We start from the raw sequence: 57,671 nt of genomic DNA, 5'->3' as shown, positions 1-57,671 counted from the left end.
TTGGACCCTATGGGTACGGCGGATTTGCTCGCAAGGCATCCTTCTATTGTATCCATAATGGGCAATTGCGACGATATTCTGTTGGAGGAGAGGCCGCTTGCCGGTACCTACGGCTTCGTGAAGCCTCTCCTGGATGATCGGACGATCGATTGGATCCGTGGATTCCGGGAGACCTGGCAGGTCGAAGATTTGTTGTTCTGCCATGGAACTCCGTTCTCCAACCGCGATTATCTGCTGGAGAAAATAAGCCGTGACGGCGCAGGGGTTAAAAGCGCGGAAGAGCTGTTTAGCGAACTTGCCGGCGTCACGGCAACGTATATTTTCTGCGGGCACAGCCATGTTCCGCGAATGGTGAAGCTGCCTAACGGGCAAACCATCGTCAATCCAGGGAGCGTCGGCCTGCCGGCTTATGAGGACGAGGAGCCCTATCCGCATGCAATGGAAGCGGGATCGCCGCATGCCCGCTATTGCGTGGCTGACAGAGCCGAGAACGGCGAATGGACGGTCGAGCCGATTCAGGTCGAGTATGACTGGGAGCAGGCAAGCCGATGGGCAAGCGCGAGCGGGCGCGAGGATTATGCTTATGCTCTCTTGACCGGACGGGCGCGCCCGGCGGCGAAGAACGAAGCGAGGGGTAACGAGGAATGAGAAGTTCCGTTAAGAATAAAGTGGTCGTGCTGACCGGAGCGTCCAGCGGGGTCGGAGCGGCGGCGGCGAGACTCTTGTCCGGGAAGGGCGCCATTGTCGTGCTGGCGGCCCGATCGCTGGACAAGCTGGGCAAGGTGGCGGCAGAGCTGACGAACGAGCATGCCGTCTATCCGCTTGACGTGACGGATGAAGATCAGGTTCAAGAGACGATGCGCGCCATCCTTCAGCGATACGGACGCATTGACGTGCTCGTCAACAATGCCGGCTTCGGGGAGTTTATTGCATTCCCGGACGCCAAACTATCGCAGTTCCAAGAGATGATCGATGTCAATTACCTGGGAGTCGTGCGGTGCTGCCAAGCCGTCTTCCCTTCCATGCGGGAAGCGGGATCCGGCCACATCGTGAATGTGGCTTCGATTGCGGGCAAGCTAGCCACATCGAAGTCTACGGCCTATACCGCATCGAAGCACGCTCTGCTTGGCTTCACGAACGCGCTTCGCCAGGATATCCGCGGGTTCGGCATTCGGGTATCCGCGGTCAACCCGGGTCCGATCGATACGCCGTTCTTCGATCGGGCCGATCCGGACGGGACCTACGTGCGCAATCTGGGAAGCTTCATGCTGAAGCCCGAGCAGGTCGCCGAAGCCATCGTGAAGGTGATCGAGCGCGGCACGCCGGAGAAGGACATGCCCTTCCTATCCCAAGCCGGGGCGAAGCTGTTCCAGCTGTTCCCGAGACTGGCGGACAAGCTGCTGTCGGGCATTCTGAATAAGAAATGATGGATTGGGAAGCGATTAGCTCCGAATCGAGAGGAGTTTGAAGGATATGAGTGAACATCTGAATCCCCCCGGAGACGAGAAGCCGAGCCGCGCAGCTGCGACGGCGGCATTCGCGGCGCTTGGGCTGAACGAGGCGCTGGCTCTCAAGCTGGCGGAAGAAGGGATTGCGGAGCCGACGACGGTTCAGGCCGGCGCGATTCCGGCGCTGCTGACCGGTCGCGACGGCATTCTCCGTTCGCCGACGGGCTCGGGGAAGACGCTGGCCTACCTGCTGCCGATCCTGCAGCGGATCGATCCTGCCAAGAAAGAGACGCAAGCGGTCGTAATGGCCCCTACGCAGGAGCTGGCGATGCAGATCGTCCGCGTAGCGGAGACTTATGGCGGTCCGCTCGGCATCCGCACCGTCGCTTTGATCGGCGGCGCCGCGTTGTCCCGCCAGTTGGATCGAATGAAGTCCAAGCCTCAGCTTGTCGTCGGAACCCCGGGGCGGGTTCGCGAAGTCGTATCGCTGCGCAAGCTGCCGCTTCATCAGGTGAGATTGGCGGTCGTCGACGAGACGGACCGCGTCTTCTCCCTGGGAGGCAAGAGCGACGTCGAATCGATGCTGAGAAGCATGGCCAAGGACCGGCAGACCGTGTTCGTCTCGGCTACCCGCACGGACGCGATGAAGGAGGCGGAGAGCCGCTGGCTTCGGAATCCGTGGGAAGCGGAGCCGGCGAGCGAGGAAGCGGAGCTCGGCCTGCCGAAGACGATCAAGCACGGCTACATGATCTGCGACAAGCGGGAGAAAGTCGACCTGATTCGCCGGATCGCAAGGAATCTGAAGCCGACCGGCGCGCTGATCTTCGTCAACGATATCGAGCGGATCGGCGAGCTGCTGAGCAAGCTTCGCTACGAAGGCTTCTCCGTGGATGCTCTCTACGGCGACACGCCGGGCAAGGAACGCGGCGAGGTCATGAGGAGGTTCCGGGAAGGCCGGACGAAGCTGCTGATCGCATCCGACGTCGCCGCCCGCGGCTTGGACGTGCCCGGGCTTCCGCTGGTCATTCAGTATGAACCGGCGCTGGATGCCGACCATTACGTGCACCGGGCGGGCCGTACCGGGCGCATGGGCCGCGAAGGGCAATCGATCATGCTGATGACTCCGCAGGAGACTTTCATCGCGAACAAGCTCGGCAAGCAGCTCGGCATCGAGTTCCAAGAGCTGCGGCTAAGGGAAGGCAAGCTTCTGCCCGCGAGCGAGGCGAGAGGAGCGCGGGCCGTACCGGCTGAGCCGAGGGCTAGAGCGGTCGCTAAGGGAACGGAACGGCCGGCAGCCAAGGCGGATCGGCCGCAATTCAAGGCGGAGCAGACGGGGGCTCGCAAGCCGGCCTCGCAATCGCAGGCGCGGCCGCAGGAGCCCTCCGGTCGCCGGGGAACTCCGGCAGCGGTTCCAGCTCCGGCCAAACCGGAGCCGTCCGCGAAGAAGGCTCCGCCTGCCGGACAGGCGCCGAAGGCGTCCAAAGGGAAGGCGGACCGCAAGAAGGACAGCAAGAACAAAGGAGCGCCGCGCTGGCTCAAAGAGAAGAGAAACGCAGCGAACACGGTAGAACCTTCTTAAATGAATCGCTAACGAGGACTATAGACCTTATTTTCCGGATTTTCCCTGGAAATAGGGTCTTTTTTATGCGACTTTAGGATTATTTTGGGAGGGTTACCCCACGACTTCGAGCGGCGGGCCCGAAGGTTATCAGGGCATGGCGACAACGGGATCCTCGCAAGCGGGAGGACTTGACGCCGAATGATAAATACCTAAGGGAGTGTTGCTTAAATGACGCCTGTAAACGAGAACAAAGGTCCTTTTCTGACGAGCCCTATCCTAAGAAAGAGCGTTGTTGGAACGCTGGCCATCGGAATGCTGGTAGGAAGCGCCTCCGGAGCCTTCGCGCATGGGAACGACGACAACAAGAACAAGAATTCGAATTCCAATCATAAAAACAAGTCCAAGGTCGAGTACAACCTGGACTTCAAGGACGTGTCGGAGAAGGACATGAAGTGGGCCTATTCCCACATTATCCGTCTGGCCTCCAAGCAAGTGTTCAACGGCTATGAAGACGGCAGCTTCAAGCCGGGCAACACGATTACCCGCGTGGAAGCGATCGTTGCGGCGGTCCGTCTGCTCGGCCTGAAGGAAGAAGCCGAGAAGGACGAGAACATGAACGCGGAGCTCAACTTCACGGACGCCGATAAGATCGAGAAGAAGTATTCGTGGGCCGTCGGCTACATCGCGGTCGCGCTGAAGAACGACCTCTTCGACGAATCCACGAAGACGTTCCAGCCCGAGAAGCCGGCGGACCGCCTGTGGTCGGCCATTCTGCTGGTCAAGGCGCTCGGCCTTGAAGAGGAAGCGAAGGCAAAGATGAGCACGGCGCTCACCTTCAAGGACGCGAAGCAGATTCCGGCAGCATCGGTCGGTTACGTAGCGGTCGCGGTCGAGAAGGGACTCATCACGGGTTATAACGACAACACGTTCCGTCCGAACCAGACGGTTACCCGCGCCGAGCTGGCGGCTCTGCTGGACCGCGCCGACGAGCAGCTTCCGGAGGAAGAAAGCGCCCAAGCGATCAGCGGATCGCTCACCGGCATCAAGGGATCGACTCTGACGGTGAAGAAGGCGGACGGAACGTCGGTCAGCCTGACGCTTGCCAGCGACGTCTTCATCTTCCGAAACGACAAGAAAGTTGCGGTGTCCGACCTGAAGGAAGGCGACCAGCTGTTCCTCCGCACTTATGAGAATAAAGTCGTCTTCATCGACGTGAAGGAGTCCGTCAAAGAGGACGTCGTGACCGCGGATTCGGGCAAGATCATCATGTTCACGCTGAACGCGAGCGGCAAGATCGCCACTCTGTCCGTTCAGAAGACCGTTGACTCGACGACGAGCACGATCGTCTACAACGTATCCGGCGACGTGAAGATCACGGGAGGAGAAGGAACCCTGTCTCCTAACCAGACGGTTAACCTGAAGCTCGTGAACAACGTCGTCACCGAGATCAAGATCGTCGACTAATTCAACCCAGCGCTTGACCCTGCGCGCTTCGCGTTTCGGCCGGCAACCCGCCCGTTCCTTATGGAATCGGCAGGTTGCCGGCCGTTTCGTTTATTGGCAATCTCAACGTCATTGATTTAGTCAAACAATCGTTGATCCGTGAAGTAGTTCTCCCGGGACTCATCCTTTAGCATAAAAGCATAAGACAAAAACAAATTCGAAGAGAGTGATGGCATGAGAAGCAACTTATCTGCCCGTAACGCAGGGCGGGAGCTTGCTCCAGGGGAAGCAGGGTTATGGAAGCGCTTTATACGTCAATGGGACTATCAACTGATGATTCTCCCTTCTCTGGCTTTCATCATGATCTTCAGCTACATCCCGATGTGGGGCGTGCTGATCGCCTTCAAGGAGTACAACCTGTTCACCGGATTTAACGCGAGTCCTTGGGTCGGCTTCGAGCACTTCCGGATTTTCTTCGAGTCGCCGGAGTTCTGGAACATCATGCGGAACACGATCTGCATCAGCTTGCTGAAGCTGGCGATCGGCTTCCCGGCTCCTATTATTCTGGCGCTTATGCTTAACGAAGTTCGCCGGATGGCGTTCAAGCGAGTCATTCAGACGGTTACGTACATTCCGCACTTTATCTCTTGGGTGGTCGTTTCCGGGCTTGTTTTCTCCATGCTTGCCGTCGACAACGGCCCCGTGAACGACGTGCTGGTGCAGTTTAACCTGATCAAGGAGCCGATCAACTGGCTGTCGATCCCGGAATACTTCTGGGGGATCCTTGTATCGGTCAACGTCTGGAAGGAGATCGGCTTCGGCTCGATCGTCTACCTGGCGGCCATCGCGGGAATCGATCCGGCCCTATATGAAGCCGCATCCTTGGACGGGGCAAGCAAGATCAAGCAGATTTTTCTCATTACGATTCCCGGCATCTCGCCCGTCATTATCATCTTCCTGATTCTAGGCGTCGGCAACACCCTGAACGCGGGCTTCGAGGATATCCTCCTGATGACCAAGAACCTGAGCAACGGGATCGTATTGCCGTACGCGGAAGTCATCGACACCTACGTCTACCAGATGGGAATCCTCAATCAGAGATTCTCTTACGCCACGGCCGCGGGATTGTTCAAGTCCGTCCTGAGCGTCCTCCTGCTGTTCATCGCCAACGGAATCGCCAGGCGCCTGGGCAAGGCCAGCTTGTGGTAAGGTCAAGACCATCTTGAGGAAATGGAAGCGATCCAATGAGACTTACTCGATCCGATAAATGGCTGCATGCCTTCATCTACGTCTTTCTGATCTTGCTGGCCTTGATCACGTTCTACCCGTTCTGGAATTCTCTCGCGATCTCCTTCAACGTCGGCAGCGACACGGCAACGGGCGGAATCACCTTCTGGCCGAGAAAATTCACCTTGGAGAATTACCAGATCGTGTTCAAGGAGAAGAACATCTACAACGCCTACTTCATCACGATCGCACGCACCCTTCTAGGCACGTTCGCCGCCATGTTCTTCACGTCGCTGTTCGCGTACGCCTTGTCCAAGAAGGGCATCGTCTTCAAGAAAACGTACATGATCCTGTGCGTCGTCACGATGTACTTCTCCGGCGGCCTGATTCCTTATTTCGTTCTCGTTTACAACCTTCATCTCTATAACACGTTTACCTTCCTCATCATTCACGGAATGGTCAACGTCTACAACATGATCATCTTCCGCACGTTCTTCCAGGAGCTGCCCGAAGGCCTGGAGGAATCGGCCCGGATCGACGGCTGCTCGAACTTCGGGGTGTTCTTCCGGATCGTGCTTCCGATCTCGGGGCCGGTCATGGCGACGCTCGGCCTGTTCACGGCGGTCACGCTGTGGAACGACTGGTTTACTCCGGCGGTGTTCATCAGCGATCAGAGCCTCATTCCGCTGCAGACGCAGCTCGTCCAGATCGTCAATTCCGGGACGACGTCGACGATGATCGCGAACCTGAGCACCTACGCCCAGAGCGCGGTTCAAGGCTCGGTAACGGTCAAGTCGATCCAGATGGCGACGATGATGGTGGCCACTCTTCCGATCCTTCTCATCTATCCGTTCCTTCAGAAGTATTTCGTGAAGGGCGCGATGGTAGGCTCCATGAAAGAGTAGCATTCCGGCGGTTATTCGCGAAGCCTGCATGCGGCTTTCGCTGATGACATATATAATGAAGCTATCAGAGAGGGGAAAAGAACGACATGTCCGCAAAGAAGAGCGCAAGTCTGGCAACGGCCGGCGTCTTGAGCCTAGCAATGCTCTTGTCCGCTTGCTCCGGCAATGGCAATAACGCGTCCTCCCCGAGCCCATCCGGTTCGGCAAGTCCCGCCCAAGAGAGCCCTTCCGCTTCACCGAGCGGTTCGGCCTCGGAATCGCCGGCAACGGATTCCGGAAGCTTGGCCGCTAAGGTGAAGCCGGTTAAATTCTCGCTTTTCGTCAACTATGATTGGTATACGGCGCCTACTTGGGAGGAACGCCCTCAAGGCAAATGGATCACCGATAACCTGGGGGTTACGCTCGAGCCGGTCCAATCCAACGGAGCGGCGGCGCAGAAGCTCAATACGATGATCGTCTCGAACCAATTGCCGGACGTTATCGTCCTCGACCGGGGCAAAGACGTGGAACGCCTGCAGCAGGCGGGCAAGCTGGTCGCGCTTGATCCGTACCTGGAGAAGTATCCGGAGTACGTGAAGACGGTCGGCGAGCAGACGCTGAACATGCTTCGCTCCAGCGACGGCAAGCTGTACCAGCTGCCGAACTGGTTCATTAGCGGCGAGAACGGCAACGGCAACGCGGCTTACATCGTCGAGAAGAAGATATACAAGGATCTCGGCTCTCCTCCGCTGGAGACATGGGAGGATCTGGAGGCATACCTGAAGCTCGTCAAGCAGAAGTACCCGGACGTCGTTCCGCTGGACTTCGGCGAGATACGCGACGGCTCGGACGTGCAGATGATGGGCATGCTCTATACCGGCTCCGGAGAGAACCTCAATAACGGGTTCATTACGCCGGGCAGCACGTTCGGCATCCCGAGCGGAGACAAGCTGACGTCCATCTATCAAGACCAAGGCTTCAAGGACACGGCGCTCTACAGCAGCAAGCTGTTCCGCCAAGGCCTCACCTCCGACGACATGTTCACGGAGACCCGCGACCAGATCCTCGAGAAGCTGAAGACCGGCAAGATCGCCGTATTCGGCGCTTACGACGCCGTCGTCGAAGGCATCGGCCGCGAAGCGAACAACCTGCTCAAGGCGAAGGATCCGGAAGACGGCTACATGCCGATCTGGCCGGTGCACAAAGCGGGCGTCGACAAGAACAAGGTGTTCCCGGGCGGCTACAATACGCTTGGCTGGAACGTCAACGTCATTACGACGAACGCGAAAGACCCGGAAGCGATCTTCTCTTATATGAATTGGGCATCGAGTCCCGAAGGACAGCAGGTCATCTTCTTCGGCCCGGAGGGGCTGTTCTACGACAAGGTCGAAGACGGCGTCCCGATTCCGAACGACGCATACATCAACCGCGATCCGAAGAAGTACGACGAGCTGAAGATCGGCGAGTTCAACTGGAACGGCAACACGTCCTACGTCGACTCGACCAAGGCGAAGCGCGAGAAGCTGCTGCCGGAAGAAGCGCAGGACTGGACGACCGTCGCGCAAGCGAACTACTCGTTCAAGACGTCCATGGACGTCACGCAATTCTCGAACCTGGATCCGGCTCCGAATACGGAGGAAGGCATTATCATGCAGCGCCTGAGAGACCAATACAAGGCGCTCATTCCGAAGATCATCTTCGCGAAGTCCGACGAAGAGGTGCTTAGCCTGATCGACAAGGCCGACAAGGAAGCGGCGAAGATCGGTTACGACAAGGTGCTTGCTTGGAAGACGAACGTCTGGCAGGCGAACGTGAAGAAGCTGGCCGGGCAGTAAGAGAGGGGAATCTCTTAAGGGAACTCCTTAAGAAAATCAACTATATCAGCAAGCGGTGAGAGGGTATAATTTACATACCCTCTCTTTATCCATAAAGGAGCGCAGAGCCATGTATAGAGCCGTGGTCGTGGATGACGAGAAGTACGATCTGGAAGGGCTTCGCCGTCTGATTCCTTGGGCGAAGCTGGGTATAGAGGTTGTCTGCAGCGAGAATAAGCCTCTCGCTGCTTTGAGCTATATGGAAGAGTATCCTATCGACATTCTTGTAACCGATATCAAGATGCCGGTCCTGACCGGACTCGAGCTTTCGCGCAAGGCGATGGAGAAGAACCCGGACCTGCGCACGATCTTCATCAGCGGCTACCAGGACTTCGAATACGCCAAGCAAGCCCTTCACTTAAAGGCGGACGGATACGTACTGAAGCCGATCGACGACGATGAGATCGAAGCCCTGCTGAAGAAGGTCGTCTCCGACCTGGACGATTCGATCAAGAGGAAGCAGGATCAGACCCGGCTGGACGAGTCGTTCGCCTATATCAAAGGCGACTTTCTTCAGCATCTGCTGGAAGGGAGCCTCGCGAAGGAAGCGATCCCTCCCCTTATGGAAAGGTTCAAGCTCGGGCATTCCGCAGGGGTGTCCCGCGCCGGGATCGTCGAGCTGGACGATGTGATGTGGCGGAGCAAGCCGGAGAGCGACGACCGGGAGAACCCTCTGCAGGCGGCGATGGCCTTCGTGATCCGAACGATGGAGGGCGGCGCTTTCGGGCCTTGGTGCTCGCTGTCGGCAACGCAGGTCGCCTTTATCCATACCGGCGACGCCTGGGAGCTGGAGAATTCCTTGAACGAGCTGAATGATCGGGTGCGCGCCGCTACTCCTTTTACCCTGACCTCCAGCTATGGAGAACCGATGCCGTTCCCTTACGAGATCTCGCGCTCGTTCGCTCAAGCCAAGGAACTGATCGGCAACAAGATGTTCATCGGGAAGAACCGGGTCATCTCCCCCGCGCACGCCAAGCTTCAAGTCGCCAGGGATGCGACGGACTTGAACGCGATTCTCGACGAGATCTTCGCGGCGATGGCTCAATACGATCTGCTCAAGATCTGCGATTGCATGGAAGAGCTGTTCGACAACGTCCGTTCCTTCGACCATCCGGAGAAAGTCCACAGCTTCTCGATCCACGTCGCCTCCAAGCTGGAAGCCTACTTGCGAACGGCGGGGGAGACGTTCCATAGCCTGCTCGGATGGGGATTCGAGCACTTGGACGCGGTTCGGCAGTTCGAGACGGCGGAGGACATCAAGTCGTGGCTGCGACGGGCGCTGTTCGAGATCTCCGAGCGGCTGTTCTTCAAGAAGCAGGGCAAGAACCGCCGGCTGATGGAGCCGATCGAGCAATACGTCCAGGAGCACCTGGAGGAAGAATTGACGCTGCGCGAGCTGGCGAACCGCTTCTCTTACTCGGCGAATCACATGGGTCTTCTGTTCAAGGACCACATGGGAGAGAGCTTCAACGATTATCTGGTTCGGCATCGCATGGAGCGGGCGAAGGCGCTTCTGCTGGATTCGCGGTTGAAGGTCTACGAGATCGCGGACAGGGTCGGCTACAAGAGCCTCGCCTACTTCAGCCGGTTATTCCGCGACCAATTCGGCATCACGCCGGGAGACTATCGAAAGCAGGGTTGATCCGAAGTGGCCTTCAAACGAAAGAACGACTACATTCCCATTCGATATAAGCTCCTGATCTCGTATCTCGTGCTCGTTCTGACTCCCGTCATCGTGATCGGGAGTTATTCGTATGTTTCCTCCGTTAACTCTAGCGAAGAGCATGCCCGCAGCAACCTGGAAGTGGCCGTCAGACAGACCGGAAGCAACGCGGATTACCGCCTGGCGGACGTGTACCGGGGCTCCGAGGCGATCTTCGCCGATCAAGCCCTGTCGCGCATTCTTTCGGGCTATTATCTGGATTACGAGAAATACACGATCATGACGCAATACATTCTTCCGAAGATCGAGTCGGCGGTGAATCTGCCGAATATCGATACGAAGCTGTCCATCTATCTGCAGAACAACAATATCAGCGAATATTATTACCTGGATCGCGACCCCAAGGCAGGCGAAAGAAGGCAATATTCCATCTATCATCTGGATCGGATCGAGAACGCCGGTTGGTATAGAACCCTGCATCTCACTTATCAATCGAACGTCTGGCGGCAGGTGGAGGGGGATGCCGCGATCGGCCGCATCTCGCTGCTGCGTCCCATTATCAATTACGATACGCTCTCGACCATCGGCTTGATTCGGCTCAGCGTCAAGCTTGAAGATATTTTCTATGACGTCGATTATACGAAGCTGGGCAGCGATAGCCTGCTGTTCGTCATGGACGGCAATAAGCAGGTGTTGTATTCCAGCTCCAAGACGGAGCCGTCCGCCAGGCCCGTTCCAAGCGGGAACGGCTTCGATCATCCCGAGAGCTACCTGCAGATCGTGCACCCGATCGAGAACATGGACGCCAGCCTGGTCGCCTGGATTCCGAAGTCATCCTTCCAGGAGAGCTCCCGCAGGGTCGGGATCCTGACCATCCTTATCTGTCTGGCCAGCATTCTCGTTCTGGCGATCATCAGCTGGATGATGACGCGGTTCTTCTCCAAGAGGATCATGAAGCTGATACGTTTGATGAAGGCGTTCAAGGACGGCGAATTCAACAAGCGGATGCCGGTGCCGGGCAAGGACGAATTCTCCCAGATCGGCGAGGCGTTCAACGACATGGCCTCCAACATGGAGCGATTGATCGACGAGGTCTACGTCAGCAAGCTGGAGAAAAAGGACGTCGAGCTGCAGGTGCTTCATTCGCAGATGAACCCTCATTTTCTATACAACACGTTCTCCTCCATCAGCCGGATGGCGAAGCTGGGCGAGATCGAGACGATGCAGGAGATGATCCGCGAGCTCGCCAAGTTCTATCGCCTTACCCTGAGCAAAGGGGAGACGATCATCTCGGTGGAGAAGGAGCTGCAGATTATCCGTTCGTACCTGGACATTCAGCGCATCAAATACGCCGAACGGATTCAAGTGCGGTACGAGATCGACGAAGCGGCGCTTCCTTACGAGACCGTGAAGTTCATTCTTCAACCGTTCGTGGAAAATGCCATCGAGCACGCGTGGTACGACGACGAGATCCATCTGGTCATTCGGGCGTCTCTGGAGGGAAGCGATATCGTTCTTCAAGTGGAGGACAACGGCCTCGGCATGAAGGAGGAGATGATCGGACGGGTGCTGGATCCTACGGAGAAGGGGATCGGCTACGGCATTCGCAACGTCGATCAGCGGATCAAGCTGCAATTCGGCAAAACGTACGGAGTCTCCATCCAGAGCTCGATCGGCGAAGGGACCGTGGCGACGATTCGGTTCCCGAAACGCATGCCGAAATCGCTTGGAGCTTAAGCGTATAGCCTCGTTTTTTGAACGTTGGTCTCCTCTCGTTTATAATGAAAGCATATGGAAGAACGAGGCGAGGAGTGGAGATAGCGATGACGCCGGCATTGGAGATCAAGGAACTGACGGGCGGATACAGCCAGCGAAGGCCCGTTCTGCACGGAATCAGCTTCGCCATAGGCCCCGGTCAGATGACGGGGCTGATCGGCTTGAACGGGGCGGGCAAAAGCACGACGATCAAGCATATCCTCGGGCTGATGCTTCCGCATTCGGGCGAGGTCCGGGTGGCCGGAGTGAAGCTGGAGGAAGATCGCGACCGCTTCCGTTCCTCGTGCGCCTACGTTCCGGAGCAGCCTTCGCTGTTCCCGAACCTGACGGTCGCGGAGCATCTGCGCTGGACGGCCATGGCTTACGGGCTGGACGAGCAGGAGGCGGAGCGCCGAACGGCCAAGCTGGCGGAGACGTTCCGCATGGACAAGGCGATGGGCAATCTGCCCGATACCCTGTCCAAAGGGATGAAGCAGAAGGTCATGCTGATGAACGCGCTGCTCGTCTCGCCGCCTCTGCTCATCATCGACGAACCGTTCCTCGGGCTCGACCCGCTCGCGACGAGAGCGTTGACGGGCGCGCTGGACGAAGCGCGCTCGCAGGGCTCCGCCATCCTGCTCAGCTCCCACATTCTGCCCGCGCTGGAGAGAAGGGCGGATCATCTGATCGTCCTCCACCAAGGGAGAATCATCGCTTCAGGCACTCCAGAGAACGTGAAGAGGGCAGCGGGAAACGCGCCGTCTCTCGACGATGCGTTCGAGGCGCTTGTGCTTGAAGCGGAGCAAGGAGGGGGAACGAAGCTTGGGCGCTAACCGAGAGGAGAGGCTCGGCGAGCTTCGCAAGCTGAGAGCCTCCAGAGCGGAGGCGTTCCGCCGGGAGATCTATCCGCACTTCCGATATGTTTTCCAAAGCGGCTTCGGCCTGGTCGTTTCGGGTATCCTGATCACGCTGGTGATGGGGTACATCCGCATTGTCAAGAACATGCCCGAACAGTGGCCGTCCGCTTGGGTCGGCTGGATCGTTCTGGCGCTGCTCTGTTTATGGACTCCGTTTCGCACTTATTTTCAGCCTTCGGATACGGTCTTCGTGCTTCCGCTGGAGTCGGAGATGCTAAACGGCATGCTCAAGCCTCAGATTCGCCAATCGATGGTCTCCAGCGCGATTCGGGTGCTGCTCGCTTTCGGCATCTTCGTGCCGATCTATACCCGCGCTCCGGCTACCGAGGCGGCGGCCGATGGCCGTTCCTTATGGGCGCTTGCCGCCGCACTCGCGCTGCTCGCCGTATGGAACGTGCACGCGGCATGGCTGGAGAGGCGGATGGCGGACTCCGCGTGGCGGATCGGGCTGCTGCTGGGAAGATGGGCCATCGTTGCGGCCATCGTCTCGGCTCTGCTGCTGAAGTCGTTCGGCTTGGCTCTCCTTTTCTCCGTGCTCGCCGTCGCCGTCTGGTATTCGTTATCGCGGCTGTCGCCCAAGCTCACCCTGCCTTGGGATCGCCTGATCGCCGAAGAAGGGGCGGCGAAGCGCCGATGGAACCGATTCTTAGGCTGGTTTGTCGATCTGCCGACCGAATTCGCAAGGCCGGCTCGGCGCCTATGGGTCGTCTGGACGGCGGATCGGCTGGGCTGGAAGAGGAAGAACGCATGGCGGTACCTGTACGCCAAGACCATGCTTCGCAGCGAGACTTTCGGCGCTCTATGGCGCTGGAGCGTCCTCTTGATGCTCGTCACGGCGTTCGCCCAGAAGCCGGTCATCGACTTGATCGCTTTCGTTATCGCGTTCTTGGTCGGCGGCTTGCAGATCACCGAGCTCGGCCGGGTACGGTTCGCCGAGAACGCTTCGGTCGTCCCTCTGGCCCAGGAGGAGAGGGGGAGCAGCATCGCTTCCGTCGCCCGAACGTGCGGAATCGTCATGGTGACGCTAACTTGGCTCGTCGCTTGCCTGCCGAACCTGCCGTTCAATCCGGCTCTCTGGTTCCCCGCGCTCGCCGCTGCTTTGCTGTGGACGGGTTGGTTGCTCCCTCGCCGGGTCATGAAGGGCTTCGAAGAGGATGAAGATTGAGGGTGATGCCGTTCTTTCGATTTTCTAAGCAGCTGCCTCTCTGAGCCCTCAGGAGGACTCTGTTGCGGAACAATCGTCCATGCCTTAGACTCGAATCGGGTGAACTTAAAGCAGATGTCTGCTTTCTCGCGGCGTAGGCAAGGGCGTAGGCAAGACTGATCACGATTTATAAACACAAAAGGAGCGGTTAGAAATCATGCAAGCAATCGCAGGAAAAGTAGCTTTGATCACGGGAGCGGGACGAGGAATCGGGCGCGCTACGGCAATCGCATTCGCGCAGGAAGGCATTCACGTCGGTCTCGTCGGACGAACGCTGGATAATCTAGAAAAGGTAGCGGAGGAATTGAAGTCCTACGACGTCAAGGTAGCCGTTGCGGCGGGGGATGTTGCGGATCTGGCATCCATCACGGCTGCGGTCGAATCCATTCGCGGAGAGCTCGGCCCCATCGATATTCTCGTGAACAACGCCGCCATCTCCAAATTCGGCGGCTTCATGGACCTGACGCCCGAAGAATGGACGAAGATCATCGACGTAAACGTCAAGGGCGTGTATTACACGACTCGCGCGGTATTGCCGGAGATGATGGAACGCAACACGGGCGACATCATCAATATCTCCTCGACCGCCGGCCAGAGAGGCGCCCCGGCCACAAGCGCCTATTCGGCTTCGAAGGCCGCGGTTATCGGACTAAGCGAATCCTTGATGCTTGAGGTTCGCAAGAAGAACATCCGCGTGGCCACGCTGACGCCGAGCACGATCGCAACGGACATGGCCGTCGAGCTGAAGCTGACGGACGGCAATCCGGAGAAGGTCATGCAGCCGGAGGACCTCGCCGAATTCATGGTCATGCAGCTGAAGCTGCATCCGAGAGTCGTCTTGAAGCAAGCCGGCCTCTGGTCGACGAATCCGTAAGCTATTAGTATGAAAGAAGCTGCCGCGAAAGGTTTTAAAGACCTTCGCGGCAGCTTCTTCTATTTACAGCCCGTTCTGCTCGCTGACGTCGGCGATAATCGGAATAAAGTGTCTCATGACGTTGAGATGCTCCGCCAATACCGCCGATAGGATCCCATAGTCCAGCTCGGGTCCGGCGGGGATCGTCGAACGGTAGCGCAGCTCGCCGTCTTCCGTGTCCATCTCGTAGTTGCCCAGCAGGCTGCCGTAATTCTCGCCCATGAACGCCAGCGCGGTCTCCTCGCGAAGGGGAGCCGGAATCGCGTGCGGGAAGACCGAGTAGAGAACAAGAAGCCTTGCGTCCTCGTCGACCTGAACGACGCAGCCCCATTCGGCTTCTTCCGCATGGAATCGAAGCTTCATCAGTTCTTCGTTGATCGGCTCGGCCTTCAGGCCTTTGCTCGATAAGTAGCTTTCCATCTGCGCGTATAAGGAAACGGAAGACTTCGTGCCGCTCCCTTCCCGTAAACCCGGTCCAACGGCCAGCTTCTCGCGCCAATTCGTGCGCAAGCCGATGCTTATCGTCCCCTCGTTCGTGAGTTCCTCCGGCAGCGCGAGCTCTTGCTTCAGCTCGATCGCCAGCCAGCTCTCAGCCTGTTTAAGCGGGACCGAGAGGGGGAGAGCCGCAGCATCCGCGTTCGGAAGCAAGGCGTTGAAGACGTCCTCCGCGTCCAAGCCTTGGGCAGCGAGCTTCCGAACGATGGCCGGGCGCAGGGAGACAAGCAATCGCACGGGTCGATCGGGCTCGAAGGAAGCCTGATCCAGCCTGGCGCTGGCGAAGAGGTGGAACCATTCCTGTTCCAGAATGGCTTGAGCGGTCGCGCCTCCGACTTCCAGCGTCATCTCGCAGCTTCCTACGGAATCTTGATATTGCAACGCGATATGGATCGCCGTAGCGGGAATCGACGTGCCGTCAAGCGCCAGAAGCTGAACGGGAAGCTTCGTATTCAGAGTAGATCGTTGGTTCGCCATCACGGATCGTTCTCCTTATCGGTTCAAACTTTTAATTCTCGAATCCCAGCAAGCCGCCCTTGAACTCCAGTTCGCCTTTATCGTTCATGCCGAAGCCCAGCTTGCCCAGGCTCTTGGATTTCTCGACGGATACCTTGACCACTTCCGCATCCACCTCGAACGTCTTCGTCTCCGCGGCTTCGAGCGCGATCTCCCAGCCCTTGGAGATGCCGCCTTTGTTCCATTCCTTCTCGAAGTTAAGCGACAGGTCGAGCGTGCTGGAGAGCAGAACCTTGTTCGCTTTCTCGGTAGCGCTCGTGGTCTTCTCTCCGGTGAGCCAGCCGCGCACGGTGTCGTTGATCGTCTCGTCGCCTTGGATTTTCTCGGCTAACCCCTTGCCTAGCGTGTCGAATTGCGGTACGGTGAACAGCACGTCCGAGCCGGTGTCGAGCACGGAACCCGCGCCTCTCAAACCTTTGTTCTCGTTCTTTTTGACCGGCGAGCCGGCTGCCGGTTTGTTTCCTACCTTGCTATGCAGCAAGCCGACGACGTTCTTGACCCCTCCGACGATCGGCGTGACCCACTTGGAGGCAATCTTGGCCCATTCGGCGACGTCTTCTCCGTAGGCGAACGGAATCGAGCCTTTGGCGGCGATCTCCAGCGCTCTCATCTTGCCGTTAACGAAGGCAAGGGAGCCCTCTAGGCCGAACCCGACGCTCGTATTGCCCAGTTTGACCTCGGTTGTCGCGCCGGCTTCGATGACGTGCTTGTTCGCGTTTTTGAGAACGCCGAAAGCCATCTTGTCGGCTTTATTCTTGAGGCCGGCCGCGGTGGAGTCGGTACCGTCTCCGAAGCCGACCGTGGTATTGGAGGCGCCGCCCATCTTGTCGAGGATCGTCTCTTTATCATAATGGTTCAGCCGCTTATAGCCAATCTCGCCGCCCATCTTGGCGACGCCCGCGTTGATGTCTCCCTGCAGCTTGCCCATCAGGCCGACGTCGACGTAATTGCCTTGCTTCATATGCTTCTGTTCGATCATGGCCGCCCACAATTCGGCTTCTTCCGTCTTCGACATGCCGGACTTGCCGCCTTGGCCCCAGAAGTATTCGGCGGCGGTCGTGGAGATATTGCGCATCTGTCTGTACATGCCGTAGGAGAACAGCTTCATAACGGCGACGGAATCCTTCGCTTTGCTCTCCAAGAACAACCCTGCCCGGAAGTTGGCATCCAAGCCGAACGTCTGGAAGCCGGCGCCGAACGTAAACTGGGAGTTCACGGTCAGATCTTTCTCGTCTCGCTCCGCTTCCGCGGCCAAGCCGAACAGAATGTAGGCGGAGCCGCTCTGTTCGACCGGAATCTTGAGCTCGAATTCGAACGCGGCGGAATCGCCGCGATTCGGCACCGCGAGGTCGATAATCTTGCCGACCTTGGCGAAGCCGCCGTCAAGCGTATCCGCTTCGAGGGTTTGATTGACGGCCTTGCCCGCGACGTCTTTCTCGTCGATCTTCGACTCGATCTTCTTCGCGATTTCGTCCCGTTTCGTTTGATCCTTAGGGGCCGCCGCGATGTTCTTGTCTTTGTCCTCTTTTACGCCTTTGGTGATCTTCCGCGCTTCCAGCACGGCGATCGACTGGTTGGCCTTCAGCAGCTCGATTGCTTTTATTTGAGCCCCTTTTTTGGAGGCGGCACTGATCTTCTCGCCATCGCCTTCGTTGACTCTGGCCGCATCGTAGGCGGACGATTGGGCGGCAGCCGTCAATCCGTCCTTGGCCTTGGCGTCGAGCAGGACTTTCTTGGCAATCTCATCCGCTTTCTCCTCGATGCCGGCTTGGATCGAACCCTTCGTGAGCGAGCTCGCCTGGACCCTCGCCATCATCCCGTAGTATTTCTTGCTGACCTCGCTGGACTTCGTTCGATTGTCGTTGGCCACCGCAGTGTCGATCTCCGCGCCTACCTTGTTCACGGCCGCGTCGGACATCTCTTTGACGAACTTCTTGGTCTCGTCCGAGGTTCTGCTGAAGAAGCCGCGATCGTAGCCGAGCTTCATCACCACGGCCTGTTTGATCGGCGCCAGCAGCTTGTTATCGTAAAGGGAATCAATAAACTGGTTATCGACGGTCAATTTGCCATCCAGCCGCTTGCGTTCCGTTAATTCCTTGCCCACCGTATCGATGGCGTCTGCTTCTATGTCGCCGTTAAGGAATGCGGCATTCGTCTTGATCTTGCCCGCCAGATCCTTCTTGATCTGCGTGACGAATCCGGCGAGCAAGCTGTTGGACTCGGTCTGTCCTTCCTTCTCCGCTTGTTCCTTGACTTCGTCTTTCTGTTTGTCCAGCGGCATCTTGAGTTTAGGCTGGGCATTATCGTAGACGGGCTGCGCTTTTTTCTCAAGCTTCTCCTTGTTGTCCTCTTTTATGGTCGCTTTCACCGTATCCAGCGCCGCTTTCTTCAAAGTTCCCTCCAGGAACTTCGCCTTCTGAACCTGCTCCAGGGCATGCTTCTTGGCATCGGATTTCTGGGATTCGGAATACCCCGAACTCGGATCCATGCCCTTGATTTCGTCTTCTACCTTCTTGTTGGCCGCTTTCTTGATCGATTCGCGCAACGCTTGCGCTTCTTTGTTGGTCAGGAGGAATTGCGAGGTTTGCTCGCCGGCTTTGGCGAGCATCGCTTTATAGATATTATCGGCGATTAAAGGGATCTGGGTCTTCCCTTCGGCGGCGAGATCGTCCTTGCGCTGATCTTCGGGACTCTTCCGCGCCGGCGCGAGCGGTGGCTGATTCTGCTGCTTCGACTGCTTGCCGGATGGTCCGCTCGGTTGCGGCTGCGGTTGATTGCTTTGAGGCGGCTTCGAATTCCTCTTGAATATCCTGTCGAACACAGCAGAATCCCCCTATAACCAAATATGGAATCTATTATACATGACGGGGAGAGAGAAACGCTCGAAATTCATAGGAAAAAGTGGAAGAACATCGAAAGTTCCCTTAGTAATGTAGTATTATGGAGTAAGGAGTAACATGATTTGCTAGATAAGGTGGAACCGCGCGTGCTTGCGAAGCTTCAGGCGTTATTCAATCTCCGATACGAGGACCGTCACAAGGTCTGGATCATGGGCTCCGTCTTCTTTCTGGCGGGGTTGTCCGAGATGGTCAACTATACGTCCTTCATGGCGCTGTTCAACAGCCGGGTCGGTACGCAGTACTTGCCTTGGATGTACCTTGCCGAAGCGGTCCTGATGCCGCTTGAAGGCTGGGCGTTCTCGTTCTTGTCGCAGCGACTGTCGAAGCCTCGCTTCATGGTATCGATGTACGCCTTTTTCATATCGATAGGGGTCGTGAACGGAGCCGTCCTGCTTCTATACCGGATGTTGGATCTCTCTTGGCTCGGCTTCTATGTCATCCTGTTCCTCTGCTCGAACTTCGTCATCCGCCAGCAGACGCTGCTCATGTGGAGCACGGCGTTCGATTTGTGCCCTACCCAACAGGCCAAGCGCGTGATGCCCGTGTTCGTGTTGTCCGCCATTCTTGGCGGGATCGCGGCAGGCGTGTTGACCAAGCTGCTTGCGCCGCTGATCGGCCCGGAGTTCCTCTATCTTATTGCCGCCGGCTTCTTGCTGGCAGGACTGCCTAATTTCCTCAAGTCGATCAAGCAATATCTGCTGCCGCTTACCTTCAAGCGGGAAGCCGAAGAAGAGGATCAAGAGGAGAGGCCTTCTACTTCCTACTATTTGAAGCAATCGCTTCGTTCGCCTTTCCTGATGACGGTTATCGGAATCATGACGCTGATGCCGGCCGTTTATTTTCTCATCGAATACCAATACTTCACGTCGGCGCAGGCCGTCTATACCGATGAAGCGGAGCTTGCATCCTTCTACGGTCTCATGGTTATCGTCCTCTTCTGCGCCGCCTTCCTGCTGCAGCTGTTCGCAGCCCGGCTGATCGATTGGCTTGGCGCCAGCAATACGATCTTCGCGATCGCGATCGTCTTCCTAGGCAGCTTCGGCTTCGTCAGCCTCTTTATCGACTCGAGCTGGGCGCTAGCCGCCGTCTCGACCGGCTATTGCCTCTCTTATTTGCTTCTCTATTATTTCGCGGAACCGAGCTATCAGTTTTTCTTCAAAATGCTGCCGCTCAAGCATCGGGACGGCTTCCGGTATATCGCGCAGGGCGTTGCGGCGTCGGCGGGGGTTCTGCTCGGCTCGGGAGCTTCCATGCTGCATACGGCCCTGGGGGTGTCGCTTACCTGGCAGGCGATCATCGGAACGATCATGGCTGCCGTCCTGTTCCTGCTGGCCTGGGTGGACCGCCATCTCTATATCAAAGAGCTGGTCCGTTACATCCAGATCGGCACGACGTCCGTCAAGGACTTCATGAGCGAGTTCCTCGAGTCGATGAAGAACGACCGGGTTAAGAAGACTCTCCTCGATCAGTTGAGACACCCGAACGAGACGGTACAGCAGCTGACGATCGAGCTGTTCGCCAGCAACCCGGACGCCGCTGCCGCCGATGAGCTGCTGCAATACGCGGAGCGGCGCGGAGGGCGGTCGAGGCCGGAGGCGTTGTCCGCCATTCCGGCAAGCAGTTGGAATTCGTTCAAGGGGGAGCGCCTGGAGGCGCTCATCCGCGATCCGGACGAAGAGGTGCGAGCGATCGTATATCGCAGACTGTTCGCATCGAGCGGATGGGTGAGCGAACGGGAACGGTGGATCCGCAAAGCCCGATACGACGAGAGCCGTCTGGTTCAAGCGGAAGCGCTTCGGGTGATTCCTCCTTCGGAGTCGCTTGCCCGAGAGCTCCGGGCTTGGCTAGGCGAGAGAAACGCTTCGTCCGTGCTGGCATGCGACATTATCGGGGAGCGCCAGCTTAAGGAGTTCTACTTCGATGTCATGATGTGCCTGCTGGAGCCGATTCCGTTCGTGAGGAACGCCGCCGTGAAGACTCTCGGCCGCATCGGGGACGAAGAGACGGCGACCAACCTTGGGGAGCTGTTGATCGGTGCGGATCTGGAGCTTCGCGCGGCGATCGAGCAATCCTTTATCCATATCGGAACGGCGGGCATGCCCGTCTATCATCGCTTCTTGTCCTCTCCTAACGATGAGGTGTGGAGGGCGGCGGTATCCGTTATCAACGAGTTCGGCACGGACAAAGACATTCACGAGACGATCGTGCCTTCCTGCATCCAGAAGCTTCGCGAGCTTCGCGCCAACCGGGCGTACGTGGAACGAATCCGGGAGGCGGGGCAAGAGGAGTGGACGGAGCTCGCGCGGTTGCGAAGCAAGGAGCTGACGCAACTTCTGCTCGATACGATCTGGACGGTCATGCTTCGCTTCGGGGATGAACGTTCGATTCCGCAATTGCGGCGCGCTCTCGAAGGAGACGACGAAGAGACTCGCGACAACGGGCTGGAGATTCTGTCGGAGGGCCTTGGCAACGCGAAGCTGTCAGCCGCTTTGTTGGCCTTCTACCAGAAGCAAGGCCAGCCGGAATCCGGCAAGAAGCCGAATCGAACGGCGGCACAGCCTTCGGCCGAGCAAGAGAATTTGATGGAGGCAGTGACCGATCCATGGCTGCAGGCTATCGCCATTAAAGCCGGAGCAGCGGAAGGGGCGACCGCATTGAGCAATTGGGAATTTCTTAGCGCACTCGACAAAATCGTGTTCCTGAAGCAAGTGCCGCTTTTCCAAGACATCTCGATCGAGGAATTGGGACGCATCGCCAGCATTGCGCATGAGCGCGTCTACTCGGAAGGAGATTTCCTGATGAAGCAGGGCGAGCGGGCGTCCTCCATGTTCGTCGTCGTGGACGGGCACGTGGAGATAGGCGGAGAGAACGAAGGCGGAACCGTCGGCACGATCGGCATTATCGGGACGAAGCAATCGATCGGGGAAGGAGGGCTGTTCGACGAACGCCCGTCCAACGTATCCGCGCAGGTGATCTTCGATCAGGTTCGGGTTCTGGAGATCGAAGGCAAAGAGGCGGCGAGGCTCGTGCGGCTGTATCCGGACGTCGGAGTCGGCTTGCTTCGTTCGATCGGCAATCGCCTTCGCATGATGGAAGATATGGTGCTGAAGCTCGGTTAAAGCGGGAGGGAATCGGCCATGCGGGAGATAAACGTTCGACTGTCCCCTTCGCTGCAGGAATGGGCAACGCTTAGCGAGGAGATCGATTCGTTCTGCGGGCATCATCGGCTAGCGGATGGATTGAGGATGGATCTGCAGCTTGCGTGCGAGGAATGGTTTATCAACATCGTCGTGCACGGCTACGAGGAAGGCGGAATCCAGCCGGGGCATGCGCCGCCGATTCAGGCGGAATTGCGCATCGAAGGCCCGAATGTCGTCGCGACGTTCCGGGATGGAGCGAGGGCCTTTAATCCCCTGGAACAGGAGGAGCCGGATGTTGGGCTAACCGCGGAGGAGCGATCGATCGGCGGGCTCGGAATCTATCTGATCAAGAGCAAGATGGATTCGTGTTCCTATCTGCGGACGGAAGCCGGGAATGAGTTCACGATGAGAAAAAAAGCGCAGAGGCGTACGGAGTAGGGAGCGAGGAACCATGGAAATTACGATCGAAGGGCAAGGGGACGTCCGTACGGTAAGAATCGGCGGCAGGCTTGACGGAACGACGATGCGGCAGCTCGAGGAACAATTCCTGCAGCTTGCGGACGGAGGCTTCAATAGATTTGTCTTCGATCTGAGCCAGTTGGATTACATCAGCAGCGCGGGGCTTAGGGTCATGCTGCTGGCCGTGAAGAAAACGAAAGCGGCGGGGGGCAAGCTGGCCCTGTTCGGACTGAACGACAACGTCAACGAGATTTTTCGCATATCGGGCTTTACGACCATCTTCTCCTTGTTCCGGTCGGAAGAAGAAGCGCTGGCATTCGTATCCTAATCGAGAGCGGAGGGGCATGGAGTGGCGGCATCCGTAATTGCCTTCTGGATTCTGGCGGCAGTTCTTCTGGCGGTTCTCGGAATTCTCGGAATCATCCGCAGGGAGCAGCTCCGCACGACCAAGCTTTTCAATATCGGCCTTAGGCTCAACTCCACGATCAAGAGAAAGGATCTGTTGGAGATTATCATGGAGACCGCCTCCCGGGAGATGCAGGCGGAAGGCTCATCTATCATTCTCGTCGACGAGAAGACCGGCGAGCTCTACTTCGAGGTAGCGACCGGCGACAAGACGGAAAAGGTGAAGGAGGTCCGCCTGCAGGCGGGAGAAGGGATCGCCGGATGGGTGGCCAGTACGGGGCAGCCCGTTCTTATCGCCGACGCGGCCAAGGACTCCCGTTGGTCCAACAAGGTGGCCGTGAAGACCAAGATTCAGACGCGCAGCATGCTGTGCGTCCCGGTCGTATCCGGCGGCAAAATGCTGGGCGTGCTGCAGGTCATCAACAAGCGAGGCGGGAGATCCTTCCATAAACAAGACCAACGGCTGCTCGAGATGATCGCTTCTCCGACCGCCATCGCGCTGGAGAACATGCTTCTCTATGAAGCGCTTGCCGAGTCGATGGAGAACCTGCGGCTGACGACGGCTGCCAAGGAGAGAATGGAGAGCGAGCTGAAGATCGCCAAGGACATCCAGATGAATTTCCTCCCGGGAGAGGCCATTCGATCGGGACGGGTCGATCTGCACGCGAGCTTGATCCCCGCAAGGGAAGTAGGCGGCGACTTCTATCATTTCATGGAACTCGGGGACGGCAAGCTGCTCGTCTGCCTGGGGGACGTGTCGGACAAAGGGATGCCTGCGGCTCTCTTCATGTCCGGCTTGATGATCTGGATTAAAGCCAAAGCCAAAGCAAGCCTGACGCCGGCCGAGATCCTCATGGGGATCAACCGCGAGGTCAGCACGGAGGATTCGACGATGTTCGCGACGATCTTCCTTGCGATCGTAGACACGCAATCGGGAACGGTCAGATATTGCGACGGAGGGCATTGCACGCCTCTTATTCTGACCGAAGACGGAGTTCGGGAGCTTGCAACCGAGAAGCACCTTCCGATCGGAATCTTCGAAGACGCGGAATACGAGGATCGCGAGACGACTCTAGCGCCGGGCGAGACTCTCGTGCTGTATACGGATGGGATCACCGAAGCGGAGAACAAGCAAGGCGAATGGTATGGCATGGGAAGATTGCGGGAGGAACTGGCTGATTGCGGCGGTAAGACTCCGCTCGAAGTAACCGAGTCGCTGCTCGGCGCCGTGAGCCGATTCGCCAATGGATACGCGCAATCCGACGATATTGCCGTCATGGCGGTGAAACATGTCGACTAAACCGAAAATATCCCGAATTTTAGTTGATCTTTAGGCAAGAACGTGTGATTATTAGGGTGCAAACCAAAACCATTTTTATACATAATCAGACCGCAGGATCCGCCCGAGTTCAAGGAGTGACAGGATGACAGATTCATTGGATGCGCATGCGGACTCTGCAGAACGTCTTTCCGATGAGCTCATGCGTTTGGATATCCGTCTGGAGACACCGCTGAACGCGCTCAGAATGAGGTTTGGACTAAGCGAACTTGAGGTCCGGTGTCTGCTGGCGGCGATCGGTCCGCACATCAGCCGCGAGTACGACAAGCTGTATTCTTATTTGCAAGATGACTACACAAGTCCGTATCTATCGATAGACTTGTTGCTCCAGATAGGCGGAGAGGACGAATTCGAGCGAAGAGAGATTCTCGAGCGGATGACGGCCGATTCCCCCTTTGTCCGGGATTTCTGGTTGGCGAGGTTCCCGTTGGGCTCCGCTTCAACCCCTTCTCTTCCTTCCCGCGAGTTTCGTCTGCAGGACCGGATGGTGCACTTCTTCCTGGGACTCGAGTGGCGAGAGCATGGCCCGCTGAAGCGCGCGCGATGGTATCCGGATCCCGGCGAAGGGCTTGGTCCTTCCTTGCTCAACGAGGATCTGGAGCGGCGCGCGATCGAATTTGCCCGGCAGAGAAGAGGCCAAGCCTCCTCTACGGTCATGTTCGTTTACGGACCGTCCGGAAGCGGGAAGACGCACCTGGCCAGAAGAACGGCCGAAGCCCTCGGATCGGCTCTTCTGGAATGGGACTTGCGCAACGCTCCCGAAGAGGAATCCCCCTTTATTGAAGCGGTTGATCGATTGCTGTTCGAAGCCAAGCTTCAGGACGCGATCCCGGCATTCGATCATTTGCATACATTGCAACGCCCCCAAACCGAATCAACAGGCCGAGACCGAAGATTGGAATGGTTGTTGGAACGTCTTGACGCTTGCGGTCAGCTTATCTTTCTAACTAGCGAGGAGGAAATAAAACTCGGAATTCCGCCAGGCTCTATGGTCGACATCCCTATTCCGCTCGAGACACCCGACCTTGGAGAACGTGTGAAGTTGTGGCAGACGATGGCGACCGGCCCGCTGAGCTTGACGCAAGAGGAAGCGGGGGCGCTGGCCGCCAAGTTCCAGTTCACGCCGGGCAAGATCAAGGCAACCGTCGAAGAGGTGCTCAAGTCGGCTGACTGGAGACGGCTATCCGAAGCGCGCAATGACGACTCGGATAATTCATCGAAGCTTCTTCATAAGGCGGCCTATCGGCTGATCAGCCACCACTTGAAGGAGAAGGCCGTGAAGATGGAGCCTCGATTCGGCTGGGAGGATCTCATCCTGCCTCCCGAGACGACGCAGCTGCTCCGACAGGCGTGCGACCGGGTGAAGCTTCGCCATAAAGTGCTTCATGAATGGGGATTCGAAGGCAAGCTGCCGTACGGCAAGGGCATCAGCATGCTGTTTACCGGTCCGCCGGGAACGGGCAAGACGATGTCTGCGATGGTCATGGCCAAGGAGATGGACGCGGAGCTGTATCGCGTAGACTTGTCCAGAGTCGTCAGCAAGTACATCGGCGAGACGGAGAAGAACCTGAGCGAGATCTTCGACCAAGCGAAGCTCAGCGGTGCCATCCTATTCTTCGACGAGGCGGACGCCCTGTTCGGAAAGCGCTCGGAAGTGAAGGATTCGCACGACAAGCACGCCAACATGGAGACCTCTTACCTGCTTCAGAAGATGGAGGAGTACGACGGCCTGACGATTCTGGCGACGAACTTCGCCCAGAATCTGGATGACGCTTTCACAAGGCGAATTCCCTTCATCGTCAAGTACCCTTTCCCCGACGCCGTCCAGAGAGAACAGCTGTGGCGGGCGACTTTTCCCAAGAAGCTGCCGGTTGAATTTATCGATTACGCCTTTCTCTCTCAGGCTTTCGAGCTGGCGGGAGGCCCGATCAAGAACATCGTCGTGACGGCGGCGTTCCTCGCGGCCAAAGAAGGAGTTCCGGTCTCGATGAAGCAAGTGATCGAAGGAGTCGTCCAAGAGTACAAAAAGACGGGGAAAGTACTGCTCAAGGACCGATTGGGCGCTTACGCCGACTTCTGGAAGGGGTGAAGACGACGGCTGATTACACGGTGATCTCAGACGTAGGACTATCCCTGGTCAAGGTGCTTCGAGAGGCTCTGGTTCCAGAGCTTATCGCGCACCCGGACGGAGTGGGACTTGCCCACCCGCACGACAAAGGCGATATGAACCTAAGTCTGTATCTATATCAAATCATGGAAAACCCTGATTTTCGCAGCAGCGACCTCATCGATCAAGGAGGGGCGCTCCGATATCCGCCGATTGCGCTGGATTTGTCCTATTTGATAACCGCGCACTCCGCTTCCGATGTTCTGACCCGAGCCATTGACGAGCATCGGATTATCGGGAAGACATTACAGACGCTTCATGATCACAACACCTTAAGAGGAACGGATTTGGTAGGATCCCTGGCAGGCACGGACGGGGCCTTTCGCATCGTGAAGGAGGAGATTCCCCTGGATACGGCGATCAGCCTTTTTCCCGATGTGCCGTACAAGCTCTCTCTGAATTATAGGGTTGGGCCCATCTATGTGGATTCAAACCGCCTGAAGCCTGCCGTTCGCGTTCGCGAACGCCAAGTCAAACTGAATCAGAAGCAATGAGAATGTCGCAGCGATCGATCGCAACAGGCGAGACGGTCTTGCATATTTCAAAACCCGAAAGGAGGATCCGATGTCGGCAGATCGGCATGATGCATGCCGCTGCTAGGACATCGGGCAATCAAAATGGCGGAATATCTCTCACCAGGTGTTTACGTGGAGGAGTTCGACAGCGCGGGACAGCCTCTCTCCGGCGTAAGCACGAGCACGGCGGGCTTCATCGGACTCGCGGAACGCGGTCCAATCGAAGGCTTGCCGGTGCTGGTTACCAGCACGAACGACTTCAAGAGAAACTACGGCGGGTACCTTTCGGATAACCAATTCGGCTCCTATCGGTACTTGGCCTACGCGGTTGATCAATTCTTCGTTAACGGCGGCTCGCGCGCTTACATCATGCGCGTCGCGCCTTCCGATGCGGCCGTAGCGGCAAGCAATGACGCACTCTTCTCGGTAAACGCGAAGAATCCTGGAGCATGGGGCAACTCGGTCGAGATCCACATCGAGCCTTCGAGCAAGGCCAAGACGCAAATCTACGAGGACCTCGGCGGCGCCAAGTACCGGGTCAAGAACGCTTCCGGCTTCCATGAAGGCGATACCGTTGCTTTCGTCGACGGGGACAGCCGAATCGGCAGCACCGTCGTTCAGATCAAGGACAACGTGATCGAGCTGTCCGAAGCGCTTGGCGGAGACGTCGTCGATAACGGACTGCTTCCCGTCAAGGTGCTGACGACTTCCGAGTTCACGGTGCACGTCGTGTACGGCGATGAAGCAGAGACCTACGAGAACTGCTCGTTCAACGCCAATGCGGCCAATTACGTGGACAAGGCTTCTTCCCGTTCTTCGCTCGTGACGATTCAAGCCGGCAAGGACGCCTCCGTCGCCGCTCTGTTCGGAGAAGGCGGCAAGTATACGATCTCGCTCTCCGGCGGTTCCGACGGCACGCAAGGCGGAATCAGCGCGTCCGATTATGTAGGGGAAGACAAAGGACCGGGCAAGCGTACGGGCATCCAAGCCTTCGTCGATAACGATCAAGTGAGCATCATGTCCGTTCCGGGCGTAACCGATCCGGTCGTTCAGTTGTCGCTGGTCGCTCATTGCGAGAACCTGGGCAGCCGCTTCGCCATCTTGGACATCCCGAGAGAGAAGACCAAGGTGCAGGACGTGCTCGCGCACCGCGACTTCTTCGATTCCAGCTACGCGGCGATGTACAACCCTTGGCTGCAAGTGTTCGATCCGCTCGAGAAGCGCAATATTTTCGTTCCTCCGTCCGGCTCGGTTGCGGGCGTCTATGCTCGCAGCGACAGCACGCGCGGCGTGGAGAAGGCTCCGGCGAACGAAGTGGTGCGCGGGGTAACCGGACTCGACGTTCAGTACAACAAGGGCGAACAGGACATCCTTAACCCGAAGGGCGTCAACCTGATCCGCAGCTTCTCCGGCCAAGGCATCCGGATCTGGGGAGCAAGAACGACCTCTTCCAATACGCTGTGGAAGTACATCAACATCCGCCGCTTGTTTATTTTCGTAGAAGAATCGATCAAGGCCGGAACCAACTGGGTTGTCTTCGAGCCGAACGACGAGCGCCTGTGGGCCCGCGTGCATCGCACGATCGACGCCTTCCTGACTCGCGTATGGCGGGGCGGCGCCCTGATGGGCTCTTCTCCTTCGGAGGCGTTCTTCATCGATATCAGCACCAACACGATGACGCAAGACGATATCGATAACGGCCGACTGATCTGCGTGATCGGCATTGCGCCGGTCAAGCCTGCCGAATTCGTCATCTTCCGCATTACCCAGAAGACGAACGAGCAATAAGGCACTGTCCGCATTTCTCTTAATCTATCAAAGACCGGAAAGGAAGAATAAAAGATGGCAGGCGAACGCAACGATCCCTATCGCAAGTTTCGATTTCGTGTAGAGGTAGAAGGCATTGAGCAGGCCGGCTTCAGCGAAGTGTCCGGCTTCGACGCATCCCTGGATGTCATCGAGTATCGGGAAGGAACGGACGTCATTACTCCGCGCAAGCTGCCCGGCCTCGCGAAGTACGGCAATATCAGCTTGAAGTGGGGCGCGACGGAATCCATGGACCTGTTCGAATGGATCCAGGAATGCATCGTCGAAGGCACGGTGGAACGCAAGACGGTTACCATTATCGCCATTGACGAAGAAGGCGAAGACGTGGCAACCTGGCAGGTCATCGAAGCTTGGCCGACCAAATACACGGCGCCCGACTTCAGCGCGACGGCATCCGAAGTGGCGATCGAGCTGCTTGAGCTGGCGCACGAAGGTATGCTGAGAACACAATAATAGGAACCTTGGGCTGAGGAACAACAGTTTTTTTGTTGTTCCTTAGTCGTTCTTCTTAATCGGAATAGCACAGACGATTAGCACAGCCATGGAGGAGGAGCATTATGTCTTTCAAGACGGAGTACGAGTTCGAACTGCCCAGAGGTTACGTAGACGAGAACGGCAATCTGCACCGCAGGGGAACGATGCGCCTAGCGACGGCGGCCGACGAGATTCTGCCGATGAGGGACCAGAGGGTTCAGCAGAATCCGGGATACCTGACGATTATTCTGCTTGCCCGGGTCGTTACGAAGCTTGGCGATCTTCGCGCGGTCGACACGAAGACGATCGAGAGGCTGTTCACGGCGGATCTGGCGTATCTTCAGAACCTGTACCGCGAGATCAACGAGACCGAGAAGCTCAGCGTGAAGGCGATCTGCCCGAAGTGCGAACACGAGCACGAGGTGGATATTTCTTTTTTGTCCGAGGTGGAAGGGGCTTAAGCGTGTATCCTGAGGAACGGCTCTATGAGGAGGCGGGATTCATCGCTTACTACTTCCATTGGACGCACGACGAGATCATGAACATGGAGCATAAGGAACGGCGCAAGTGGTGCGAGGAGATCTCGAGGATCAACCGCAAGATGAACGACGACCCGGATAAGAAAAACAATCCTTTCGATGTGTTTAAGAAGAGGTGATTGGCCTTGGCTCAGAAACAGGAATCCTCAAGAGCCTACGTCGTTGGCGGCTATCGCTTTATGGTAGAACTGCAAGGGATGCATGTCGCCGGCTTCTCGGAGGTCACGGGACTGGAGTCGGAGATCGTGCTGGAGGAATTCGCGGAGGGCGGACAGAACCAATTCGTGCACCGGCTGCCCGGGCGGGTGAGGTTCCAGCCGCTGGTGCTCAAACGAGGCATGACGCTGACGAACGAGCTGTGGTATTGGTACGCCAACGTCATGAGAGGCTCGATCGAACGCAAGAGCGGGTCGATTATCCTCTACGACGAGTACGATGAAGAGTTTCGCCGCTGGAATTTCTACGACGCCTACCCGACGAAGTGGATCGGTCCGACGCTGAATGCGGCGAGCAGCGAAGTGGCGTTCGAATCGATCGAGCTCGTCCATAACGGATTCAAAGCCAGATAGCTTGCAGCTTGGAAAGGAGGGATAGCTTGTGCGATCCATTCGGCTGACCGATGCGCAGTTCGCGAACAACTTAATAGGGAAGTACGGATGGTCCGTCGGCCAATCCTCTAATCGGCGCGGCTTAATGGTGTATCGAACGGAGCCTAAGCTTCGGGCCTCCGCTTCCGCTCCCCTTCATCTGGACGTTCATATTCGTCAGATTCGCTCCATGCTGCAGATGGTCAACTTGAACGTTCAGCATACGATCGAGAAGCACGTGCATGCGGAGAGCCGCATCGCGGAGCGCCAACTTGTACGGGAGATCAGGGAGATCGCTTCGGCAAGCAAAGAGTTTCTCGTTCAGCGAGGAACGGACCGGACAACCGATCGGCATGCGGAACAACTGGCGGATCGGCTGGCGGAACGGCTGATCGACAAGCAAGCGGAGCAAGTCCAAAGCGAGATTGAGCAACGAGTCGAACGGCAAGTTGAGCGGCATGTTGAGCAGCTTCACATGGAACGGCACATTCAGCGGCAAGTTGAGCGGAGCGTGGAGCAACAGGTCGAGCATCAGGTTGAAAGGCATACAGAGAAACAAACGCAGAAGCAAGTCGAACGACGGATAGAACGGCATACGGAAAAGTACGTGCAGAAGCAAGTGGAGCATCAGGAACAGCATACGGAAAAACAAGTACAGAAGATAGTTGAACGGCAAGTCGAGCAAAGAATCGAACAACTGCTGGAACAGCAGGCAGCGCAGCCTTCGGGACAACGACCAGAGGCACGGCCGACCGTGCAAGAGGTTAGCCGCCCAGAAGCGGCCCCTTCGCTTCTCCCCGCGCAAATTCGCGGAAGAGCTGTCGGGCATTGGCTTCCGGCCGTTCGCGATCGCAACCTGCATTCCGATTACATCGAAGCTTTCGCCCCATCCTCGTTGACGAGGTCGTTCGTCGTTCACCGCGAGCTGGCGATTACGCTTCAAGAGGTCAACCACTGGATTCGAAATCAAGCATGGCGGAGCCGGCCCGCGACACCGCGGCTGGGTCCCCCTGAATATAAAGCTTTGCCAGCACTCCTTTTCTCCCATCGCAAGCTGCCATACCTGCAGGAGACTTTGGTTCGCAGAGGGACGGCAGTCGAACAGGTTCGGCAGCGGCTTGCCGCCATTACGGAACCGGAGAAGCGCCGCGGCGATCATCCTCCCGTCGTATCCGCTTCGTCCGCGCGGCGCCAGCCGGAGAGAAACCCTCAGAAGATTGCCATGGAAGCGATGCCTTCCCATCAATCCGGCAGCAGGGCCAGCCAGATCCCAAGGCACCCGGTTCATGCCATGATCCAACAGTTGCTGCCCGCGACGGCGCAATCCGCGATCTTGACGAGTCCGAGCCTGTGGATCCACGAATCGTTCGAACGCGCTATCCAACGGAGCAACAGGTTAGTACAGCACTTGAGCCGTTCCGGTAACCAACAGGCGACGGAGACGACTCTTCGCGATCCGCTCGGCAATCCGATCCTCGTAAGAGGAAGAAGAGAGACGTTACCCGCTCCGGGTCAGATCCATCGGGAGAACCCGGCGATCTCCATTCCGAGTCTTCCGAGTCAGGCTGTCGCAAGGGAGAGCACCTCGGCAGAAGCGACCGTAAGGCGCGAATCGTCTTCCGTCGCAGCAAGAGACTCTGATCCTGCAAGAATCCCTGACCGTGCAAGGGTCAATGATTCGGCAAGAACAAACGACGTTGCTGGAATCTCCGAACCTGCAAGAACCGCCGACATCAGAAATTCCGCAGGAATGCGAAGCCCGGACGGGTTTGCCCGTCAAGCGGACTTGCAAGAGGCGGAAGCGGCACAAGCACAGATTGCCGTTCGGATTCTAATTCGCAAGGATGTCCATTTGACCGATCGTTTGCTGAAGCATCTGGAGGTTCGACAGAGACTTGAACGTAATCCGCATCCGACGCAAAGCCTTCCGATTCAGAGGCAGTCGGCGATACGGCAATTTCCCTTGCTTCGCGCCAAACGGTCGACCGCGGAGGGAAGCAGCGCCGCTGCCCGAACGGATAGGATAGACCGAACCCGAGAGAACGCCGATACGCCGAATCCATTGGCGACAGCTGCTATCCTATCGTCTATTCGGCCTATGGCGCAGCCAAGCCAGACGGAAGCTCGGAGCCAGGTGCCGGTCGCAAGAACTGGCCTTGTTGCGCCTATGCTCACGCCTCAGACTGCGGTTCCGAGCCCATCTGCAGCCAGCCTGACTTCCATCGCCAACCAGCCTTCCCCGGCTACGGCAAGGGAGCAACGGCAAGTTCAGAGGGCAAGGGTGTCCGAGCGGGCGGAAGAGCGGGAAGCGTCGATCGCTCCGGCTCTGGCTAATCCGGCGGTACCGTCGGGGGGTTCCAGGACTCGTAGGGTCGTTCTTGCTCCCGCGGCTCAGGACCATCCGACGGGAGGCGGAAACGCGTTGCCTCGATTCGCGAGGCGCCAAACGATCAACAATCAAACGATGCGGAACCAGACCAATCAACAGACGATCGCGAGCCGGAAGAGCAGTCTGGCCAAGACCCGCGTTGCCCAGCAACAGCATCTAACGCCGCGCATCGAGGCAGAGAGCCAAACTGCGAACCCTAACCCGATAACGCCTGAGCTCGGAGCACAAGCCGTCTCGAGAATGGCGAGGCTGGAGACGAGAACCGGCACGAATCGGATGGCGCAAAATCGGATGACCCAGAACCGGGTCGTGACGCCTCGGCTCCCTAACGTTGCTCGAAGCGGCGCCGCGATGACGAATCTTCCCGCGAGGCTTCAAACGAGTCTCCTCGCGCCGGCTATCGAGCATGCGAGCAGGCCGCTTGCGGAACGAACGAGCGAGGAGCTCGTTCCGGGTGCTGCCAACCGGGGGCAAACCGGCAATCCGGCGTTGATCGTGCCGTCTGCACCGGCGGCTCGGCCAACTTCCGGAGTACCCGCCGCGGCAACCCGCACGGCGGGCAATCAACCGCTCGTTCGATTGGACGTGCCGGTTCGGGAGTCGGTCCAGCAGACCGACCATGAGCCGGTACTCCGTTCCCTGGAGGTCGCCGTCAAGACGATCGAGCAAGACCTGAATCAAGTCAAAGAAGAGTGGGCGAAGCCGAAGATCGACGCGAACCGGCTCGCCGACCAGATGTATAAAGAGATTAGCAAGCGAATGCGGCAGGAGCGGCAGCGACGCGGCATTTAACTCGGAGGTGATGCGGGTTGGCACTCAAGAAAGCCATGATCCTCGTTCACCGCGGTCCGGTAACCGACCGCGTGGACGTCTTGTTTAACCCCAGCGAATATTCGCTGGATTCCTCGAATCAGTACTCGTGGAAGACGATTCCCGGCTTGTCCCAGCCGATTCCGCACTTTGTCAGCGGAGAGGCGACGACGCTGACGATGGATCTGTTCTTCGATTCCTACGAAGCGAAGACCGACGTGCGCAAGCACACGATGAAGATCGTCGGCCTGCTCGACGTGGACAAGGACCTGCACGCTCCGCCGTTATGCAAGTTCGTGTGGGGCTCCCTCCAATTTAAGGGCGTCGTCGAGAAAGTCGCTCAGAAATACACGATGTTTCTCGATTCGGGCCTGCCGGTTCGGGCTACGCTGACCGTCACCTTCCGCGAGGTTCAGAGCGTGAAGGAGCAATACAAGCATATCCCCCGCCAATCCGCGGACCGCACGAAGCAGAGGACGATCAAGCAAGGCGACCAGCTGTGGCAGATCGCGGCGGAGGAATACGAGGATCCGGGACTATGGCGAGAGATCGCGCGCGCCAACGGGATCGTCAATCCCAAGAAGCTGGAACCCGGCTCGGTCATCAAGATTCCGCGGCTGTACGGATAAAGCGAGGATAAGCGGCGATGTCCAACATCAAATTAGGAACCGAACAATTTAAGTTCGAAGCGCTGGAGAAGAAGTACCGGGACTTCATCGCGCCGGCCTTCAAGATACAGGTGGACGGCCTCGACTTGGGCCGGGAAGGGATGGCGATCACGGACATATCCGTCGAGACGACGACCTCGGATAAGTCGGATGTCGTCCAGTTTACGATCAATAACGCCTACGATCTCGTGAAACGAGACTTCGAATGGATCAACAAGAACGTTAAGCTGGGCAGTACGCTGGAGATCCAGTTAGGCTATACCGACCAACTGACGCCGGTCTTCTTCGGCTACATAACGGCGATCAACGTCAAGTTCCCGAGAGAAGGCACGCCTCAGCTTCAGATTACGGGCATGGACCTCTCCTTCAAGATGATGCGGGGGCGCGGAGTAAGGAACTACGTCGAGATGAAAATCTCGGATATCGTCAAGCAAGTCGGGAAGGAATACGGAGCCGTCAGCTTCGTGGTCGACGAAACGAAGGTGAAGTATCCGAGCTTCCACAAGAGGCCGGACAACGATTACCAGTTCCTCCAAGAGCTCGCGCGCATGCTGGGTTACGACTTCTTCATCGTCGGCAAGACGCTATATTTTCGCGAGAAGAACAAGAACAAGACGCCGCTCATGACGCTCTCGTGGGGGAAAACGCTAATCTCGTTCAACGTCGAGATGAACCTCTCCGAGCAGGTGTCCCAGGTTAACGTCCGGAGCTGGGATGCGAAGACCGGAGAGGTGAACACCGCGAAGTCGGGCACGATCAGCAAGCTCGGCTCGAATACGATAACGGGACCGGACGTCCTGAGCACGATGGGCAGCACGTTCGAGGAGAACCTTTACGTGAATGCGGTGGACAAGCAGGATGCGCAGATCAAAGCGGATGCCGCCATGACGGAAAGAGCGATGAAGCTGGTGACCGGCGACGGGGAATGCATCGGGCTACCGGAGATTCGCGCGGGCCGTTACATCTCCTTGGACGGACTGGGAAGCCGGCTTAATCAGCCCTATTACATCGTCAGCGCTACCCATACGATTAACGAAGACGGGTTTATCACTCAATTCCAGGTTGAAGGAAATGCGGTGTGAGGATGAATGAGATGATGTTCGATTCCTTAAACAAAATGAACGATGCGATGCTCGGCCTCGTGAACGGAGTTTATATCGGGATCGTGGCGGAAAACAAGGATCCGGAGAATCTCGGGCGGGTCAAGCTGACCCTTCCGGTGTTCGACGAGAAAACGACGACGGGCTGGGCGCGGGTGGCGACGCTGATGGGCGGCAAGGATCGCGGTTCCTTGTTCATCCCCGAGGTAGGAGACGAAGTGGTGGTCGCATTCCAACTCGGCGATCTCCGGCATCCGATCGTTATCGGCAGCCTGTGGAATAGCAAGAGCAAGCCGCCCGCCGGCAAGGACGAAAAGAACAATATCCGCAAGATCCACACCCGCGGCGGACACGAGCTCGTCTTCGACGACACGGACGGGGACGGCAAGATCACGGTGAAGACAAAGAAGGGCCATTCGCTCGAAATGCTGGAGAAGTCGGATACCGTCACGATCAAGGAAGCGAACGGCCAGAACGCGATTACGATCAAGGGCGGCTCAAGCAATGAAATCACGGTCAAAAGCGGCGAGACGAAGATCACCCTGAACAACAAAGGGGACATCGAGATCAGCAGCCCCAAGAGCATGACCCTGAAGTCGACGCAAGTCTCGATAGAGGCTAGCGCGACGATGGACATCAAGGCGGGAGCCGCGCTGAACATCAAGACGGACGGCATGCTGACGCTCAAAGGCTCGATGGTCAAAATCAACTGATCCGGTTCGGTCGGGAGGGTAATATGTCGAAGGAATTTTTGGGACGAGGATGGAAGTTTCCGATCGAGGTCGACGAGTCGACGGGCCGGATCAAGCAAAGCGAGCATGAGGACGACATTGCCGAGGCCATTCGAATCATTATCTGGACGGGCAAAGGCGAACGCCTGATGCGGCCCGACTTCGGATGCGGAATCGACCGGTACCTGTTCGAGAGCAACGACGATACGACGCTGCGATTGATCGAAGCCGAAGTGGAAGAAGCGATTCGCATGTGGGAGCCGCGGGTGCACGAGATCGAAGTGCAGGCGGAGAGAGACGCGAACGACGAAGAGAAGCTGTTGATACACGTGAAGTACGAAGTCCGAAGCACGAACAATTTGTTCAATCAGGTATATCCTTTCTATCTTTACGAGGGATCAAACTAAACCATCGGAGAGAGTCGTATGACCAAGTTAAGCTCGGGCAGAGGGCCGCTTACGAACCCTCCGACGATTGATGAACGAAATATCGAGCAGCTGATCGAGCAAATCGGGCGATTGGCGCCTCATTATACGCCAGAGTGGAGATTCCGCACGGACGATCCCGATTCGGGGACGGCGCTCTCCCTCTTGTTCGCGCATTTGCTCTCGGGCAATATCGAGCGGCTGAACCAAGTTCCGGCGAAGAGCTTTCTGGCTTTCCTCAACCGATTCCATGTGGAATTGGCCCAGGCGAAGCCGGCGCTTGCGCAGATTACTTTCCAACTGACGGAAGGAACTCCGGAGCCGGTGTTTATCGACAGCGGCGTTCAGCTTGCGGCTTCCATGCCCGGCGAAACGCGGCCGATCCTATTCGAGACGGCGAGCGCGACGCTGCTAACGCCTGCGCGGTTGACGGACGTACTGACGATCAGTCCGCGTCTCGACAGGATCGTCCAGCTCGTCCAGGACGGATCCATGGAGCGGCTTGCGGGGGGAGGGCGAGGTACGGCACTGTATGGGCCGGAAGGAGACAACCTTCAAGAGCATGCCATGTACATGAAGCACGATTATCTTTTTCTGCTTCGTCACCCCGCATATCTGGAGTTCACGGTTCACCATGGCAAGAACGAGCATGCCATCGAGGAGTCCGTTCAGCTGCTGACCGATTCGAAAATGGTGAAATGGGAGTATTACAGCGCCGGGCGTTGGTTCGAGTTCAATCGGGCGCATGGGGCAGGCTCGACGATTCGCTTACTCAAGCTGACTCCTCAACCGATCGATCCCTATGACTATAACGGAGACATCGGACACTGGATTCGCTGCCGTGCGGCTTCGATGGAAGAACGGACCGGCACCATCGCGCTTAGCAAGGTTCAGTTGGATCGACTTCTCGTGAAGAGCGAGTATGCATCGCCGCGAGACGATGACGGGATTCGGCCCGACCGGCTGTACTTTAACGATGTTCAGCTGAATGACGAAGAAGGCTGCTTGCCGTTCGGCGATTTCTTCGCGTTGTTCGGGCTCTTCTATATCTCTAGCGAAGAGGTGCTGTCCAAGCGCGGGGCGACGGTGACCTTGCGGTTCGATGCCGAGATCCGCCAGCACACGCTCATTCCGGAGCAGCCTCCGCAGATCAACTGGAAGCTGATCATGAAGCGGCATGAGATCGAGAAGGCGGATTCCTACGATCCGGTGACGGTTGCGACGATCCAATGGGAATATTGGAACGGCTCCGCCTGGGTCATGCTGCCGATCGACGCCGATGCTCAGAGGCTGTTCAGCGTTCCCTGGGAAGGTGAGCAGGCCAAAGAGGTGACGTTTGTCTGTCCCGAGGACCTGGCTCCGATCTCCGTGAACGCGGAAGAGAACTATTGGATCCGCGGCCGCATCGTCCAGATTCTGAACGCCTATTCTCCCAAAGCGAACTACTATTCGCCGGTTATCGCGAACATGAGGCTGAGGTTCGGATATGAACGGCCGGATCGCCCTCCGCAGCGCTTGTTTATCCAGAACAATATGGAATTGAAGGAACGCACGAAGGAAGTCCGAACCGGCAGCGACGTGTTCCGGCCATTCCTTGCGCTGGAGGGGCGTTATCCGGCATTATGGTTCGGATTCGACCAGCCGCCGGAGCGAGGACCGATTCATCTCTACATGCAGCTGATCGAGAGGCGAGTCTCCGAAGGCGATATTCCGTTCATCGAATGGGAGTACCTCAAGAAGAACGGCTCCTCGGCCGGTTGGGCTCCGCTGGCGGCAGCCGATGACAGCAATGGATTCACGAGGAGCGGGGACCTGCAATTCGTTGGCCCTCGGGATTTCGCCCTGGGCGAATTCTTCGGAAGGGCCAAATATTGGATTCGCGCCGTCAATCGCGATGGGCGATACGATAGGCCATCCGAAGCGAGGAATGTTCCCAGGGCAATGAACTTCGCGCTCAATACGGTGCTCGCCGTGCAGCAGGAGACGATACGAGGCGAGCTTCCGCAACGGGTCGAAGCATATGATTCCGCGGAAGAGCAGGTCAGCGAGTATTACGTGCTGGCGGAGAAGCCGGTGCTGTCCGAGGAAGTCTGGGTCGACGAGACCGGGGAGATTTCGAAGGATGAGCTGGAAGCGCTGGAGCGGGAGGAAGGCTCCGTCGATATCGTGCGCGATTCGGAGAAGGAAGTGCTGCGGGTATGGGTGCGCTATCGCCCCGTGGAGCAGTTCCTGCGATCCGGTCCGAAGGATCGGCATTACCGCATCGACCGCGCGACCGGCACCATCGCCTTCGGCAACGGCAACGAAGGCAAACGGCCGCAGCAGCTTGGCGACGATTCCGTCCGCGTTACTTATGCGGCGGGAGGAGGCAAGCGCGGCAATGTGCCGGCGGGCTCGATCAGCGTGCTGCAGGAAGCGATTGCTTACGTGGAGCGGGTCTCGAATCCTTTCCCCGCATCGGGAGGATGCGATCTGGGAACGGTGGAGGAAGCGTCCGTGCGCGGACCCAAGCTGTTCAGCCATCGCAACCGGGCGGTGACGGCGGAGGACTTCGAATGGTTGACGCGCGAAGCCCATCCGAACGTGGCCAAGGTGAAGTGCCTGCCGAATCGAAATGCCAAGCTCGAGAAGGAGCCGGGAGCGGTGACCATCGTCGTCTACCCGAAGTCCGGAATCGGAAGCGGGGCGAACTTCCAGGAGATGAAGCGAACGATAGAGGCCAGCTTATTGGCTAGAGCGGCATCCGGAATCGCATTTCCGAGCAATCTTCAGATCATCGAGCCGGCCTTGCTTGAGATTGGCGTGCAAGCGACCGTATGGGTGAATAGCATGGACGATGTCGTTCCGGTCGAACGCGAGATTCTGCGCAAGCTGGATAGTTTCCTCGATCCGATCGCGGGCAATGCGGACGGAAGAGGTTGGGAGATCGGAAGGATCATCCATCATTCTATGTTCTACGCGCTATTGAAGGCGGTCGGTCCGGTTATGCATATTCCGCTGCTCGCGCTTGAAGTTTACAAGCTGGAGAGCGGAGAAAGAACGGAATGGAATGCGGAGCGGATCTCCGAAATTCCGCACGGCATCTTCGTGCCGGGAACCCATCGAATTACGGTGGAAGTGAAGAAATAAGGGGGAAGCCGCATGTTGCCACTGCCGAATCTGGATGATCGCACTTTCGAAGAGCTTGTCCGCGAAGCAAGAGATTTGATTCCCCGCTTATTCCCGGCATGGACGGACGAGAACGAGCACGATCCCGGAATCACCTTGTTGGAGCTGCTGGCTTGGCACCTCGAGATGCAGCAGTTCCAGCTGGATCGAGTGACGGCCAGCCACGAACGCAAATTCCTCAAGCTGTTAGGGGAGGCGCCGCGGGATCGCTCGCCGGCGACGACCTCGGTCAGTTTCTCCAAGGCGTCCAAGCAGCTTCTCATCCCGTATGGAACGCTGCTTCGAGTCGGGGATCTTCCCTTCGAGACGGTACGTCCGCTTACCATCCTGCCGGATACGCAGAGAAAGATATTCATCCATACGGAAGAAGGAACCGCGGAAGTGACGGACGATTTCGAGTCCGGCAGCGCGCCGTTCTATCCCTTCGGTAAGGACAGCAAGGCCGGATCGAGCATGGTGATTGAATTTAATGAGTCTTTGCCGGAAGCAACGCCTTTGTCGCTTTGGTTCCAGTTGCACGATCAGGATTCGGATCACCGCATTCCCGCCCGGTACAAGCATTTCACGCCTTCCGGGCAGGTGGAATGGAGCTATTGGAGGGAAAGCGGGGAGAACGGAGAAACCGCGGAGACCGGCGGACGTTGGGAGCCGATCGATCTGGAGCGCGACGAATCTTATGGCTTCCATCAGAGCGGCCCGATTCTGTTCCAGATCCCTTCCGGCGCCGGCAAGGTGCACCGAATGAAGGCGGAGCTTATCCGAGGGGAATACAGCGATCCTCCCTACATACGAAGATTAATGTGGAACGAAGTGTTCGCGAAGCAGGGACAAACCATGATCCTGACGGAACGCTTCGACCGATCGGAGGCTGACGGTCGACCTCTGCGGCTTGATCATGCTTTGTTCCAGACCGGCTGGATCTCGGTTCAATTCCTCCGGGAAGATGGAGGATGGATCGACGTAAGCGAAGAGGCGTACAGCGTCCATCGCGGCGACGGGCAGGCATCCATTCTCTTTAACGAGGGTGTTCTTCTTCCGGCCGGAGAGCGTGGCATAAGGGTGATCGCCGCGACGGCGGAGTTCGAGGATCTGGCTTACCTAGGAATCGGCACCGGAATCTCCGGACAAGCCTATCCGATTCCCCTCCAGCCGATGCTTCCCGATCAATTCAGCTTGCAGGTCGGATGGGTAGAGGCAAGCAGCAACCGGGTGATCTGGTACGATTGGGAGAGAGTGCAAGACTTTGACGAATCCCATTCGGGAAGCTTCCACTACGTTATCGATGAAGAAGAGGGAGTCATCCGCTTCTCCGACGGATTGTATGGAGCGGTTCCTCCCTCGTCCGCGGTTCCCAACATCCGAATAACGGGCTATCGAACAGGCGTAGGCGAAGCTGGCAACATCAAGGCTGTCGCCATCAATGAGATCGACTTTGCCCCCGCCTTGCAGGTGACGAACCTGTATCCCGCTTATGGCGGTGCGGAGCCCGAGTCGCTGAAGGAAGCGATGCAGCGGGCAAGAATGGCGGTGCTGGAGCCGAAATGCGGCGTTACGGCCGAAGACTTGGAGAGACGGGTGCAGGAGATCCCTGGCTTGCGAATCGCGAGGGTGAAGGCGATTCCCGGGTACAAGACGTCGCTGTCGAATTATCCGGCGGAACGCTCCTTCAGCGATACCTCGATCGTCATCGTGCCTTACAGCAAGCGATCCTTGCCCAAACCGACCGAAGGCATGATAGAAACCGTGCGCAGGCATCTCGAGCCTTACCGCCTGCTCACCACCAAGCTGCACATTATTCCGCCGGAATACGTCAGGGTAACCGTGCGAGCGGTTATTGTCGTCGAACCTCGCTATGAGGGAAGAGAGAATGAAGTGAAAGCCAAGTTGTCCGAATGGCTTCAGCCTTACGGGCAAGACACGCTGAACGGCTGGGAATTCGGCAAGCCGATCTACAAGAGCGATGTCTATGACGTGATCCATCGGGTGCCGGGCATCCGGTACATCCAGGATGTGTGGCTGATGGCGGACGGCAGGGGCGTCTATCGCGAGGAAGGCGGCGACGTTCGCATTCCGCCGAACGGTCTGGTCGTCTCCGGCGATCACGAGATTGAATATATTACGTCATTCTGACAAGGAGGAGCGCTAACGGTGAATGATCCTAAATATTTCTCTTTCCGTCAGCCTCCCGATTGGAGGCGCGGCACCGGCAGCCAGCTTGCGATGGTCAAGAATGGCGTGACGATAGAGAGCGAGTTCGTGTACCGGCATGTCCGTCGGCATATGCTTCGCTTCCCGGAGCTTGTTCCTCCGATTGAAGCGGCGGCTGCGGCGGACGTCGACGGACGATGGTTCCTGCTCGACGGGGACGGAGTCGTTTGGCGAACGGACCTGGCCAGCAGCCACATCGAGAGGATCGTCTCGACGGACCTCTCCAAGTCCGGCCGTCGGGCGCGCTTCGCCATCACTCGCGATTCGGTAATCGTCATGCTGCCGGATCTGGAGACGACCTTGCAGTCGGTGTCTAGCGAGAATTCCCAGATCCGGTGGACGGTCTCGAATTGGAACGGAGAACCGTTCTACGGGGAGACGATGGCAACCGACGGAGAAGGAGGCTTCCTCGTGCTCGCCAACTTAAGCGGCCGCAGCGAAGTTTGGCTGTTACGCTTTAACGGCTCGGGGGAGGCTGTCGGCTCGATTCCGATTCCTTTGACTGAAGGGTTGGACTTGTCGTCCGTTCCAATCGAACGATTCGAGCTGACGTTGGGAAGGAACGGCCAATGCTGGCTCCTGGACAAGGAAACGAACTCGCTCATCCAAATTCGGCTTCAGGAGAATGCGGCGCATGCGGTGCCGATTCCCGAAGATGCGGGCAGGCTGCTATCCATCTGCAGCGACGGCGATGATACGCTGTGGGGGCTGCTGGATCCGAAGCAGACGAAAGGCACGCATTCTCTTATTCGCTTCCGCATCGATGGAACGATAATAGAGCGAGGATACGCGGGGAACGAAGGCGGGAAGAAGCTGTATGCCGGTCAAGGCTGCCTCTACCTGCTGGATTCGGAGCAACTCTGCATCCACTTGATTCGTCCCGTTTCGGAGACGGCGGTCTGGGAACCGCTGAACAGAAGGCTGGGCATCTGGATCAGCGAAGCCCTGGACAGCGGATTCGAGGAGACGGAATGGCACAAGATCGTCATGGACAGCACGCAGGAGAACGATACCCAGATTATCGTCCGCTGCTATGTCTCCGACAGCAAGGAAGCGGTGATCGGACCGGGCAAAGTGGATCTTGACCGCTATATCGCGGATCCGGCCATCGCGATGGAGACCAAACTGACCGAACTCGCCAGACTGTGGTCCAAGCCGCTGGCCGATCCTCAGGATGCGCTGCTGTTCAAGCTTAAGGGACGTTACTTGTGGCTCTACATCGAGCTCATCGGTTCCGAGAGCCACGCGCCTGTCGTGCATAGCTTGGAAGTGCATTTTCCCAGAAGCACTTATCTGGAGCATCTGCCTTCCATCTATCAGCGGCACGAGCCTAGCAGAGACTTTCTCGCCCGATACCTTAGCATCTTCCAGACCGTCATGGACGAGACGGACCGGCGAATCTCTCAGGTCACGCGAGTGTTCGATGCCGGGGGGACGGATGGACGATCCTTGCGCTGGCTGCTTGGCTGGCTGGGGATCGAAGGCGAGGATTATTGGAATGAAGAGCAATTGCGACAACTGCTCAAGCATGCTCACGTTCTCTATAATCTGCGCGGCACGAAGATGGCGATGGAACTGCTCGTCTCGATCTACACCGGCGAGAAGCCGATCATCCTGGAGTATGAGCAGGTAAAACCGTTGAAGGAGAATCCGGAGCTTGGCGAAGTGGCGGAGCGGTTATACGCGGCGGATCCGCACGTGTTCAACGTGCTGGTCAAGTCGGAGCACGCCGATACGGAGATGAAGCGGGTATCCCTGCTGCACTTGATCGACTCTTTCAAGCCGGCGTTCGCCTCCTGCAAGCTGGTCGTGCTTCAGCCTTGGGTCTACATGGATCTGCACTCTTATCTGGGAATGAATACCGTATTGTCTGAGCCAACCTTGCTGACCCTGGACGGCAAGTCATCCATGCCGCACCATACCATTACGATAGACCTGGGCCTAGACAATCGAATGGATCAACATACGAGACTCGGATTAGATTCTCGTTTGGATAAATGAGTTGAGAGGGGATCAAGGATGAACAGATCAAGGTACATCCCATTTGAGCGCAATCGTTATTTCTATGGCAAGCTGTTGACCGTTCGGGACTTTATGTCGGAACAGACTTACTTCTCCGATAAGCGCAGGCTGGTCAATCGCCTGCTGCACGGCAGCGGGATCGTCGCCGGGCTTCAAGTCGTTGCTGTCGACGACAAATCCATCTCGATCGAGACGGGGGCCGCGCTGGATCAACTGGGTCGCGAGATCGTCGTTCCGTCTCCGGTTACGATCAAGCTGTCCCAGTTGGACGGCTTCACGAATAATGAGTACGCCAAGAACGTGTATCTCTGCATCGCTTACGACGAGAAAGGCAAAGAGCCGGTGCATACGGTGGCCGGCGCGGCGGGACGCGACGGCGACGTCAGCGAGCATAACCGCATTCTGGAGAGCTATCGCTTGTTTATTAGCGAACAATCCCCTTCGCCAAGCGCTCAGGAATACGATCACCTGATCGAGGATACGTCGGTCTGGTATGGAGATTCGCAAGTACGCGTCCTTCAGACGGTGCCGCGTTATTTGGAGCCTGGTCAGGTATTCGACCTGCGGCTGACGATCGAGAAGACGCTGCAGACGGCGCACGTGGAATTCGAATACGAGCCGGAATGGATCGGCTTCGAGCCTGCGGAAGAGCTCCAGGATGGCAAGATCCGCTTCACCGAGCCTACGGACGGAGGGCAGACGGTCTACAAGCGGACGATCCGCGTTCGCGCCCTTCCCTTGGAGCCCGGCGAGAATCGGGTGGTCCGCACGATCGGCGCAAAGTCCGGATCGTCACGCCTGATCGTAGGGGACAAGCTGATCAACGAGCTGTCGAGAGTCCAGCATTCGATCGAGATCAGCGAGGAGAGCGCGGAGCAGCGGATGATTCGCTCCTTCTATTCTCGTTCGCTGGATCGCGCGTTGGAGTCCCCTTCCGATCCGTGCGTATACCTGGCCAAGATCAACCTGCTGCAGATGGGCGCAACCTATGTCATCGATAGCGTGGAATCGTTGCCGCTGCAGGATTACGTCGTCAATTCAACGATGCTCTACAAGATTCTGTTGTCTCAAGGAAGCATCACGAGGGAAGCGATCGAAGCCGTTATCAGCGGGGAGCCGATCCCGGCCGTGTCCGCCCCGGCGGAGGTCTTCCCGGATCTGAAAGAAGAGTTCCGGCTGTTCGAAGGAGAACAAGAGGAGCAGAAGAAGGAAGAGCAGGCGAAGTCCGGCGTCGTGGAGATCTCTATCCTGCCGCCTCCGAAGAAGAAATGGTATCACAGGCGCGAGCGGAACTTCTATTCCGAGGAGATCAAGCACGGCCTGGGCAGCGGGCCGGTATTCATCTCCGCGGGCTTGTCGGACGAGAAGGAAGAGACCGAGGTCATCGTGCCGGAGATGTGGAACCGCCGAGACGCGGTGTACTGCGGCGACCAATCCGTCTTCGCCAAGAGCGAGCATGCATCCGATCTCCCGAAGGTCTCGATCGGCTATGTCTATTATCCGAAGAAGGGGACGTTCCGCATCGGTGTCAAGGTCCACGGCAAGACCGAGCGAACGAGACTTCGCATTCGCTGGTGGGCCGTCAAGGCGGATAACGCATCGGAAGATGCGAATGCGGAAGGTACCTTGAACGAGCACTCCAGAGGCCGTCAAGAAGCCGCGGCGACGAAGGCATAAAGCAGAGGGGGGATCCTAATAGGATCCCCCTTTTTCATGTCTCGGCGTTACGGGGAATCGTAAAAGAAGCTAAGGCTTTTCCCAGATCTAACCCGAAATAGTCGGGTTACGAGACTCAAAAGGGGCTTGCGACCAATCCTAGAGTCCAGGGTGGTCGCAAGCCCCTAATTGGCTGCCTTCGTTTTTCGTTCCTCGTTACTCTCTCACGATCGTTCCGCTGAGCGGGAGCCCGTTTTTCTTGCCATCCAGCTCGAAACGATAGGTGAGCCCTTCCGCATAGAAGGAAGCGGAAGCGGATTGCGCGACCAGCGTGAGGGCGGGCCCTTCGGCCTTCGCGCGCGCGGAGAGCTCCTTGTACATCCGTTCAAGGACAGCTCCGCTGCCGATCTGAACCTCTTGAACGGCGGCCTCGCCCGAGCCTGAATCGTCCATCTCGACGATAAACGAAAGCTTCAACTCTTGGAATCTCATCTTCAGGGAAGGCGAGATGCCTGCTGCGGCTTCTGGCAGCTCCTCCGCGGATCCCTCTAGGGCGACCGGATCGTCGGAGAGCTCCGAACCCAGATCGACCGGAGGCGCGTTCAGCACGTCGACCCCGGTTGCCTTGCCCAGAAGCTCTTCGAGACGAACCGCGGACAACCCGAGGAAGGCGGAAGGATCCAACTCCCCATTCCGGAAGTATCCTTTGTAGATCGCGCTGCCATCTTCCTTATACCACGTTCCAAGGCCGTTCAACTTGCCGTCGACGAAGCTGCCTTGATATTGGAGCCTTCCTTGGTCGTCGAACGACTGGCCTTCGCCATGGTACTTGCCGCCGGAGAACGAACCTTTGTAAACCGGCAATCCGGTCTTGCCGAACAATTCTCCTTCTCCTTGATAGCTTCCGTTCAGGAAACCGCCGGCATAGACCGTCGTTCCATCGGTCGTATACAGCGTACCGCTGCCGCTGTACAAGCCTGCCAGGAAGGCTCCCTCGTATTTGACGCTGCCGCTCTCGTAGAATTCGGAGCCGGCTCCCGACAGCTTGCCGCTGATGAACTCTCCGCTGTACTGGACAACCCCGTTATCGTATAGCTTTTTGCCCGTGCCGTCGTAGTTGCCAGCCAGGAAACCGCCTTGATAAATCATCGTGCCGTCCTCGGCATACTCCGTTCCTTCGCCGTTATAGACGCCGTTCGCGAAGCCTCCCTCGTACAGCAGGACTCCCGATTCCGAATAGCGGCTTCCCGTCCCGTTCGGAGTGCCCGCTTTGAACTCTCCTTGATAGGAGACGTTCCCGTTCGGATAATAGAGCCTGCCTTGGCCTTCGTAGACGTTATCGGCGAACGCGCCGGTATAGATCAATTGCCCCTCTTCGTTATAGCGGCTGCCCTCGGTGATCAACCCGCCGGCATAGGTGCCTTGCTCCTTCAAATTGCCGTTCTCCCAATACAGCTTGCCCTGGCCGTCATACTGCCCGTCCACGAGGGAGCCTTCGAACAAGACGTCCCCGTCCTTGCTCTTCAGCTTCGCATCGCCGGAGTAAGCGCCTGCTTGACCATCTGCCGACACCGTGATCGAAGGCGTACGGTGAAGCATCTTGTTGATGAACTTGGGCGGTCGGATAAAGATGAAGAAGTAGAGTACGAGAAGGACTAGAATCGAGATGACGATGAGCTTCTTGGAGACGTAGAGGTTGCCGAATCTCACGTAGCTGGCTTTGGTGATTTCCTTCTGTCCAAGGATCGACTTGAAGAGTTTCTTGATGAACTTGGCGAGAAGCTTCGGCCAATTCTTCAGCCTCTTGAGCGGCATGACGATTTTCTTGACGATGGGGGTAATGTAGGGCTTTACGATTTTCTCGATCAACAGGGGTCGACTCCTTTAAGGAACTTGAACCGTCATTTGACCCGGGTTAACGACCTGGATCACGCCGCCCCAGTTGCACATGCATTTGGAACTGTTGTTAAGCGCGGGCATGTTGCCGATCATGACGGACGGCGAGCCTGGCGCCCATGGCGCTGCGGTCACCGGAATGCAAGGCATCGGTGTCAGCGTCCCGAACTTGGCGGCTGTCGCGGCGGCAACCGTCGGATTGGCCAGCGATTGGCACATGCCGAAAGGAAGGATATTCAACATGGGCTTATTATCCATGATGTTGGCGTATGGCATGGCTTGAATAACCCGATTAGCGGGCAGAACCATCAAGGTGCTCGGCGCCGCTCCGAAGCTGCATTGCAGGCTTGCGCCTCCGCATACCAATTGTCCCATATAGACTCCCTTGACCGTGACATTATTTAACTTTATTCTACTAATTCTATCAACATCCATCAATAAATACGAGAGGGCAAACACAAATCTGAAGATTTATAGTAGTATATGAGGTATAGGATGATTATGGCAATTGTCCATAGGCAGGAGACGAAGCAATGGGCACCTTTCGGAAAATAATAGGTTTGGTGATGTGCCTGCTCCTGGGAGGATCGCTAGCTGCCGCGGAAGAGGCATCCGAGCAACCGGCATCCGGCGGCAGTGAGTTGTTCGTCGCCTATGTATACGCCGCTCAGCGCGCCGCGATCTGGACCGACGATCTGACCGCCGCGGCCAACGCGAGCAATACGGCCGAGGTGAAAGGAAAGTTCGGCCTGCTCTCCGCGGAGGAAGTGAAGGCATGGACGGACCGGAAGCTGAAGGCGCGCGAGCAGCTCAAGCTGATGAACCAACAGAGAGATGAAGCCTATGCCCGATTGACGAACGGTTATCCCTGGAGCGGCGGCGCCGCGCCGCTCGTTCAAACGGCAGCGGTCCAAGCGGATTCCAAGCTGGATGCGGCGTTGAGACAAGCCCTCTTGGACGAGAAGTCGGCGAAGAGCCAAGCCGAATCGGCGGACTGGATGCTCCGAACGGGAATGATCGACGCCCTTCAGGCAGTAACGCCGAAGGAAGCATACAGGCAAGCAAGGCTGGCAACGGCAGACGCCAAGCAAGCCTATCTTCAATCCATCGTTGCGCAATATTCCAAAGCCAACGGTTCCCCGATGCGCGCGGCGACTTTGCTTGCCGTGCTGAAGCAAGGCTCGTTCGCCGAACTGGCGGACGAATGGATGAACGCCCTCTCTACTTTTATGACTCCGGTATTATCGAATACGGCGACTTCTTGCCTGACAAGGAACGGAGTAATCTACGTGCCGCTGAGGCCTTACGCGAGCGCGCTGGGTTATCCGATCATCGCGGATAAGGCAACGGGTCAGATAAGATTCAACGGAACGTCCGATTCGTTCGTCGTCGACCCTAAGCAGCCGCGACTCCTCAAGAATGGCCAGGAATATCCGCTTATCTCCCAGCTTTATATACAGAACAACACGACCTATGTGCCCCTTAGCTTCTTCTTGGAAACATTCGGCGTAGAAGCCGTTTGGCGCGAAGCGGATCAGAAGGTGCTTAAGATATCTCCGATCATCGGGAAGGACGGTTCGCCGTGAAAGTTAAATTTACCGCATTGCTGCTTGCCGTAATGGCAGCGGCCATAATGCTTGTGTCGTTCCGGGACTATTGGAGCCTTAACCCGTTCAAGAACGACGCCGAATACACGAACATCTCCCGCGTAGCGACGGATCCGGACGGCGACATCTATACGATCACAGATTCGAAGAAGGTCGTCCGGAAGACGGATTCGTCCGGCAAGCTGGTGTACTCCGTCGAGAGCACGCAGGACTCGGACTCGGATACGATCCAGCTGTTCAGCAGCATCGCGGCGGATGAGGAGGGCAATGCCTATGCTCTAGTGACGATATTGGATTCGTACGGCCTGCATGTATTCGGCGAACGAATCGTCCGAATCTCCTCGAACGGCAGCGATGTGAGCACGATCTACTCCTTAGACTACGCAGAGGAGGATAACCTGCTCCGAGTCGGCAACATCCAATCCCTCTCGACGAAGGACGGTTACCTCTACTTCTTCCGCAAGGATTCCAACACCGCATCGCTGTTGAGGCTCTCTACCGACACGACAGATACGGCGAAGACGCCGGAGGTTCTCCGGACCGTCGAGATGTCCGGCAAGCGATATTTGAATGAATTGGCCGGCAATGAGGAGAACCGCATCTTCTTTACCACGAAGCGCGGACGGTTGTATGCGGTCAACGACGGCGACGCCTCCCAGATCTACCCGCAGAGCAAGGATGCGCTGTTGAACTTCCCGGTCGGCATCGTTGCCGGGACCGATTACGTGTACTTCATCGATTACCATGACGCGGCGATCAAGAGAATGAGCATCGTCAGCCCGGACGCGCAGCCCGAATCCTTCCTGCGCTTCGATGAGCTCGCCAAATTATCCCCGAAGGTGGAATGGTCGGACTTCACGAGCCTCTCGGTCTCGGACGAGAGGATCACGATCGCGACAGGCGATCAGCTGATTCTGATGTCTCCCAAGGGGGATATTCTCTCGTACAAGACCGGCTATCGTTATCCGCGGCTGGACATGTGGCTGAAGCTCGGCTATTGGGCTCTGATCGCGGCGTTCGTCGTGTTATTCCCGATTTTTGTCCGATTCTTCTATATTCATATCCTGCGCCGCAGGCTCTTCCTGCTGCTGAAGCAGTTGGCCATTATCCTGCCGGTGGTTCTGCTGTTTATGGGCGGGCTGTCCTACTCGGTGTACACCAACTTCTCCTCCGAGATCAAGAAGAACACGGAAAGCCAGCTCAAGCTGCTGGCCGGTAACGGCAAGTATCTCGTGAACGGGGACAACCTGGAGAAGCTGAACTCGCCGCATGATTTCATGAGCGAGGACTACCAGGAGATCAAGCAGCGGCTGAACGGCGTCTTCTCCGAGGACGGGGAGAGCCGCGACGGCTTGTACAACACGATCTACCGCTATATGAACGGGCAATTGTATATCCTCATGGACGATGACGACAGCGTCACGATGTTCCAGCCGTTCCCGATCAGCGAAGAGAACCTGTCGGTGCTGCGCGAAGGCGTGGTGGTGTCGGGAGAATGGGAAGATTCCACCGGGCAATGGATGTACGCGCTCGGGCCGCTTTACAATTCCAAAGGCGAGATTATCGGCATCTACGAGACGGGCAAGGACATGACCGGCATCAGCAAGAGTACCTACGCGATGGTCATCAAAACGTTAAAAATCATCGCTTTGATCGCTCTAGTGCTCCTGCTTGTCATCACCTTCATGACGACTTATCTGCTCTCCTCCATCCATAAGCTGAGGCGCAGCGTGAACCTCATCGCCAAAGGCGAATGGGACGTAAAGGTGCAAATCCGAACGCGGGACGAAGTGGAGGAGCTCGGCGAACGCTTCAATATGATGGCCAGCTCGATCCGCCAATACATTCAAGAGATGACGAAGCTGAGCAACGCGTATTTCCGCTTCGTGCCGCAGCAGTTCCTGAAAGTATTGGGCAAGAAGAACATGACGCAGATCAGCCTGGGCGAGCAGTCCAACCGCCGGATGACGATGCTGGTGTGCAACATGCGCCAGTTCTCGGAATTCTCCAAGTCGTTGACGACGGATGAGATCTTCCGCTTCATTAATTCTTTCCTTAAGGAGTTCGGTCCGTCCGTTCGCGAGCATGGAGGATTTACGAGCCGTTATCTGGGCCCGGGCATGCTCTCGATGTTCCCGAACGAGCCGGAAGAGGCGCTGAAGGCGGCTCTGAAGCTTAGATCGACGCTGGAAGCCTATAATCTCGGACGGCGGACTTCGGGCTATGAGCCGATCGACATCGGGATTGCCATCCATACGGCGGATGTCATGATCGGCATCATCGGTGAAGAGCAGAGACTGGAAGGCAGCGTCGTTTCCGCCGACGTGGACCTGACGCTCGGCCTGGAGAAGCTGTCGGCGAAGCTGGGCGTGCAAGTGTTGATGACCGAAGACTCGATGCGGTCGATGAAGAAGCTGCCGCAGAGCTCCTATCGGAAGCTAGGCTCTTTCCAGTTGGACGGAGAGAGCCAGCCGATCGAGCTGTTCGACTTGTATGAAGGAGATCCGGATCATATCCGCAAGCTCAAGCAGGAGACGAAGGAGTCGTTCGAACGGGCGGTGGAACTGTTCCGAAGCGGACGCTTCTACGACGCGAGAGAAGTCTTCGTGGCCGTCGTGAAGAAGAACCGATACGATTTGGCGGCGAAACTGTACTTCTTCGAATGCGACCGGTATTTCCAGGAGGGCGTCAGCGAGCAATGGAACAATGCGCTTAAGATTTCTTGATTGAGGAGGAATGGCAGCGATGCTGAACACAGTAGAGCAGGGGACTCACCCATTAAAGATTAAGAAAGTGAACAGCGGAACGGAAGCGGGGCGAGTCTCCGACTTCCTGCTCGGAGAGAATTGCTTCGACGACCAGCGGTTCACGCCCGGCGAGACGGAGCAGCTTCGTTGGCTGCCGATGCGCAGCTTGCAGGAATCCCACGTGAACTGCTGGTACACGGAAGAGCACGGGGAAGTGGTCTCCGCCATTATCTTCGTCGAGAACGAGCACCGCAGCGGCGGCTATCGCTTCGAATACTTCGGCGTTCATCGCGATTATCGCCATCGCAAGCTGGGCTGGCAGCTGATCGAAGCGATGTTCGAGTATTGCCGGTCCCAGAATGGCCGCTACATCGAGACCTTTACCTGCGACTTGCCCGAATACGCCAGCGCGCGCAAGATGTTCGAACGCAACGGCTTCTCCTTCATGTGCCATCTGCCCGATTATTATTACCCGGGAGAAGGCAAGCTATTGTATATCAAGAATCTGCAGGAAGCCGTTGTCAGCTGAGCGCGAAGCTTTCGCCGAACGGCAAAGAACCCCCGATCCCATAAGATCGGGGGTTCAACATTTCTTGGCTGCTTCCTTACAGGAACCAAGAAGTGACCCACGGGGTCGCGAACAAGGTGACGAACGCCGTTACCATCATGGCGATGGCGGCGATCGAACCGGTGGCGTCATCGTACTCGAGCGCTTTGCTGACGCCGGAGGAGTGGGAGCTTGTTCCGAACAGAACTCCTCTGGCCAGAGGGGATCGAATCCGGAATGCTTTGACGACGAGAGGTCCCATGATCATGCTCATGACGCCGGTCACGAGCGTCGCCACCGCGGTGATCGTCGGCAGGCCGCCGATCCGCGAGGAGATGGACATCGCGATCGGCGTTGTCGCGGAGCGAGGCGCCAAGCTGTCGACGATCGAAGTGGAGAGGCCGAAGAGTCGCGACAGGCTAACGGTCGTGACGATTGCCGCGACAGCCCCGAGGCAGACGCTGACCAGAATCGCGCCGGCGTTGCGTTTCATCTCGGAGACATGTTTGTATAGGGTAACCGCAAGCGCGATCGTGGCCGGTCCGACAAGGTCGGACAGCAGGCCCGCTCCTCCCTCGTAAGAAGAGTAGGGCACCTTAAACAGCAAGATAGCCGCGATAAGGAGAACCGGAGTGACGATAAGCGGAGTCAGATAGATCTTCGGATATAGGCGGTACAGCTTCTTGGACAGCAGGTAGACGGCGATGGTGCAGGCCAGCCAGAAGAAGGAGGCGATCATGACCGTCCCCCCTTAGGCTTGCCGGCGAACCATTGCCCCATAAGGCCGGAACAAAGCATGACGGCGAAGGTGCTGCACAGAATGACCAAGGCGATGGCGACGCCTTGATGGATAACCAGGCTTTTATAATTGATAATGCCCACCGTTGCCGGAATGAAGAACAGCAGCATCTCCGCGAGCAGCCACTTCGATCCAAGCTCGATCCAATCCAGCTTGACGACCTTCAGCTCCAGCAGCGCGAACAGGATCAGGATGCCGAGGATCGTTCCCGGAATAGGCAGATGCAGCCATGCGACGACTGCGTCCGCTCCCTTGGCCAATAGGACGAAGAAGGCAACCTGAGCGACCGTGGCGAGCAGCGTTTTGACATTCATGATGAGGATCCCCTTTCGTTACTCTTCTAAGTATACAGAGCGTATTTTCATAGGTAAAATGAATATATCGAATGATTTACATTCCAATTGGCTATATATCGGAGGGACAAGAGAAGTGGAGATTCGGCACCTGCAGGTCGTCGCGGAGATCGTAAGGCAAGGCAGCTTCACGAAGGCGGCGGAAGCCATGCATATCACGCAGCCTACGATCAGCAAGATGGTCCGGAACTTGGAGAATGAGCTTGGGGCCGAAGTGTTCGCGAGGGACGGGAAGCAAGCGAAGCTGACGGCCGCCGGAGAAGCGATCGTACGCTATGCCGAGCCTATCCTGCAGTTGTTCGGACAGCTCAAGACGGAGATCGGCGACCTCACCTATCTGAACAGCGGCAGCATCCAGGTCGGGCTTCCACCGATGGCGGGATCGCATTTTTTCCCCAAGGTCATCAAGAAGTTTCAGGAGCGCTATCCCGGCATCTCGCTGAGGCTGGTGGAGGACGGCGCGAGCCGGATCGAAGCGAGCGTCGCGGACGGAGCGCTTGATGTCGGAGTCGTGCTCTGGCCGATCGATACGGATACGTTCGAATCGTTCCCGCTCGTTCAAGAACGGCTGCGGGTGATCATGCATCCGGGTCACCGTCTGGCCAACCGCCGAAATGTCGAGCTGGCCGAGCTGGCGGAAGAGAGCTTCGTTCTGTTCGGCAGCGGATTCGCGCTTCATGACCGCATCATCGCGGAATGCCGTTCGGTCGGCTTCGAGCCCCGCATCGTCCATGAGAGCTCCCAATGGGATTTCATCGGACAGATGGTCGCCGAAGGCCTCGGCATCGCCATGCTTCCGGATACGATCTGCAAGACGCTTGGCACGGAGAAGGTGAGCGCCGTTCCCTTGATCAATCCCGTCATTCCATGGGAGCTGGTCATGGCTTGGCGAAGAGAGGGCTACCAGAGCTTGGCGGCGAGGGAGTGGATCCGCTTCACGAAGGAGCTGTTCGCGGAGGAACAAACCTCGACCGGCATGGAGCGCGGGTAATGGTTCTCCCGAATTCGAGAAAACGGTTGCGCGGGTTCCTGGAAGTTTGATAGGATGGCACCATAATAAGGAAAAATGCCTCGTACCCCTGCATCGGAGAGTGAGCGCTAGTGCCGGACTGGTCATATCGCACCTTTTTTCGTCCTCTCATGTTCAAGCTGCCGCCGGAGACGGCCAGGGACTTCACCCTGAGGCTGTTCGGCGGCTTGGGACGCTCGCTCTTCGGGGCGTTCGTCATTCGGACGTTCGGCCATATGGAATTGTCCCCTCTGCTGGAGGGCAAGCTTGGCGGGGTGCCGATCCGATATCCGGTCGGCTTGTCAGGCAGCTTGGATATGCACGGCTATGCGGAACGCGGGCTCGCCCAGATCGGGTTCGGCTATGCGGAGGTCGGTCCCGTGACCTTGGAGGATCGCTCGGCTTGCCTTCGGATCGATCGGGATGTCTCCCGGGAGACCCTGATCTACTCCGATTCCGGAGCAAGCGACGGCGTTCAGCGAATCGAAGCCAGATTGAAGCGAAGCCGCACGAAGCAGCCTCGCTTTATTCGGCTGCGTTCGTCCGACGATTCCTCTCCCTCGGCCATTCCGGACGAGCTCGCAGCGCTCGCGATACGTTTAACTCCTTATGCTTCAGGGTGGTTCGTCGAGCTTCCGGCCTTCTGTTGGCAGGAGGGAGAGAAGTTGCCGACCGAGCTGCTGGAGGGAATTTATTCCCGGCTTGCGGCGGTCCGATCGGAGCTGCCGATCCTGCTCTGTTTGCCGCTAGAGCTTAGTCAAGCTCATCTGGAGCCGCTGTTGGGCGAGTTGAAGAAGCAGCCGTGGAACGGGGTCGTCATCGACGATGCGATCCGCACGGAGCGCGGCTTCGAGATCGGTCCGGAGGGCAAAGGCCACGCGCTGAGATTGCTTGAGCAGATAAGGCCGCGCCTCTCGCCGGGGCTAACGATCGTCTGCAAGGCCGGCGTGAACGAACCGCAGGACGCGCTCGATCTTATGGAAGCGGGAGCGGATTGCGTCCAGCTTCACGCCGGGCTCGTCTACTCCGGACCGGGATTGCCGAAGCGGGTGAACGAAGCCGTCCTGTACGAGCGAATGCAGGCTTCTTCCGCCGAACAGGAACGGCCGGAGAGTCGTCCTTCGTTCTGGCGAAGCTGGGGATGGATGTGCCTGCTCGGCATCGGCATGATCGTCGGGGGCCTTCTTGCTTGGCTGGTTGCGATAACCTCCGTGCTGCTTCCTTACGACGAGGAGTACCTAGGAATACGGGGCAGCGAGCTTCGGCAGCTTTATCCTCGCCTGCTCCGCTTCATGTCGCATGACCGAATTACCTTGGCGGGAACGATGGTCTCGATCGGGGTCATTTATTTTCTATTGGGGAGATACGGCTTGAGGGCGGGCCTGCACTGGGCGAGGACGGCCGCCGTCGCCTCTTGCGCCGTCGGCTTCGCGAGCTTCTTCCTCTACCTCGGCTACGGGTATTTCGACCCGCTGCATGCCATGGCGGCCGTTCTCCTGTTTCCGATGTTCCTGATGTCTCTCCGATCAAGGGGAGATCGAGCGCTCGTCCATCCTCCTAACCGGAAGAACGATCGGGCCTGGCTGCTCGGCCAGTGGGGGCAGCTCATGATGGTCGTTCTCGGCTTTGCGTTCGCTATCGGCGGACTTGTTATCTCCGGCGTTGGAATAACGGGTGTCTTCGTCCCGACGGACCTGGATTATATCTGCATGGGTACCGACGAGCTCAAGGGCATCAACGACCGTCTCCTGCCGATGATCGCTCACGACCGCGCAGGCTTCGGAGGCGCATTGTTCTGCGACTCCATCGCCATTCTGGGCACCGCCCTGTGGGGGATCCGGCAGAACGAACGGTGGGTCTGGTGGTTGTTCCTCATCGGCGGAGTTCCGGGCTTCTGGGGCGCGTTCAGCGTTCACTTGGCGATCGGTTACACCGACTTCGTTCATCTACTGCCTGCTTATTTTGCGCTTGCCGTCTATGTCGCCGGACTGATTCTGTTATATCCGTTTCTTATGAGGGGGAGGCCAACTGCCTATGCTAGAGATCAAACCGATTACAAGAGAGAAGCTGAAGGAACTGTGCGAACTGTACGATGAACTGATCGGGAGAAAAACGAACTTTGGGAAAATGGCCGAGATTTTCGGAAAAATAGTCGAGAACCCCGGTTATCATCTCTTAGGGGCTTATCTTGAGAATGAATTGGTCGGTTCCTTAATGGGAATCGAATGTCAGGATCTTGTGGGAGAATGCAAGCCATTTATGGTGATCGAGAATGTCATCGTCTCGAACCGCGCTCGAAGGCAGGGAGTTGGGCGGAGGTTGATGGAAGCCATTGAAGGAGTCGCCAAGGAAAGAGACTGTTACTACATCATCTTCGTGTCAGGCGGCCAGAGAAAAGAAGCCCATGCCTTCTACGAGAAGCTGGGATTCAAGGACGAGCAGGTCGAGGGGTTTCGGAAGCATTTATAAATGGGAAGGATGAGCAGCAGCTATGGGGGATTCCCATAAAGAAAAGGCAGTATCGTTCTTGGAGATGGTGGCATCGGGAGAAGTGCGTGAAGCGTACCGGAAGCATGTGGGTCCAGAATTTCGGCACCATAATCCTTATTTCCAAGGGGACGCCCACTCGCTAATGCTCGCAATGGAAGAGAACGCCGCCAACAATCCCGGTAAAATCCTGGAGGTTAAAAGGGTCATCGAAGAAGGAGATACCGTTGCGGTTCACTCTCACGTTCGCCAGAATCAGGAGGATATCGGGGGAGCGGTGGTCCATATTTTCCGCTTCCAGAACGACCTTATCGTCGAACTCTGGGATGTGGGGCAGCCCATTCCGGCGAACTCGCCCAATGAGTACGGCGTGTTCTGATGGACGGATTCTAACGGAACTCAGAGCCGCTATTTCTCGCATTTATGGCCATATCGAATTGTAACGGAACGGAAGGCCGTTATTTTTGGTCAAAGACCTGAAGTAGGGGGTATTCGTCTAAAATAAGGTCTCTCCGTTCCGTTGCTATGAACGTTTTAGTCAAGCCCTTCGTATTTGTTCTGTTTTTACTCAAGCACTAGGCACAGGAGCAAATATGCGAGCGACGGTTGGCACGCTGCTATCCGTGGGTTGGTTACCACATTTTATGCCTTCGTCAGGGAGAGCAAGCGCTAGCTAGAAACGCACGTTCGACGAATCCTCGTCTAGTGCAAACGGAAAACGCGAATTCTCTCCTGAAACCTTCCATTTGCTCCTGGGCCTAATGCTCGAGCGGGAGCTTGTCAAGCGCATTCCTTGA

45 protein-coding genes (1 of these 45 running past the window's edge) are annotated in these 57,671 nt (G+C 57.3%); 39 read left to right on the top strand and 6 right to left on the bottom strand.

Annotated features, from left to right (window positions below):
* The 12 genes from ELR57_RS15845 to ELR57_RS15790 all read left to right on the top strand — a co-directional run.
* Positions 1 to 648, top strand: the 3' portion of a protein-coding gene (locus ELR57_RS15845; protein WP_192896585.1) for a metallophosphoesterase family protein. 138 nt of this gene lie to the left of the window's left edge; 648 of the gene's 786 nt are visible here — the last part of the coding sequence; the start codon falls outside the window, past its left edge; it ends in the stop codon at positions 646 to 648.
* Positions 645 to 1,427 carry an SDR family NAD(P)-dependent oxidoreductase gene (locus ELR57_RS15840; protein ID WP_126960079.1) on the top strand — a complete coding sequence of 261 codons (783 nt, stop codon included), beginning with the start codon at positions 645 to 647 and terminating at the stop codon, positions 1,425 to 1,427. The genes ELR57_RS15845 and ELR57_RS15840 overlap by 4 nt, the downstream gene beginning before the upstream one ends.
* A 46-nt stretch (positions 1,428 to 1,473) precedes the next feature.
* The gene (locus ELR57_RS15835) at positions 1,474 to 3,027 is read left to right on the top strand and encodes a DEAD/DEAH box helicase (RefSeq protein WP_126960078.1); all 1,554 of its coding nucleotides are present in this window, start codon (positions 1,474 to 1,476) and stop codon (positions 3,025 to 3,027) included.
* Between the two features lie 210 nt (positions 3,028 to 3,237).
* A complete protein-coding gene (locus tag ELR57_RS15830) occupies positions 3,238 to 4,473 on the top strand; it encodes an S-layer homology domain-containing protein (protein ID WP_126960077.1) in 1,236 nt (411 codons plus the stop codon).
* A 213-nt stretch (positions 4,474 to 4,686) separates the two neighbouring features.
* Positions 4,687 to 5,661, top strand: a complete 975-nt coding sequence (locus ELR57_RS15825; RefSeq protein WP_126960076.1) for an ABC transporter permease — start codon at positions 4,687 to 4,689, stop codon at positions 5,659 to 5,661.
* Positions 5,662 to 5,696: 35 nt separating this feature from the next.
* Positions 5,697 to 6,584: a carbohydrate ABC transporter permease gene (locus ELR57_RS15820; protein ID WP_126960075.1), complete on the top strand. Its 888-nt coding sequence runs from the start codon at positions 5,697 to 5,699 to the stop codon at positions 6,582 to 6,584.
* A gap of 86 nt (positions 6,585 to 6,670) precedes the next feature.
* Entirely contained in the window at positions 6,671 to 8,398 is a 1,728-nt protein-coding gene (locus ELR57_RS15815; RefSeq protein WP_126960074.1) for an extracellular solute-binding protein, read from the top strand.
* Positions 8,399 to 8,507: 109 nt separating this feature from the next.
* Entirely contained in the window at positions 8,508 to 10,079 is a 1,572-nt protein-coding gene (locus ELR57_RS15810) for a helix-turn-helix domain-containing protein (RefSeq protein ID WP_126960073.1), read from the top strand.
* A gap of 6 nt (positions 10,080 to 10,085) precedes the next feature.
* Positions 10,086 to 11,837 (top strand): sensor histidine kinase, encoded by a 1,752-nt coding sequence (locus tag ELR57_RS15805; RefSeq protein ID WP_126960072.1) that lies wholly within the window; start codon positions 10,086 to 10,088, stop codon positions 11,835 to 11,837.
* An 86-nt stretch (positions 11,838 to 11,923) separates the two neighbouring features.
* Positions 11,924 to 12,688 carry an ABC transporter ATP-binding protein gene (locus tag ELR57_RS15800; RefSeq protein ID WP_126960071.1) on the top strand — a complete coding sequence of 255 codons (765 nt, stop codon included), beginning with the start codon at positions 11,924 to 11,926 and terminating at the stop codon, positions 12,686 to 12,688.
* The gene (locus ELR57_RS15795; RefSeq protein ID WP_158630045.1) at positions 12,678 to 13,937 is read left to right on the top strand and encodes an ABC transporter permease; all 1,260 of its coding nucleotides are present in this window, start codon (positions 12,678 to 12,680) and stop codon (positions 13,935 to 13,937) included. The genes ELR57_RS15800 and ELR57_RS15795 overlap by 11 nt, the downstream gene beginning before the upstream one ends.
* A 196-nt stretch (positions 13,938 to 14,133) precedes the next feature.
* Positions 14,134 to 14,850, top strand: a complete 717-nt coding sequence (locus ELR57_RS15790) for a 3-ketoacyl-ACP reductase (protein WP_126960069.1) — start codon at positions 14,134 to 14,136, stop codon at positions 14,848 to 14,850.
* 63 nt (positions 14,851 to 14,913) lie between these two features.
* Here ELR57_RS15790 and ELR57_RS15785 read toward each other — a convergent pair whose 3' ends face one another.
* Together ELR57_RS15785 and ELR57_RS15780 are read right to left on the bottom strand one after the other, a co-directional pair.
* Positions 14,914 to 15,861, bottom strand: a complete 948-nt coding sequence (locus tag ELR57_RS15785) for a type III secretion system chaperone family protein (RefSeq protein WP_126960068.1) — start codon at positions 15,859 to 15,861, stop codon at positions 14,914 to 14,916.
* A 31-nt stretch (positions 15,862 to 15,892) separates the two neighbouring features.
* On the bottom strand, positions 15,893 to 18,721 hold the full coding sequence (locus ELR57_RS15780; protein WP_126960067.1) for a hypothetical protein: 2,829 nt from the start codon (positions 18,719 to 18,721) through the stop codon (positions 15,893 to 15,895).
* 141 nt (positions 18,722 to 18,862) lie between these two features.
* Between ELR57_RS15780 and ELR57_RS15775 the strand changes: the two genes are divergently transcribed.
* The 20 genes from ELR57_RS15775 (at position 18,863) to ELR57_RS15680 (ending at position 45,450) form a co-directional block, all read left to right on the top strand.
* Positions 18,863 to 21,919, top strand: coding sequence for a cyclic nucleotide-binding domain-containing protein (locus ELR57_RS15775; RefSeq protein ID WP_126960066.1), 3,057 nt, complete (start codon positions 18,863 to 18,865; stop codon positions 21,917 to 21,919).
* Positions 21,920 to 21,937: 18 nt separating this feature from the next.
* Positions 21,938 to 22,378: an ATP-binding protein gene (locus tag ELR57_RS15770; RefSeq protein WP_126960065.1), complete on the top strand. Its 441-nt coding sequence runs from the start codon at positions 21,938 to 21,940 to the stop codon at positions 22,376 to 22,378.
* A 13-nt stretch (positions 22,379 to 22,391) separates the two neighbouring features.
* Entirely contained in the window at positions 22,392 to 22,727 is a 336-nt protein-coding gene (locus tag ELR57_RS15765; protein ID WP_126960064.1) for an STAS domain-containing protein, read from the top strand.
* A 21-nt stretch (positions 22,728 to 22,748) separates the two neighbouring features.
* Positions 22,749 to 24,104, top strand: a complete 1,356-nt coding sequence (locus ELR57_RS15760; protein WP_126960063.1) for a PP2C family protein-serine/threonine phosphatase — start codon at positions 22,749 to 22,751, stop codon at positions 24,102 to 24,104.
* Positions 24,105 to 24,228: 124 nt separating this feature from the next.
* Entirely contained in the window at positions 24,229 to 26,232 is a 2,004-nt protein-coding gene (locus ELR57_RS15755) for an AAA family ATPase (protein ID WP_126960062.1), read from the top strand.
* The gene (locus ELR57_RS15750) at positions 26,229 to 26,804 is read left to right on the top strand and encodes a Pvc16 family protein (protein WP_126960061.1); all 576 of its coding nucleotides are present in this window, start codon (positions 26,229 to 26,231) and stop codon (positions 26,802 to 26,804) included. The genes ELR57_RS15755 and ELR57_RS15750 overlap by 4 nt, the downstream gene beginning before the upstream one ends.
* Positions 26,805 to 26,927: 123 nt before the next feature.
* Positions 26,928 to 28,613 carry a phage tail sheath family protein gene (locus ELR57_RS15745; RefSeq protein WP_126960060.1) on the top strand — a complete coding sequence of 562 codons (1,686 nt, stop codon included), beginning with the start codon at positions 26,928 to 26,930 and terminating at the stop codon, positions 28,611 to 28,613.
* Positions 28,614 to 28,667: 54 nt separating this feature from the next.
* Entirely contained in the window at positions 28,668 to 29,105 is a 438-nt protein-coding gene (locus ELR57_RS15740) for a phage tail protein (RefSeq protein ID WP_126960059.1), read from the top strand.
* 104 nt (positions 29,106 to 29,209) lie between these two features.
* Positions 29,210 to 29,587, top strand: a complete 378-nt coding sequence (locus tag ELR57_RS15735) for a phage tail assembly protein (RefSeq protein WP_126960058.1) — start codon at positions 29,210 to 29,212, stop codon at positions 29,585 to 29,587.
* 2 nt (positions 29,588 to 29,589) lie between these two features.
* Positions 29,590 to 29,784 carry a DUF6760 family protein gene (locus tag ELR57_RS15730; protein ID WP_238162547.1) on the top strand — a complete coding sequence of 65 codons (195 nt, stop codon included), beginning with the start codon at positions 29,590 to 29,592 and terminating at the stop codon, positions 29,782 to 29,784.
* Positions 29,785 to 29,790: 6 nt separating this feature from the next.
* Positions 29,791 to 30,234: a phage tail protein gene (locus tag ELR57_RS15725; RefSeq protein ID WP_238162546.1), complete on the top strand. Its 444-nt coding sequence runs from the start codon at positions 29,791 to 29,793 to the stop codon at positions 30,232 to 30,234.
* 28 nt (positions 30,235 to 30,262) lie between these two features.
* Complete coding sequence (locus ELR57_RS15720) at positions 30,263 to 33,433, top strand: hypothetical protein (RefSeq protein WP_126960056.1); 3,171 nt, start codon at positions 30,263 to 30,265, stop codon at positions 33,431 to 33,433.
* Between the two features lie 17 nt (positions 33,434 to 33,450).
* On the top strand, positions 33,451 to 34,080 hold the full coding sequence (locus ELR57_RS15715) for a CIS tube protein (protein ID WP_192896584.1): 630 nt from the start codon (positions 33,451 to 33,453) through the stop codon (positions 34,078 to 34,080).
* 17 nt (positions 34,081 to 34,097) lie between these two features.
* On the top strand, positions 34,098 to 35,201 hold the full coding sequence (locus ELR57_RS15710) for a phage late control D family protein (protein ID WP_126960055.1): 1,104 nt from the start codon (positions 34,098 to 34,100) through the stop codon (positions 35,199 to 35,201).
* A gap of 14 nt (positions 35,202 to 35,215) precedes the next feature.
* Positions 35,216 to 35,932, top strand: a complete 717-nt coding sequence (locus ELR57_RS15705) for a phage baseplate assembly protein V (RefSeq protein ID WP_192896583.1) — start codon at positions 35,216 to 35,218, stop codon at positions 35,930 to 35,932.
* Positions 35,933 to 35,955: 23 nt separating this feature from the next.
* On the top strand, positions 35,956 to 36,357 hold the full coding sequence (locus ELR57_RS15700; RefSeq protein ID WP_126960053.1) for a GPW/gp25 family protein: 402 nt from the start codon (positions 35,956 to 35,958) through the stop codon (positions 36,355 to 36,357).
* An 18-nt stretch (positions 36,358 to 36,375) separates the two neighbouring features.
* Positions 36,376 to 39,504, top strand: a complete 3,129-nt coding sequence (locus tag ELR57_RS15695) for a baseplate J/gp47 family protein (protein WP_126960052.1) — start codon at positions 36,376 to 36,378, stop codon at positions 39,502 to 39,504.
* Between the two features lie 12 nt (positions 39,505 to 39,516).
* The gene (locus ELR57_RS15690) at positions 39,517 to 41,673 is read left to right on the top strand and encodes a putative baseplate assembly protein (protein WP_126960051.1); all 2,157 of its coding nucleotides are present in this window, start codon (positions 39,517 to 39,519) and stop codon (positions 41,671 to 41,673) included.
* A gap of 18 nt (positions 41,674 to 41,691) precedes the next feature.
* Complete coding sequence (locus tag ELR57_RS15685; protein WP_126960050.1) at positions 41,692 to 43,752, top strand: phage tail protein; 2,061 nt, start codon at positions 41,692 to 41,694, stop codon at positions 43,750 to 43,752.
* 18 nt (positions 43,753 to 43,770) lie between these two features.
* Complete coding sequence (locus ELR57_RS15680) at positions 43,771 to 45,450, top strand: hypothetical protein (protein WP_126960049.1); 1,680 nt, start codon at positions 43,771 to 43,773, stop codon at positions 45,448 to 45,450.
* 195 nt (positions 45,451 to 45,645) lie between these two features.
* Here the strand turns inward: ELR57_RS15680 and ELR57_RS15675 are convergent, their stop codons facing one another.
* Together ELR57_RS15675 and ELR57_RS15670 are read right to left on the bottom strand one after the other, a co-directional pair.
* On the bottom strand, positions 45,646 to 47,298 hold the full coding sequence (locus ELR57_RS15675; RefSeq protein WP_126960048.1) for an MORN repeat-containing protein: 1,653 nt from the start codon (positions 47,296 to 47,298) through the stop codon (positions 45,646 to 45,648).
* A 15-nt stretch (positions 47,299 to 47,313) separates the two neighbouring features.
* Positions 47,314 to 47,700, bottom strand: coding sequence for a DUF4280 domain-containing protein (locus tag ELR57_RS15670; protein ID WP_126960047.1), 387 nt, complete (start codon positions 47,698 to 47,700; stop codon positions 47,314 to 47,316).
* Positions 47,701 to 47,858: 158 nt separating this feature from the next.
* Between ELR57_RS15670 and ELR57_RS15665 the strand changes: the two genes are divergently transcribed.
* From ELR57_RS15665 to ELR57_RS15655, 3 genes are read left to right on the top strand one after another with little or no spacing between them, the layout of a single operon-like run.
* Positions 47,859 to 48,911, top strand: a complete 1,053-nt coding sequence (locus tag ELR57_RS15665) for a copper amine oxidase N-terminal domain-containing protein (protein WP_126960046.1) — start codon at positions 47,859 to 47,861, stop codon at positions 48,909 to 48,911.
* On the top strand, positions 48,908 to 51,658 hold the full coding sequence (locus tag ELR57_RS15660) for a HAMP domain-containing protein (protein ID WP_126960045.1): 2,751 nt from the start codon (positions 48,908 to 48,910) through the stop codon (positions 51,656 to 51,658). Before ELR57_RS15665 ends, ELR57_RS15660 begins: the two co-directional genes overlap by 4 nt.
* Positions 51,659 to 51,677: 19 nt before the next feature.
* A complete protein-coding gene (locus ELR57_RS15655) occupies positions 51,678 to 52,208 on the top strand; it encodes a GNAT family N-acetyltransferase (protein ID WP_158630044.1) in 531 nt (176 codons plus the stop codon).
* A 76-nt stretch (positions 52,209 to 52,284) separates the two neighbouring features.
* Here the strand turns inward: ELR57_RS15655 and ELR57_RS15650 are convergent, their stop codons facing one another.
* The gene (locus ELR57_RS15650) at positions 52,285 to 52,965 is read right to left on the bottom strand and encodes an LrgB family protein (protein WP_126960043.1); all 681 of its coding nucleotides are present in this window, start codon (positions 52,963 to 52,965) and stop codon (positions 52,285 to 52,287) included.
* Entirely contained in the window at positions 52,962 to 53,339 is a 378-nt protein-coding gene (locus ELR57_RS15645; protein WP_126960042.1) for a CidA/LrgA family holin-like protein, read from the bottom strand. The genes ELR57_RS15650 and ELR57_RS15645 overlap by 4 nt, the downstream gene beginning before the upstream one ends.
* A gap of 115 nt (positions 53,340 to 53,454) precedes the next feature.
* Here ELR57_RS15645 and ELR57_RS15640 point away from each other — a divergent pair, with 115 nt between their 5' ends.
* The 4 genes from ELR57_RS15640 (at position 53,455) to ELR57_RS15625 (ending at position 57,253) form a co-directional block, all read left to right on the top strand.
* On the top strand, positions 53,455 to 54,369 hold the full coding sequence (locus ELR57_RS15640) for a LysR family transcriptional regulator (RefSeq protein WP_126960041.1): 915 nt from the start codon (positions 53,455 to 53,457) through the stop codon (positions 54,367 to 54,369).
* A gap of 110 nt (positions 54,370 to 54,479) precedes the next feature.
* Positions 54,480 to 56,483, top strand: a complete 2,004-nt coding sequence (locus ELR57_RS15635) for a dihydroorotate dehydrogenase (RefSeq protein WP_126960040.1) — start codon at positions 54,480 to 54,482, stop codon at positions 56,481 to 56,483.
* Positions 56,422 to 56,856 (top strand): GNAT family N-acetyltransferase, encoded by a 435-nt coding sequence (locus ELR57_RS15630; protein ID WP_126960039.1) that lies wholly within the window; start codon positions 56,422 to 56,424, stop codon positions 56,854 to 56,856. Before ELR57_RS15635 ends, ELR57_RS15630 begins: the two co-directional genes overlap by 62 nt.
* A 22-nt stretch (positions 56,857 to 56,878) precedes the next feature.
* Positions 56,879 to 57,253, top strand: a complete 375-nt coding sequence (locus ELR57_RS15625) for a nuclear transport factor 2 family protein (RefSeq protein WP_126960038.1) — start codon at positions 56,879 to 56,881, stop codon at positions 57,251 to 57,253.
* Positions 57,254 to 57,671 lie beyond the last annotated feature (418 nt).

The organism is Cohnella sp. AR92, assembly GCF_003990975.1.
Lineage (GTDB): Bacteria > Bacillota > Bacilli > Paenibacillales > Paenibacillaceae > Cohnella.
Note: the sequence above shows the minus strand (reverse complement) of the source record. Positions and strands in the feature narration are given on the sequence as shown.

Excerpts from the sequence above, each read along its gene's own strand:
- ELR57_RS15840 (WP_126960079.1), top strand. The coding sequence starts at position 645 with ATGAGAAGTTCCGTTAAGAATAAAGTGGTCGTGCTGACCGGAGCGTCC.
- ELR57_RS15835 (WP_126960078.1), top strand. The coding sequence starts at position 1,474 with ATGAGTGAACATCTGAATCCCCCCGGAGACGAGAAGCCGAGCCGCGCA.
- ELR57_RS15830 (WP_126960077.1), top strand. The coding sequence starts at position 3,238 with ATGACGCCTGTAAACGAGAACAAAGGTCCTTTTCTGACGAGCCCTATC.
- ELR57_RS15825 (WP_126960076.1), top strand. The coding sequence starts at position 4,687 with ATGAGAAGCAACTTATCTGCCCGTAACGCAGGGCGGGAGCTTGCTCCA.
- ELR57_RS15820 (WP_126960075.1), top strand. The coding sequence starts at position 5,697 with ATGAGACTTACTCGATCCGATAAATGGCTGCATGCCTTCATCTACGTC.
- ELR57_RS15815 (WP_126960074.1), top strand. The coding sequence starts at position 6,671 with ATGTCCGCAAAGAAGAGCGCAAGTCTGGCAACGGCCGGCGTCTTGAGC.
- ELR57_RS15810 (WP_126960073.1), top strand. The coding sequence starts at position 8,508 with ATGTATAGAGCCGTGGTCGTGGATGACGAGAAGTACGATCTGGAAGGG.
- ELR57_RS15800 (WP_126960071.1), top strand. The coding sequence starts at position 11,924 with ATGACGCCGGCATTGGAGATCAAGGAACTGACGGGCGGATACAGCCAG.
- ELR57_RS15790 (WP_126960069.1), top strand. The coding sequence starts at position 14,134 with ATGCAAGCAATCGCAGGAAAAGTAGCTTTGATCACGGGAGCGGGACGA.
- ELR57_RS15785 (WP_126960068.1), bottom strand. The coding sequence starts at position 15,861 with ATGGCGAACCAACGATCTACTCTGAATACGAAGCTTCCCGTTCAGCTT.
- ELR57_RS15770 (WP_126960065.1), top strand. The coding sequence starts at position 21,938 with ATGCGGGAGATAAACGTTCGACTGTCCCCTTCGCTGCAGGAATGGGCA.
- ELR57_RS15765 (WP_126960064.1), top strand. The coding sequence starts at position 22,392 with ATGGAAATTACGATCGAAGGGCAAGGGGACGTCCGTACGGTAAGAATC.
- ELR57_RS15755 (WP_126960062.1), top strand. The coding sequence starts at position 24,229 with ATGACAGATTCATTGGATGCGCATGCGGACTCTGCAGAACGTCTTTCC.
- ELR57_RS15745 (WP_126960060.1), top strand. The coding sequence starts at position 26,928 with ATGGCGGAATATCTCTCACCAGGTGTTTACGTGGAGGAGTTCGACAGC.
- ELR57_RS15740 (WP_126960059.1), top strand. The coding sequence starts at position 28,668 with ATGGCAGGCGAACGCAACGATCCCTATCGCAAGTTTCGATTTCGTGTA.
- ELR57_RS15735 (WP_126960058.1), top strand. The coding sequence starts at position 29,210 with ATGTCTTTCAAGACGGAGTACGAGTTCGAACTGCCCAGAGGTTACGTA.
- ELR57_RS15710 (WP_126960055.1), top strand. The coding sequence starts at position 34,098 with ATGTCCAACATCAAATTAGGAACCGAACAATTTAAGTTCGAAGCGCTG.
- ELR57_RS15705 (WP_192896583.1), top strand. The coding sequence starts at position 35,216 with ATGTTCGATTCCTTAAACAAAATGAACGATGCGATGCTCGGCCTCGTG.
- ELR57_RS15700 (WP_126960053.1), top strand. The coding sequence starts at position 35,956 with ATGTCGAAGGAATTTTTGGGACGAGGATGGAAGTTTCCGATCGAGGTC.
- ELR57_RS15695 (WP_126960052.1), top strand. The coding sequence starts at position 36,376 with ATGACCAAGTTAAGCTCGGGCAGAGGGCCGCTTACGAACCCTCCGACG.
- ELR57_RS15690 (WP_126960051.1), top strand. The coding sequence starts at position 39,517 with ATGTTGCCACTGCCGAATCTGGATGATCGCACTTTCGAAGAGCTTGTC.
- ELR57_RS15680 (WP_126960049.1), top strand. The coding sequence starts at position 43,771 with ATGAACAGATCAAGGTACATCCCATTTGAGCGCAATCGTTATTTCTAT.
- ELR57_RS15670 (WP_126960047.1), bottom strand. The coding sequence starts at position 47,700 with ATGGGACAATTGGTATGCGGAGGCGCAAGCCTGCAATGCAGCTTCGGA.
- ELR57_RS15665 (WP_126960046.1), top strand. The coding sequence starts at position 47,859 with ATGGGCACCTTTCGGAAAATAATAGGTTTGGTGATGTGCCTGCTCCTG.
- ELR57_RS15655 (WP_158630044.1), top strand. The coding sequence starts at position 51,678 with ATGCTGAACACAGTAGAGCAGGGGACTCACCCATTAAAGATTAAGAAA.
- ELR57_RS15650 (WP_126960043.1), bottom strand. The coding sequence starts at position 52,965 with ATGATCGCCTCCTTCTTCTGGCTGGCCTGCACCATCGCCGTCTACCTG.
- ELR57_RS15645 (WP_126960042.1), bottom strand. The coding sequence starts at position 53,339 with ATGAATGTCAAAACGCTGCTCGCCACGGTCGCTCAGGTTGCCTTCTTC.
- ELR57_RS15630 (WP_126960039.1), top strand. The coding sequence starts at position 56,422 with ATGCTAGAGATCAAACCGATTACAAGAGAGAAGCTGAAGGAACTGTGC.
- ELR57_RS15625 (WP_126960038.1), top strand. The coding sequence starts at position 56,879 with ATGGGGGATTCCCATAAAGAAAAGGCAGTATCGTTCTTGGAGATGGTG.